This window comes from Snodgrassella sp. B3800, from assembly GCF_026535865.1.
GTDB lineage: Bacteria > Pseudomonadota > Gammaproteobacteria > Burkholderiales > Neisseriaceae > Snodgrassella > Snodgrassella alvi_E.
This window is the reverse complement of record NZ_JAFNPH010000002.1, coordinates 173,015-230,685: the sequence shown is the minus strand read 5'-3', so window position 1 is coordinate 230,685 and position 57,671 is coordinate 173,015. Positions and strand designations below refer to the sequence as shown.

Below are 57,671 nucleotides of genomic sequence, written 5' to 3'. Positions count from 1 at the left end.
TGAAAAACGCATGTAATCGTTTTTTGGCTGCAAACAATGAAATGTTAACGTATTTACTGGAAAAACGCACTGTTGCAGGCGTATTTCCCCATGTTGCTGACCAGCCCTCGGCAGCAAGGGTTAGTGATTAAGTTTGACTCCATCAGGTGGCAAGCCACGGCTTCAGACGTCATCGGGCAGGACAAAACCGGATAACGCAGCCGCTACTGAGCCCAAGCACCTGGCTGAATAACAGAAGACTGGCTCCCCCGATTAAGTGCTTGGATTGTTTGTAAAATTATCCAGTACATGCTGTTCAGAAAGCATAATGATACTGAATAGTCAAAACGCTCTTTATACCTTCTTTATGATGAAAGCCTGCTTAATTTGCCGTATATAAAACAATCTGGCAAGGCTACGGGTGTCAAATACTAATTACAACGCCTCGTCAGTGCACATAACGAGGTATTCATGAAACGAATGTTATTCAATGCCACGCAGGCAGAAGAATTGCGCGTGGCTATTGTAGATGGACAAAGTCTACTTGATCTTGACATCGAAACACTGGGTAAGGAACAGCGTAAAGGCAATATCTACAAAGGTATCATTACTCGCATTGAACCTTCACTGGAGGCTTGTTTCGTTGACTATGGCACAGATCGCCATGGTTTTTTACCATTCAAGGAAATATCGCGCAGCTATTTTCAGAATTATGAAGGTGGACGGGCTCGTATACAGGATGTCTTGTCCGAAGGCGTAGAAGTCATTGTACAAGTGGAAAAGGATGAGCGAGGGAACAAAGGTGCAGCGCTAACCACTTTTATTAGCCTGGCCGGACGCTATCTGGTATTGATGCCCAATAATCCTCGAGGTGGTGGTGTGTCACGCCGAATTGAAGGTGAAGATCGGCAGGAACTCAAGCAGGCTATGAGTGAGCTGGATACCCCGCGTGGTATGAGTCTGATTGCACGTACTGCCGGTATTGGTCGCAGTACAGAAGAATTGCAATGGGATTTAAATTATCTGGTACAGCTATGGCGAGCCATTGAGCAGGCCGCACAACAGCACAACAAACCTTATCTGCTGTTTATGGAAAGCTCACTACTTATTCGTGCCATACGCGATTACTTCCAGCCTGATATTGGAGAAATACTGATTGATTCGCAGGAAGTATATGATCAGATCCGTGAGTTCATGTCCTATGTGATGCCGGCATATATTAGTCGCTTACGTCATTATACTGACCATACTCCGCTTTTTTCTCGTTTTCAGATAGAACAGCAGATTGAGTCTGCTTTTTCCCGTGAAGTTGCCCTCCCGTCCGGTGGTGCCATCGTCATTGATCATACTGAAGCGTTAGTCTCCATTGATGTAAACTCTGCCCGAGCCACCCGTGGAGCAGATATAGAAGACACAGCATTCAAAACTAATATGGAGGCAGCCGAAGAAGTTGCCCGTCAGATGCGCGTACGTGATCTTGGCGGATTAGTTGTGATTGACTTCATAGACATGGAAAATAGTAAAAACCAGCGTGATGTTGAAACCACCTTGCGCGAAGCCTTGAAAAAAGATCGTGCACGGGTACAGATGGCTAAGTTGTCGCGTTTTGGTTTAATGGAATTATCGCGACAACGTCTGAAGCCTTCTCTTGGTGAAAGTAGCCATACCATTTGCCCGCGCTGTGCCGGTACTGGTTCCATTCGTAGTATTGAATCAACAGCATTACATATTCTCCGCATCATTCAGGAAGAATCAATGAAAGATAACACTGCCGAAGTACGCGTACAGGTACCGGTAGATGTGGCTACTTTTCTCTTAAATGAAAAGCGTGCTGAGTTATTCGGATTGGAAGAGCGGCTGGATGTATGCGTGTTACTGATTCCGAATATTCATCTCGAAAACCCGCATTACAGTGTTATACGTGTTCGTACTGATAACATAGAAGAAAATACAGTTCCCAGTTACCATCAAGTGCAGGAACCTGAAAACATTGGTGAACTACCATTTTCAATTGGACAGAACAAACCTGTTAGACCTGAAGCAGCAGTGAAAGGGATACATCATACCCAGCCGGCTCCGGTTATTGAGAAGGTAGTTGTAGAAAAAGATACTGCACCGGGTATGTGGAAAAAACTTTCAGGATGGCTGGGTAATCTTTTCAGTGCAAAACCAGCCGTTCCAGTTTCGCCAAGTGCTTCTCATGCTGAAAGAACTATTAAATCCAGACAGCAGAAAAATCAGCCACACGAACGCCGACAGTCGCGCACTAGCCGTCTCTCTAAAAATGCCGAAATAGCTAAAAAAAGCGAGCATTATTCTGAAAATAAAACACAAGCAACTCACATAGCGGCAGTTCGTACTGCAAATGAGCAGCGTAATCGTCGTGAAGAAAAACGTTCTGACAAATATGATTTATCTCAGACGGAAACGTCATCCGAAATCAGTCAGGAAAGCAGTAGTATCAGGCATGAGCAAAATAATTCTCGCCGTCGTCGTCAGCGTACTTCTGGCAAAAATGAAGTTCCAGCCCAGCAAGTAAATAATGTTGAAATAATTGACGAAACTCAGACAACTGATCCCTTGATTATTACCTTGTCGGGCGGAGAGGCAAAAAATGAACGCCATAAATCACGACATGATAAAAACAGCCGGCGACAGAATGGTAAGAAAAAACGCAGCTACATCATTTCAGCACGTAAAATCAGCCGCAATATTGATATCCATGCTATAGCTGCGCAAGTGCAGCAGACTACTGAGCACGTACTTCATCCTGAAAATATTGGAAATCAAGCTGCTGATTGCTCAGTTCAGTCAGCTCATCCGTATATAGATGACAATATCTTGGTACAGCAGGCAGTAGCACAAGCTAAGAATGTGATTACTCATGTTCTGGCTCAGATGGAGTCAGTTCAGTATTCTGCGACCTCTGATAAACCGGTAAAATTAGGCACAGCATCTACCGTACAAACTAAACAGCCAGAAGCCGATCAGTTGATTGTAAGCATCCCTGAAACAGCAGAAATAGAATTGTCTCAAATTGCCGAATTGGGTGGGCTTATACTGGTTGAAACCAGTACAAATATTATTGTCTCCGATAATAGTGAAAGTTCCACTCAATCTAAATTACGACGCAAAGATAGATTACAGAGTCAACCAGACGCAGTGCAAGGTACACCTGTCAAACTGGAACAGATTGAAACTAGAATATAGATTTGTTTATCTTGAACTTGATAATCTTAATTCTGCTCGTTTAATAAGACTTAGCGAAACGGGCAGAATTTCGGCGTGTCTTTATGGGTTGACGATTTTGGTAGTTAAAAGTATGGTGAAAACTACCTAGTGATAAAATCAGTAGCAAAATACATAAGATTTGTCTGATTCATAACATGCCAACTGCCCAATATGATTATTTATTTCAATTAATGTGTTGAAAAACTACAACACTTTAAAAAAGAATAATAAATTATTTTAATGTATTATTATCAAAATAAATATATGATTTTATTGAATTATATAGTGGATTAACTGTTATTTGTCGCGGTACAGGTTGCTAAAAGTGTTGTGTGTTTGCAAATGAATTTGTTTTTTTGCAACTAAAGCATTATATTGACAGCCATGAAATCGCTAACGCGGCGATTAATGCAAAACTTTAAAAGCTCTTCATTAGGTTTTTGAAGTTTGTTTTTTCGACATAGAAAAGGAATACAGCAATGAAAAAAACCCTGATTGCTTTGGCTTTGACCACTTTGCCGGTTGCCGCTATGGCTGAGGTTGTTTTGTATGGCCAAATGAAAGCAGGCTATGAAGTTTCTTCTACTAAATCTAGCGGTGAATCACGTGGCCCATACCAGAATGGTATTGGTGACTATGGTTCACGTATCGGCTTCAAAGGTTCTGAAGACCTTGGCCATGGCTTGAAAGCTATCTGGCAGGTAGAATCCCGTATTCATTTGGGTAATAGTGATGGCGGTTCTGATGGCTGGGCTAACCGTGACTCTTTCATAGGTCTGCAAACTGATTTCGGTACTATCCGTGCTGGTCGTATCAGCAATGCCATTAACGCTAATATGGACGTTGTAGATGCTTGGGAATATAACAATGAAGCATTAGGTCTGGGTAAATTCACCCGTACCGATGCCCGTTATGTTGGTGTCGCCTATGATTCTCCAGAATGGGCTGGTTTCAGCTTCAACGTTTTGTACTCTCCACGTGACAACGTGAATGGTGGCGATCGTAACGCAGAATACGAGCGTGGTATCGGTTCTGGTGACAAATACAGTGCTGGTTTGAACTACCACAACTCTGGTTTCTATGCTAAATACGGTTTTGACTACCTGAAAAACTCTGCTGTTAAATTAGATGGTTTGAAATCAGACCTGAAAGATGGTCAGGTTCACCGTGTTGAAGGTGGCTACGATGCTAACAACTTGTTTGTTGGTGTTGGCTATCAGTACACCAAAAATACCAGTTCTTACTTCCGTGGTTTGAATGATCTGAGTATCGTTAACCCAACTACTAAAGAAAAACTTGATGTTGGTGATCACAAACTGACTGAAGACAATCAGGGTCAGGAAGCCGCTCTGACTGTTGGCTACCACTTTGGTAACATTTTCCCGAAAATCTCTTATGCTCATGGCTGGGATGTAAAAGTTAATGGTACTAAAGAGAAAAACACTAAATACGATCAGGTTGTGTTAGGTGCTGACTATGACTTCTCTAAACGCACTACCGCTAATGTACAGGCTGGTTGGTTGCGTGAAGGTAACGGCGAAGGCTTAGGTAAAGACAAAACTACTGCCTTTGGTGTTGGCTTGAAACACACTTTCTAATTGGTTGTTAATACATACTGATTAGTATTTAAAATTAATCCCCGACAGTAGAACACTTAAAAACTGTTCTTAGTCGGGGATTAATTTATATAAAATTTATTTATTAAATCTATCAGTCAGAATATCTATTGTAGAGCATAGTAGATCGAATAGTTTCTTTATTCATTAGTAGTTGTTATATTCATCAAGTAATATAAGAATAAATATTGATTAGAATTTTGAAAATAGAAAAGCCTATCCACACTTAAAGGCTGTACTGTAACATCAATATAAAATCATTAGTACAATAAGAAAGTGTCTATGTATATTTAATGATTTTTCATGTAAATCATTCATCTGAATGGTCATTATCTTCTGTACTGGGATATTTAATTTTTATATTGTCAATTAAAGAGAATATATTTCTTCCTCAATCAATTTTACTTACTAATATGTAATAAAAATTGCAATCTACAAATTTATGTTGAATAGTTAATCATCAGCAACGATTTATAAATAAGAATTTTCTGATAAGCACTTTGTAGTTTTAATATATGCCTAGGTATCAGCTAAAGATTCAATATTGCTTATCAAAAACCGTAATAAAAGTGTTGTAACTGACTTTTCTAAATAAAAATTTTCAAATATCTAAAAATATACTTCAGATGGTGATTAGTGTGAACATAATGCATGAATCAGTGCATCTAAATATCAATTCAAAGGTTATTACGACTATTTAAAAACATTTCTGATATTTATTTATACGTATTTTACTTAATCAGTTACCAGTAGAATTTTCTCATGCTCGAAATCAAATCTGAAGGTTTGCTTTTTTAATATCCGACCTTTATATTCCGCACACTCGTCATTTTGACGATTGATCTAAAACTTCAAAAGTGCTTCATTTGGTTTTTGAGGTTTGTATTATTGACGTTGAAACTAGGAATACAGTAATGAAAAAAACCCTGATTGCTTTAGCTTTAACTACATTACCGGTTGCTGCTATGGCAGAGGTTATTTTGTACGGCCAAATGAAAGCAGGCTATGAAACTTCTTCCACTAAAACCAGCGGAGAAAGCCGTGGTCCATACCAGAATGGTATTGCTGACTATGGTTCAAGAATTGGCTTTAAAGGCTCTGATGATTTAGGTAACGGTCTGAAAGCTATTTGGCAGGTAGAATCTGCTATTCATTTGGGTAACAATGATGGTAAAGCTGATGGTTGGGCTAACCGTGACTCTTTCATCGGATTGCAAGGGGATTTCGGTACGGTCCGAGCTGGTCGCATCAGTAATGCCATGAAGGCCAATATGGATGCAGTGGATCCTTGGGAATACAACAACCAGGTTTTAGGTTTGGGTAAATTTACCCGTACTGGAGCACGTTATGTAGGTATTGCTTACAATTCTCCAGAGTTTGCTGGCTTCAAATTAAGCGCTTTATATTCTCCACGCGATAACGTTAATGGCGGCGATCGCAATGCGGAATACGATCATGGTATTGGCTCCGGCGATAAATATAGTGTTGGAGTGAATTATCAGAATGCTGGTTATTTTGCAAAATATGGTTTTGATTACCTGAAAAACTCTGCTGTTAAAGTAGATGGTCTAAAAAAAGATATGAAAGATGGACAGGTACACCGTATTGAAGGCGGTTACGATGCTAACAACTTATTTGTTGGTGTGGGCTATCAATACACCAAAAATACCAGCTCTTACTTCCGTGGCCTGAACAATCTGAGTATCGTAGATCCGGCTACAAAAGAAAAAGTTGATGTTGGTGACCATCGCTTGACTATGGACAATCAGGGTCAGGAAGCTGCTCTGACAGTAGGCTACTACTTTGGTAATATTTTCCCGAAAATTTCCTATGTCCATGGCTGGGATGTAAAAATCAACGGTACCAAAGAGAAAAATACCAAATACGATCAGGTTGTACTTGGTGCTGACTATGCATTCTCTAAAAGTACAACCGCTAACGTACAAGCAGGCTGGTTGCGCGAAGGTAACGGCGAAAGTAATGGTAAAGACAAAACTACCGCCTTTGGTGTAGGCTTAAAACACACATTCTAATCCAGGTTTAGAATCTGAATTTAGAAGAAAAAACCCGCTGATGCGGGTTTTTTCTTACTTACTTATTTACTTATATTGAAAAAAATTTGAATCAATCAATTATTCAAGTTAAACATTTTATATAGGTTGCATACACCTGCTTAGCGAAAAATAAATCAGTCTTGTTTACTGTGCCGATGTTTAATATAAAGATAAACAGCCAGAACTATTGCAGCTATCAACAGAGCAACAACTAAAGCAATTACGGTATATTGCTCAAGCTGTGTAAACAACCACTGTGCAGATTGTCCGAATACATAGCCAAAACTCACAATTATAGTTGCCCAGATCAATGCGCCCAGTAAATTAAGCAGAATAAAGCGACGGAAAGGTACTTTGCTCATACCAATGGCTATGGGACCAGCGATCCGCAGTCCATACATAAAACGTACCCCTATAATAATCAATGAACTATGTTTACAAAGAAGTCGGTCAGTTTTCCGTACCATTGGATCCAATTTAGGAAAATGTTGTATTAGACGCGTACCATAATAGCGACCAAGAAAAAAACACAACTGGTCTCCCAGCATACCACCACCGGCAGCACATAATATAGAAGGTAAAAATAGCAGATAACCCTTATGCACAAAAAAGCCAGCCAAGGTCAAAATGGTTTCACCTTCAAGAATACTGCCAATAAAGATGGCCATATAGCCATAATGACTAAGTAATTGTTCAACATTCATCTGGTCAATACCAGCTAAAGATAATCAAATTGTAAACATAAGATTGTATGAATCATTCATGCAATCCTTTTTGCTAGAACCAGACAAATTTTACACACCATATTGCTGTCTGTATTCAGTCACCGGCTGATGAAAACTAGCCAAAGCTGAATCATTTTCCAATAGACGAAGCAAATCATCCAGAGTAGCGATAGCCAACACTGGAATCTGATATTGCTGCTGTACTTCCTGAACAGCAGATTGCATACCTTGGCCTTTTTCCATTCGGTCCAGTGCAATGGCTACTCCGGCAGCAGTTGCCCTTTCACGCTGAATAATTGTTACCGACTCACGAACCGAAGTACCAGCTGAAATGACATCATCAATAATCAGTACGCGCCCCTGTAAAGGTGCACCAACTAATACACCACCTTCACCATGATCTTTGGCTTCTTTACGGTTATATGCGTAAGGTACATTACGTCCTCGTTCTGCCAGCATCATCGCTGTTGCCGCAGCCAGAATAATGCCTTTATAGGCTGGTCCGAACAGCATATCAAATTCAATTTTGCTTTCCAGAATAGAACGAGCATAAAACCGTGCCAGATGCAAAATACTATAGCCATCATTAAAGAGACCGGCATTGAAAAAATAGGGCGTTTGTCTGCCCGCTTTAGTAGTAAACTGGCCAAATTTTAAAACCTTCTGTTGCAAGGCAAAATGCAGAAAATCCTGACGAAAATCAGACATGACTATCCTTAATGATAAAATGGAATACAAAAACTTAAGCATTAAATTTTATCATCAAACGAAAGGACATGCGGATGCGCATCATCTCTGCCAACGTTAATGGAATACGTTCTGCAACCAGTAAAGGTTTTATTGATTATCTTGCTCTGGCTCAGGCAGATATCGTGTGTGTACAGGAACTAAAGGCGCAGGAAGCTGATATGACAGAAGAGATGAAGCATCCACTGGGCATGCATGGGGCGTGGCATACCGCTCTTAAACGAGGTTACAGTGGTGTGGCTATATATAGTAAACAGCAGCCGGATGCTATTCAAATTGGATTAGGTTGGGAGGATTTTGACAAAGAAGGCCGATACGTGCGTGCAGATTTTGGTCAATTGACAGTTATTTCATTATATATGCCTTCTGGCAGTAGTTCAGAAGAGCGACAGCAGGCTAAGTTTTGTTTTATGGATAAATTTCTGCCAATACTGCGAGACTTGCAGACATCACAACGAGATATTCTGATTTGCGGTGACTGGAATATAGCTCATCAAAATATTGATATAAAAAACTGGCGGGGTAATCTGAAGAATTCAGGTTTCTTGCCGGAAGAGCGCCAGTGGCTAAGTCAAGTAATCAATGAACTGGGCTGGGTCGATATCTGGCGCACCTTGTATCCGGAAATACCCGGTTACACATGGTGGAGCAATAGAGGGCAGGCTTATGCAAAAGATGTAGGATGGCGTATAGACTATCATTTGGCCACCCCAAATCTGGCAGCCTGTGCGCAGCAAGCAAGCATCTACAAAGATGTTAAGTTTTCTGATCATGCTCCTCTGATTGTGGATTACGCCTATCCATAGTATTAGCATAATAGAATACGAAAAGTTGAGTTATTTGTAGAGTAAAATGTATGTGGCTGGAAAAAGAAAATTGGTTTGGTCTCAGTGCATCGTTATCTAATGTCTCAATAATTGGAACATTAACCCACATATAGAAATTGAATACTGCCTTTATTGAACCGGCTTTGCTGACTATTCATATTAATTTCAAAAAATTAGCAAAATTATCACACATTAGGGTATGAAAATTCGACAGTTAATTTTGGCTGATTTTGAGTACGTATGGTTACAGCCGGTTTTATATTTGCCAAAATTTTAGCTTGGCAAAAATCTTTTATTCTGAACCAAATCAATTCAATTAAATATATTAATACAACAGTGCTGTTTAAATATGAAATCTGCTATCAGAAACCGGCTAAATTTCTTTCAAAATATTTTCTTAAATTACACTCAATAGTTATTCAGCTAATCCATCAGCTTTTACACATGAATACATCCCACGTTTTATGAATGCAAAAATTAAATGTATATTATTTCCAGTGGTTTGCATTAAAGACAATGTCTATTTAGAACGAAAGGGTTGACGAAGTGCGCAACGCCACCTATAATTCGCTCTTCCTTTCCCTGATAGCTCAGTCGGTAGAGCGACGGACTGTTAATCCGCAGGTCCCAGGTTCGAGCCCTGGTCGGGGAGCCAAAGGGTCGTTAGCTCAGTCGGTAGAGCAGCGGACTTTTAATCCGTTGGTCGAGCGTTCGAATCGCTCACGACCCACCAAATTACTGCCAACATATTTAATGTTGGCTTTTTTGTTTTCAAATTCTATTTATTATTTATTCTGTCTAATGTATATCAATAATTATGCTGTGATCAGTTGCCAGTAATTCGGCAAATATTCATATTTTTTAAAGAAGAGTACTTATGAATATTGTATAAAGTTATCTGATTTCGTTAGGGCAAAAAAATTTACTTTGATTTCTGGCCATTGTCTTCGGAAGATATTTTCGATTGTATTGATTGATTTAAATAATTATATAGTTAATTTTAATTGGTTTTAAATATGTGGGTTTAATTGACCTAACACGTAAAAATTATTGTTTTATAATAAAAATTACACATTAAATATAATTATTTCATTGTTCAGCTATTCTTAAAATATATTGGAATAAGTAATGTTTGAATGTACTCAATGCATCGGAATAATAAAAATATTGGGTTGATTTTTGATAAAAAGCATTTAATTGAAATTTATCGTATTACTACTGAGAGAAATAAATTTTATTTTTATGTATTAACTTTATCATTTATCATAGTTATTTAGATCTATGTTTACAAAATAAGCAAATAGATAGGTTTGTTCTAATAAATTTTTAAGTTTATTTAAAGAATAATATTTAATTTATAATTATATTAAGTGTATTCTTATTATTCAGGTAGCTAAGAAGCTACCTGAATTTTTATTGCATTTATAAATTTTATAATTTATTTAACATTTAAAAAACACAAGTATTTAAGTTCTTTTATACCTTTGGTGACTGTATTTAAAATAAGTCCAGAAAAGAAAGTAATAATACCTACAATTCCAATTCCTATAGATGTTATTAATGTAGGAAATCTTGGAACTAAACCAGTATTATAGTAATTAATTAAAATTGGAGTGAATAATATAAGCGATATTATTATGAATATCATTGAAATAAAACCGAATAATAATAATGGCCTTTCATGTTTACATAATTTGATGATCAGCATTAAGATGCGCATACCGTCTTTGTAGGTATTTAATTTACTCGTAGAGCCTTCTGGTCTTCCTTTATAAGGAGCTTCAATATGTCCAATAGCTACATTCAATTGGAGAGCATGTATGGCTATTTCAGTTTCAATTGCAAAGCCTTTTTCATTTGCAGGAAATGACTTTACAAATCGCTTAGAAAAAATTTTATATCCTGATAGCATATCATGAACTCGATTGCCAAATAATATTTTTACTGCTCCCGTGATTACTTTATTACCAAGTTTATGACCTGACCTATAAGCATTATTTTCAGTTTCTATTCTAATAGCATTAACTAAATCATAGTTGTTTTGTATAGCTAATTCCAACATTTTTGGCGCTATTTGGGCATCATATGTATCATCACCGTCAACCATGATATAGTAGTCCGCATCAATATCTACGAACATTTTTCTGATTACAGCTCCTTTTCCTTGAATATATTCTTCTTTAACCAAGGCTCCAGTATTTTTTGCAATTTCTTTTGTCCCATCATATGAATTGTTATCATAAACATAAATAGTTGAGTTGGGGACGGCCTTACGAAAATCATTTATAACTTTTTCAATAGTAATGGCTTCGTTATAACATGGTATTAAGACTGCCACATTCATTTCTTTGTATCCTTTATTTTATAAGTATAAAAATATATTATTGCTGCTATGCCTAAATACTGTGATGGTAATAAATATCTTAAGTCACTGGCAACACCAATAAACAAATACATTCCTATATAAAAAATACCGGAAAAGCAAAGACAATTAATCAATTTATAGTGTTGTGAATTAAAATCAAAATTTTTCTTAAATGTTTTTATAAATAATATGATTAAGACTAATAGCCATGGAAGACCACTAAGCGTATAGGAGAATAAGCTATTTTTATTCAAAAATATTTTTTTATAAATGGATTCAAATTTTTGGGATTTAGGTTCATAAGTTTTTTCGTTATCTTTGCTAGCATCGTAAAAGCCCAAATCTAAACCATATCCATATGAATTATGGTTTGTGAGAAATATTATAAAATGACTGATACGATGCTTAATATAATAATATGGATGTTTCTTAATAGAAGCTATCCATTGTTTTGTCAGTAACTCATTGACAGATTTTATATTATTACCACTATTTAATTTGTTGAGAAGAAAACTACATTTTCCCCATCCTGCATAGTTATCCCATAATTCTGACGAATAACATTTTCCCAGTACCATATCTTTCTCATGATCTGAAAGACCAATAGGAAAGTAATTTATTTTGCTAAAATGAGATATGCCTGAAATATCAAATACTTTTAGGGATATTATTGGATAATTTTTATGTGCTTTAAGTATTGTATGGTTTATTGGACTTTGAACTAAAACTAATAAAATAGATAATAAAACAGAATAACATATGATTTTTTTATTCCAATTGGAAAAAGCTAAATACATTATTATTGGAGCAGTTATGAAAGCTGCATTTGCCCTAAAAAGAGAGGTGAAGATTAACAAAAGTATTAATATAATTCTAAATATTATATTTTTATGCTTTAGATATATTGGTAATAGTCCACTAATCAATAATATTAATGTTGCAAGAAAAAAGTCTTTATAAACCCAGCCAAAATAACTAAAAAATAAAGGTGAAAAATATAAAATTAAATAAAGTAGTACAACGTACCTTTTTTTTAAGTTTGATAATAATAATACCAGTGAAAGACTATTGATAATAATTAATATAGCATATAAAGAATACTTAGTACCTGTTGTAATTAACAGAATGCGCCATATATGGCTTAATATTGGAGGGTGCCAATCTTCATAGTTATTGGTCAACGCTTGATAATATTGATTATATGTGTCGCCATATATTATGCCTGGATAAACTAAATAGATAGATAATGGTATTAAAAATATGGATATAATTAATAGATGTAAATTATATTTGTTCAAATCCTGTTTTCCTTATTATCTTAGTGTTACTAAAATAATTAAATACTAATTGCCAATAAATAATAGATTAAGTTAAAAATTAATATATGTCCATATATATAAAACAATACATTATATAATTATACATATTTATTAGTTTCATCACTTATACTTAATAGTATTGTTATAATTTTCTCTTATTTTAGAAATATATTAGTTTATTCCTTTTAATTTCAGTTATCAAAATTAAATCATCATACAATAGTTGCACCTAAAGTGTTTTGAAAATGTTTTAATGCCCACTCATGACCGATAGAATCGAAGCTGGCAACGGCACTCTGATGTATGACTATTTTATAGTTCAGATTATAGGCATCTACGGCGGTATGTAGCACACAGATATCGGTGCATACACCGGTTAAATGTATTTCGGTAATATTTCTTTCGCGCAAGCGTATATCCAGATCGGTGCCGCTGAAAGCGGAATAATGGCGTTTATTCAGCCAGTATACTTGTGGGTTGGTTTGATTTTGTCTGTATAGTTGTTTGAGTACGCCATACAATTCTTGCCCCTGAGTACCGATGACATTATGTGGTGGGAAAAGTTTGTTTTCAGGGTGATAATTATCATCTGCTTTGTGTGCATCTATGGCAAATACTACGAAATCTCCCTGTTCCATAAAGGTTTTGGTTAAATTCACCATCGCGTTTTCAATTGATTGTCCGGCTTTTCCGGTTGTAAGCGCGCCGTCTGTTGCGATAAAGTCATTGGTGTAATCGATTGAAATCAGTGCTTTCATATATGATGTTTAAATTGTGGTTATTGATGATATCTCATAAGATCAAATAATAACTCTTCTGATTTTTTACAAGCAATAATATTAAATACTCTTCTGCTTAGAAGAAGTCTGTAGAAAATAGACTCATTTTATAAGCTTTTGTGACTGTTTCAATATCTTTTAATGTAGGAATTAAGACGGTCTGTTGGCTTCTGTTATTAAGTGAGGGTATTTAAATTTTATTAATACTGTTTAGCTATGGCTGTTCACTCTCTCGTTAAGTACTCCTTCTATTTGTCACACATCAGGGCAAAATACCGAACTGGAAATTTTGGTGTGTAAATAGTTGTAGAAAATGCTTCTTGGTTCATGTTTTATGCGTTTGTCTTGCCAAGTAAACCGGATATTGTTTTCTGATCCGGAAAAACTGTGATTTTACGTACCTGAATGTTTTTGGTATTAGTATGTTGTACTTATTCTTCTTTTTCTTAATGAATCAAGATTTCTGGACTAGAAAATTGAGATGAATATTTAACGGAATAAAGAAATTTGGAAATTTTTTAGAATGCGGGATGGTGGATTCTGATGCTCAGGGAGTGTGAAACAAAAAATAGAAGGTTCCAGATTAGCCAAATTTAAAAGGCATTTATTGCACAGATTTCCCAGTTATAGAATTTGTTTAAATAAATTATTGCTGTATTGCTAGATAAGCTGATATTTAGTTATTTTTATATAAAAATTTACTATGGTTTAATTCGTGTGTATTTTTAACTGGTGATTACAGCTAAGTCAGTTATCTGAGTGGTGTAGCAGGGGCTAAGTTGGGCACGGGTCATGAGCCAGTGGTTGGATTGCAGTTCGCTACCCAGTTGGATGCTATTGCGGCCGTAGTGGTTGGTGATGTTGTCCCATGCGACCATCAGTTCGGGGCGGTGGTTGTGTTGGCTGGGGCAGAGTAAATCCAGTTGTTGGAAGTGATGTGTTGGTTCGATGCCGCCCAGTTCGATGCCGCATTTTTTGTATTCGTAGCCGGGGCGGTAGATGCGGCGCAGTAAATTCTGGGCGATGCGATTCAGGGTGATGCTGTCGGCGCTGGCATGTGGCAGTTTGATGAATTGGTAGCCATTGTATTGGGGCAGGTCGTGGCGGAAGCGGTTGGTGTAGATAAATACGCCGATGATATGTGCCTGACTATGCTGTTCGCGCAGTTTGGCGGCGCCAGCGGTGATGTGGTGGCTGATGGCTGCTTGCAGACCTTCGAGGCTGGTGACCATTCTGCCGAAGCTGCGGCTGCGTACGATGTTCTGGCGGTTGGCTTCTTCAATGATAAGTTCGCTACAGGGGATACCCTGCATTTCGCGCTGGGTACGTTCGAGTACAACGCCAAACTGTTTGCGCAGGGTGGGAGTGTGGGCGTTGATGAAGTCAAGGGCGGTGTGGATACCCTGTGCGGCTAGTTTGTGGCCGATTCGGCGGCCAATACCCCAGATTTCGGTGACGGGTTCGCTGGCAAGGGCACGTTTCTGGATGTTGTGACTCCAGTCTGTCCAGACGACAACGCCGTTGAAATGGTGGCGGTGGCGTTTGGCTAGGTGGTTACAGAATTTGGCCAGTGTTCGGGTGGGGGCAATGCCGACGCAGGTGGGTATGCCAACCCATTGCTGGATGCGGTTGCGGATGTTGTGTCCAATCTGGTGCAGGTTGCTTAGTCCTTGCAGGTCGGCAAAGCATTCGTCGATGGAGTAGATTTCGATGGCGGGCACAAGGGAAGCGATGGTGCTCATCATGCGCCGTGATAGGTCGGCATACAGTTCGTAGTTGGATGAAAAAACGGTTAGTTTGCCTTGTTGTATGAGATGCTGAATCTGAAAGTAGGGTACGCCCATTTTGATGCCTATGTCTTTGGCTTCGTTGGAACGTGAGATGACGCAGCCGTCGTTGTTACTGAGTACGATGATGGGCTGTTGTCTGAGCTCGGGGCGGTAAACTCTTTCGCAGGAGCAATAGAAGTTATTGCCGTCAATCAGGGCAAACATGGGAGGGGTTCAGGGTTTGCAGGCGGTGTTTGTGTTGCTGGATGATCTGGTAGACGTCGCGATCCAGCTGGCCTTGTGGTTGGCTGAGGATGGTGTGCAGTTCGTCGCTATTGCTGGCGCTACCCAGATAAATCCAGTGATGGAAGATGTGGTATTTCTGTTTTTCTTTGACATAGGCGTAGTGATTAAATGGCCAAGCGGCCAGTTTGATTTTTTGTAAGGCCAATGCCAGTTTGAGGTTGTGCATGTCGGCGCTGATTTTGTGGACACAGGCGCCGCTGCACTGGTGTAGCTGGTGGCGGAAACAGGGGCGGTTGCTGCTGCCTTTTTCGATACCGAGGGTTTGCAGGCACAGGTCGGTGCTGCTGATGGTGCTGTTGATGGTTTTCTGGGCATCGCTTTTACTGTGAAACAGGCCGTAGTAGCGCTGCTGCTGGTTAAGTAGAACATGGCGCATGGGGACGATACTCAAGGTGTCGTAGCCGTGCGCATTGGTGTCGACCCTGAAGCTAAACAGGTCTTTCTGGCGGCGCAGGCGGCGGTTAAGGATGGGTTGACGCTGTTTGATTTGTGCTGATTCGGTTAGCAAGGCATCCAGTTCGCCGCTACAGGGGATGATGTCTATTTTTCTGGCCTGTTGTGACAGGCTCATTTCTTTGCTGTTGTGCACATCCTGGTTGAAGTGGCTCAGCAGGCGGGTTTTGACTTGTTTGCTTTTGCCGATATACAGGGGCAGGTCGTTGTCGCCGTATATGAGGTATACGCCGTAATCGTCGCGGATGTTTTTCAGGATGTCGCTGTGGAGGTGGGTGGGCAGACTGGGGCGCTGCATGATGGTTTTGCAGGCCTGTTGCAGGGTGTCGGCTGAAAAGTTGTGTTTGAGTTGCTGCCAGAAGTCGTAGATGGCACGGGCATCGGCAAAGGCACGGTGACGGTTGTGCATGTCGATTTTGTGGCGGGCGATGATTTTGTCTAGGCCGTGATGTTTGTGTTCGGGATAGAGCAGGCGTGACAGTTTGACGGTACACAGTTGCTGCGGATTAAAGGTGTGGCCGAGTCGTTTGAAGGCGGCTTTAATGAAGCCGTAATCAAAGCGTACGTTGTGGGCAACGAAGATGCGATCTTTGAAGATGGTGGCAAGCTGGCTGGCAATTTCGTTATTAAAGTATGGTGCCTGTTCTACCATTTGGTTGCTGATGCCGGTGAGCGCTTGAATAAAAGGTGGAATGCTGGTGCCGGGGTTAAGCAGGGTATGGAAGAGCTGCTGTTGGCCGGCTTCAGTATAGACGACAGCGATTTCGGTTATGCGGTCGCTGGTGGTGCGACCACCGGTGGTTTCGATGTCGACAAAGGCTAGTTGTTGGTCTGAGTACATGGTTTATGGGTTAGCGGACGTGTTTGATGACATAGGTGACGACGCCGACGATGGCGAGGGTGTCTCCTTCGCTGAATTTGAAGTTAGGATAGGATTGACTGTTGTTTTCGGAATGCAGTTCGACGTTGCCGTTGTCGAGTCTGTGTAGGCGTTTGATGGTGAATTCGTTACCTAAATCGGCCATGACGATGTCGCGGTGTCTGGGGGGCAGGGAGCGGTCGATGATAAGCAGGTCGTTGCGGCTGATGCCGGCGTCGTGCATGGAATCTCCGCCGCAGCGTACGGCAATGGTGGCGGCCTGATTTTTGATCAGGTATTGGTTGAAATCCAGATAGTCGCTGATGTATGGCTCTGCTGGACTAGGGAAACCAGCAGGAATGGTTTCTGTGGCCAGCGGGATGTTGAGCTGGCTGAGGTCGCTGGCTATTTTCCAGCAGTCGAGTGGTAGATGTTGTGCTGGTTGTAATGGACTGTCAGCCAGCTGATCAATCAGGTGCTCTACTGTTGGTATTAGGCTGACGGGGATGCGTTTGACTATTTTTGGTCCGGCAATTCTGGCTTTGCGTCCAGCGCCGGTTCTGCTACCACCATGTGTGTTGGATTTTGCTGTTGTATCAACCACTAATATGCTCATCTTGATTAAGTTATTTAATCAAGAATGGTAGGGTTGTGATTTTTCTGCGTCAATTGTATCTGGCTGTAGCCTGCTGATAATGATTTGTTTTTATGTGGGTTATGCGGTTGGATATTACTTCTGTTGATGTAAGCTAACCGGTTTTGTGATTTTTTGATTATTCTGAATCATTGTTATTAATTGCAGGTGAATGGGTGAGATCGTTGCGCAGTCAATATGCGTTTGGATAATTTTAGGTGGGTAAGTATAGCTGCGAGTTGTCTAGTTTGGTGGCTGAGGTATAGAGGCCGGTCGGGAAGAATTGACAGAGGTTGATGGGATAATGCTATCTGAGGCGGTTTCATCAGCAATCCGGTCGAGGGTAGTGGTAGCTTCAAGGTGAGCGTTTTGTACATCGGAGGCGGTGATGGCTGCGGCTTCACTGGCGCTGCGATAATTTTCATGGTGTGAGCAGGCAGCCAGACTGGTAATGGCGAAAATAGGTAGTAAAGGCAGTATTTTCATGATGAATATAGATATTGTGTGGATTAATCTGGATTGGTAAGTGGAGTGCAGCCGCATTGGTTGAGTAGCTGGGTGGTTTCATAAACGGGTAAGCCCATGATACCGGTAAAGCTACCGCTGATATGCTGAACCAGCATTCCGCCCAGCCCCTGGATGCCATAGGCTCCGGCTTTGTCCAGTGGTTCACCGCTGGCAATGTAAGCAGTAATCTGTTCATCCTGTAAGGGTGCAAAGTGTACAGTGCTGGTTTGCAGGCTGTGCAGGGTTTGGTTGTGCCAGTAGATGGAAACGGCGGTATGTACCTGATGCTGGCAGCCTGAAAGTAGTTTGAGCATGCGTGCCGCATCGTCGGTGTTGACTGGTTTGCCCAGAATGAGGTTATTCAGGCTAACGGTGGTGTCGGCGCTGATCAGCGGAAATTCCGGTGGCTGTTGCTGTGTCTGGTGCCATGTACTGAGTGCTGCGCTGTTTTTCATACGTGCCATGCGCTGCACATATTTAGTGGCGTTTTCGTCTGGGTAGGGCGTTTCATCAATCTCTGCGGGCAACCGCAATACATGGTAGCCAAGATTGGTGAGGATTTCATACCGACGGGGGCTGCCGGAAGCAAGGTAGACGGTAGGCGGGTTCATTGATAAGGAATGGTGTGTTGGGTGTGTATGTTATCGGTTGATTGTGGTTATTTTAGCATTGCCTTACGCAAAATGGTTTTTTTCTCTGGATATCGGTGCGGCTGGATTTTGGTCTAGATCCAGTTACGAGCAGCGGGCTGGTTTTGTCTGGTTAGAGGTTTACATCAACGATAAACCGACCTCTGATTTTGCCTTTAATGATGTCTTGAGCGGTTTCAGGGCACTCATTCAGGCTGATAGTGTGGGCAATGTGCTGTAGTTGCTGTGTATTCAGATGTTTGGCCAGAAAATCCCATGCTGCTATGCGTTGAGAGTAAGGTGCCATAACGCTGTCGATACCGGCTAGAGTAATGCCTCTAAGTATGAAAGGGGCTACTGTGGCCGGTAAATCCATGCCCTGAGCCAGACCGCATGCGGTTACGATACCGCCATATTGAGTCTGGGCACAGATGTTAGCCAAGCTGTGTGAACCGAGTACATCTATAGCAGCTGCCCATTGTTGTTTTTGTAATGGTTTTTCTGCACTGGCTAGTGTTTTACTGTCAATGAAGTGGTGTACGCCTAATTGTTGCAGGTAATCGGTGTTACTGATTTTGCTGGTAGCAGCGGTGAGGGTATAGCCTAATTGAGCCAGTAACATAATGGCAACGGAACCGACACCTCCTGTGGCGCCGGTAATAAGAATGTTGCCATGTTCTGGAGTAATGCCATGTTTGATGATGCGTTGAACACAAAGGGCGGCTGTATATCCGGCCGTACCGATCATCATGGCTTGCTGGGTGCTTAAGCCGGCTGGTAAGGGGATAAGCCAGTCTGATTTAAGATAGGCATACTGACTCAGACAGCCCCAATGGGTTTCGCCACAGCCCGAGCCGTTTAAGATGACGCGATCTCCAGCTTTAAAGTGCTCGCTGCTGCTGCGAATAATGGTACCGGCACCGTCTATGCCGGGTACCATTGGCCATTGCCTTACTATGGGGCCGCTATTAGTGATGGCCAGAGCATCTTTATAGTTCAGACTAGAAAACTGAATTTGTATCAGGGTATCGCCTGTTTGTTGTAGCAGATTTTCTTCTCTGATTTGTTGGATGCTACAGGAAAAATCGTTTTCAGTTTTTTCTAAGAATATGGCCTTGGATAACATGACATTATGCCTTTTAGGGGGGTAACTAGACGAACGGTCTAATTTTGATTATAGGCTGGTTGTCAGTAATGAGCAATTGGTTAATTGGTCAATGCGGTTGGTTTGGTTAAAGCGAAAAAGACGTGTTGAAGTAGCTAATGTGGCTGGCAGCTGGGGTGCGTTAGGCGGATTTGATTAAATTGAAAAACTGTTGGGTAAATGTGTCTAGTGGTGTGGCATTTTTCAGCAGTTTGGCTCGGCTGACTGCTCCTTCCCAACCTAGCCAAAAGAAACACGCCAGTTGGTTGCAGTCTGTTTGCTGGTTTATTTCATGTTGCTGCTGGGCCAACCGTAAGCAGCTGGCGATGAGGTGCTGCCAGTTGTGTAAAATATTGCTGAGTAAAGCGGGGTAATCCGGCGGAAGCAAGCATTCGTCCTGCATTAGTTCGCCAACTAGGCAGCCGCGGTTGAAATGGTATTCAGACATGCTGTTTCTGGCATCTGTACAGAATGCCTTGATTCTGGTTAGTGCAGAAGAAATGTTTTCGTTGAGTAAATGCTGTTGTAGTTTTTTTGTGAAAAAACTGTTGTAGTAATCGAGTATGGCATAGCCAAATTCTTCTTTGCTTTTGAAATAATAATAAAAAGAGCCTTTGGGGACGCCTACTTTTTTAAGTATGCTTTCAATATTTGCACTGTTGTAGCCGTATGTGGTCATGGCTTCCACGCCGCTGCGGATAAGCGCAATTTTGGTATTACGGCCTTTACGGGATAACGTTGGCGTTGTAGCTGGTTCTGTCATCGTACTATTGTGTTGTTCTGAATTTTGGTATGGCCTATTTCAGGCAGATTGAAGAGCTGTTACTTTCCCTGTTTACTGACGGCTTTACGACAAAGCCAGTCCAGCCACGTGATAGGAAAAATTTTTTTTAAATACCAGAAAAGATGTGCCGGTACGGTAACCGGATAGCGAGCTTTAGGTTTGTGGGCATTCAGGGCGCGCGCGCAAACGCTGGCACATTGTTCAGCCGTTAATGTAAAGGGAGCGACGCTGCTTGTGGCTTGCAAGCGGTTGAGTTGAGCCTGATAGGCAGCACGATGAACGCTGTTCTCTACATCAATGTACTGTTTGAATTTAACCAGCGCATTGGGTCGAAAACGTGTGGCTATAGGTCCGGGTTCGAGAAGACTGATATAAATACCGCTCGCATGAGTTTCCAAGCGTAGAGTATCGCATAGTCCTTCCAGTGCAAATTTAGAGCTGTTGTAGGCACTACGCCACGGCATGGCAGCATATCCAAGTATGCTGGAATTAACGAGTATACGGCCGTATTGCTGACGCCGAAATATTTTCATGGCGGCATTGATGCATTGCCATGTACCGAATACATTGGTATTAAACTGTTCATGCAAAGCTGTGCGGCTGATGTCCTCAGCGGCACCAGTTTGTCCGTAGCCGGCATTGCAAAATAGCGCATCCAGATGGCCGAATTCACTCAGTACTGTATCAAAAGCGGTTTGTATTTGTTCATCACTGGTAATATCCAGCTGGAGGCAGTGAAAACCTTCTGCACGTAAACGTGCAACATCTTCAGCGCTACGGCAACTGGTATAAACTCGCCAGTTGTCTTGGCGTAATAATTTGGCGGTGGCGTAGCCAATGCCACTGGAGCAGCCGGTAATCAGAATGTTTTTTTGCATGTGATGACCTTATCGGAGTTCGTTTTCCGCAGCGGCTTCGTAGGCATCGACAATTTTCTGTACCAATGGATGGCGTACGACATCTTCACTGGTGAATACATGAAAATAAATACCGTCAATGTTGCTGAGCTTTTCACGGGCATCTTTCAGGCCGCTTTTGATATTTTTAGGTAAATCAATTTGGCTGGTATCACCGGTTATAGCAGCCTTGGCACCAAATCCAATACGGGTAAGAAACATTTTCATCTGTTCCGGTGTGGTGTTTTGTGCTTCGTCCAGAATGATGTAAGCTCCGTTTAGTGTACGCCCGCGCATATAAGCGAGAGGAGCAATTTCAATCAAGCCTTTTTCAAGTAGTTTAGTGACGCGGTCAAAGCCCATTAGGTCGTAAAGAGCATCATATAAGGGGCGCAGATAGGGATCGACTTTCTGTGTCAGATCACCGGGCAGAAAACCGAGCTTTTCACCTGCTTCTACGGCAGGCCGTACCAGTACAATTCGTTCTACTTGATGTTTTTCGATGGCATCGACAGCTGCTGCTACTGCCAGATAGGTTTTACCGGTACCTGCAGGACCTAATCCGAATACTACATCGTGTTTTAATAAGGCCTGTATGTAGCCGTTCTGCCGCGGGGTACGGCCGCCAATGTTACCGCGGCGAGTACGCAGGGTCCAAGTTTTGGGTTCTTGATGATTGGTTTCAGGCTGGGTGGTGGTTTTGGCCTCTACAGCAGCCAGCTGGATATCGCTGTCATTTAGGTCGCGTTGGCGTGCAATCGTGGCTAGACTCTCCAGTGCGTTGATTCCTTGTGTAATTTGAGTGCCGGTTAAAGTGAAATGGTCAAAGCGGCGGGTAATTTCCAGATTCAGTGCTTTGCCCAGACTGGCAATATGTTGATCCAGAACGCCACACAGGCGTTGCAAGGCAGTGTTATCTATGGGTTCGAGCTGGTAATGGCTGGTTTGACTCATGGTTAGACTTAATGCAATTGAACAATTTTTAATATGTAGTCAAGCTGGTCGAAAGCAAGGGTGACTTGATGATAATAATATTTGCTGTTACAGGGGCTGAATTGTTGATTGGCTATTTAAAAATGGCTGATTGACCTTGCCTGCGGGCAGGACTTGGTATAGATTGTGGCGGTAAATAGAGGGATGCTGCTGGCAATATACGCCCGCAAGCTTATCAATGATTCTGCGGATGGAAAATTGCATGCGAACTGCGAAGATTACACGGAATACCAGTGAAACGAAAATTCAGATAAGTTTAAATCTTGATGGTACTGGTGTAGGCAGGTTTGATACGGGAGTGCCTTTTCTGGAGCATATGCTTGATCAGATTGCCCGTCATGGTTTAATTGATTTGGATATCCGCTGTCGCGGTGATGTGCACATTGATGACCATCATACTGTTGAAGATATTGGTATTGCTCTGGGGCAGGCACTGAAGCAGGCGTTAGGCGATAAATGTGGAATTGCCCGCTATGGATACAGTTATGTGCCGCTGGATGAATCGCTAAGCCGTGTCGTGGTTGATTTATCGGGACGACCGGGACTGGTGTATAACGTTGAATTTACCCGTGCGTTAATTGGACGCTTTGATGTTGATTTGTTTAGTGAATTTTTTCATGGACTGGTCAATCATGCAATGATCACGCTGCATATTGATAATTTGCGTGGTGTGAATGCGCATCATCAGGCTGAAACAATTTTCAAAGCGTTTGGTCGTGCTCTGCGTATGGCTGTAGCTGCGGATGAGCGTATGGCTGGAGTAATGCCTTCTACTAAGGGTACTTTGACTGCATAAATATTAGTTTGATTTCAATAATCCGTTAATGAGTGTACATTAGCGGATTATTTTTTAATCCTGCTTATGTGATTTATTGCTTTGAAAGAACAGATAAGGTGTTATTGTAAACATCGTTATAAGTATAATAATGTTTTTATTCAATTTGTTGTGCAAATAAAATTTTTTATAATTAACATTTATGAATATTCTTTTATTTGTGTATTTTTTTGTTTTTTTGTGATAGTGTGTATCTGTCGGGTCTGATGGTTGTTTTAGTAATTTTTTTTATTGCCAGTCTGACAGGTTCGGATATGGATAAGCTGATTGGAATATGTAATGACCTTGATTTAGAGCAAGGTAGACAAATGAATGATGATGTAATGGTAATTGATGTAAGGCCTATCCAATATTGGCAGCACAACGATGCTGAGAATATGAAGTATGAAACTCAGGCTAGTTTTCAGCCTGATTTTGAATCTGAATATTATTTAGACAAATTAATGCAGGTCGATTTGCAAACTGATCAGTCTCATGATGCTATAACTAAGATAGTGAGAGTGTGGCAACATGCTGATCTGTTTCCGCATTTGAATGTGGTCGATAATCTGACATTGATGCAAATGAAAGTATTGCATCTGGATCGTTTAGAAGCGCATAGTAAAGCATTAAATTATCTGTCTCAGGTGGGTTTATATCGTCAGGCATTGAAATTTCCGGCAGATTTATCCGCTGGTGAACAGTTTCTAGTAGCGGTGGCGCGCAGTTTATGTGTGCGGCCACAAGTCATTTTGTTGAATAAAGCGATGCAGCAGCATGCTGAAGCAGACAGGGATGTTGATTTGCAGACAGTGATGAAAGCATTGCTGATGGATGGACTGGTTTTAGCCAGTGAGCTGGATGTGAAAGAATTGGCTTGTCGACAAGATAATAATGTAGAAAGTAATGTGGAAGCCGAACCTATGGAGATGCTAAAGGAAGAAAGTGGTTTCTTTCCACTTTGGAATTTTAGCTACGTATAATGAGAATGGTTTGGTTTCAGATTTTCAGTTAACTTGGTTTAAGGTATGATAACGGGCTGTTTATTTGCATACAGCCCGTTATTTTTAACCAAATTCCGGATTACCTTGCTTAAAGTTAATACAGTAAATTTTGATAAAGATGTGAAAATGAAAGTAGCTATTGTCAATTATGGTATGGGTAATCTGCATTCGGTGCTGAAATCAGTTCAGGCGGCTGGTCAGTTACAGCAGATTAAGGCTGAAATTATGCTGACGTCTGAACCGGATGAGGTTTATGCAGCAGACAAAATAATTTTTCCCGGACAGGGTGCCATGCCAGATTGTATGGCAGCTTTGCTGAAAAGCGGTTTGGCAGAAGCATTAATGGATGGATTGCAGCGTAAACCGTTTTTCGGTATCTGTGTTGGTGCGCAGCTACTGTTTGAACACAGCGAAGAAGGTAATACATCCGGCTTGGGCTGGTTTCCTGGTTGTGTTAAGCGGTTTCAATCCATTGTAGCTGTGAATAATCGTCCGCTGAAAATACCGCATATGGGCTGGAACCGTGTTCATCAGACTCAGCAGCACCCTTTATTTGCCGGTATATCGCAGAATGAATGGTTTTATTTTGTACATAGCTATTATTTGGCGCCGCAGGAATCATCTCTGGTATTGGGTATGTCAGATTATGGTGAAGATTTTGCCTGTATCGTGGGCAGAGATAATGTATTTGCCACACAGTTTCATACAGAGAAAAGCCATGTGGCGGGTTTGCAGTTGCTAAATAATTTTTTAAAGTGGGATGGTACGCAGTAGTGTCCTTAAAGTATCTGTTTTCAACTCGTCTAGATTATGTGAATTTAATATGTTATTGATTCCTGCAATTGATTTAAAGGGCGGACAGTGTGTGCGCTTACAACAAGGCCTGATGGAGCGGGCCACCGTATTTTCTGATGATCCTGCACAGATGGCTTTGAGCTGGTGTGCCCAAGGAGCTCGCCGCTTGCATCTGGTGGATTTGGATGGGGCGTTTGCCGGAAAACCAGAAAACATGACCGCAATCAAAGATATACTGAAACAGGTGGCAGATAATGTGCCGGTGCAGCTTGGAGGTGGAATTCGTGATTTGCATACAATAGAACGCTATTTGCAGCTGGGTTTGAGCTACGTCATTATTGGTACTGCTGCGGTAAACAACCCGCAATTTGTGCGTCAGGCTTGTGCTGCCTTTCCCGGGCAAATTATTGTTGGAATTGATGCAAAAAATGGGATGGTGGCAACAGACGGCTGGGCGAAGATAACAGATTTTCAGGTAACAGAGCTGGCCAAACGTTTTGCTGATGATGGTGTAAATAGTATTATTTATACGGATATCGGCCGTGATGGCATGATGAGCGGGGTCAACATTGATGCCACAGTCAAATTGGCTCAACAGACATCTATACCCATTATTGCTTCTGGTGGGGTAACTGATTTGGCGGATGTGGAAGCCCTGTGTGCTGTCGCAAAGGATGGCATTGCTGGAGCCATTGTTGGGCGTGCTATTTATGAAGGTACGCTCGATTTGGCAACAGCACAGAAAATAGCGGATCAGTACGAACACTAGTTCTCATTTTATGTGCATCAAAATATCTGCATTCAGTTTTATGCTGTAGCTGTAAAGTATCTGTATATTTTGATCAGAGTTGCTAGGTGATAGATAAGCTGAATATTTTATTTAACAATAACCTTACAGTACTTATGGAGACCGAGTAATGATTAATATATTAAGTTCCCTGATTTTGGCATTGTGGTTGGTTCTTAGCATGAATCGGTCAAGGCAGATTTTTTTTGAAACCAGCATTTATATCATTGCGATGATAGGGATTAACTGTATTATGCAACATGCATGGCCGGATGTGAATAGTGCATGGCTTTTAGGCTGGATTGTGCAATGGTTTTTTGTCTTTATCGCAATTTGGCTGTTTGATATTGTTGCACTGGGTACCATCAGTGCGCTTATTTATTCGATTGTAGTCGGCGTTATCTATTACTATTTACAATTAAATATTCCTGCTCTGGTTGAGCACTGGATAAAATAATTACCATATAGTTTAGCTGAGAAAGATGGCATTATGGCTTTAGCCAAACGCATTATTCCGTGTCTGGATGTGGACAATGGGCGTGTTGTGAAAGGGATTAATTTTATCTCCCTGCGCGATGCCGGTAATCCAGTGGAAATTGCCCAGCGCTATAATGATGAGGGGGCGGATGAACTTACTTTTCTTGATATCACTGCTAGCTCAGATAATCGCGATACGATTTTGCATGTTATCGAAGCGGTAGCTAGTAAGGTATTTATTCCGCTGACTGTAGGAGGTGGTGTGCGCAGTGTTGAAGATATCCGCCGCCTTCTGAATGCCGGTGCAGATAAGGTTTCAATTAACACAGCCGCTGTCAGCAATCCAGACCTTGTTAATGAGGCCAGTGCTTTTTTTGGCAATCAGGCAATTGTTGTGGCCGTGGATGCTAAAGCAGTGGATGCTGAAAATTCACGCTGGGAAGTTTTTACCCATGGTGGCAGGCGTCAAACGGGACTTGATGCAGTGGAATGGGCGAAAAATATGGCCATGCGTGGAGCAGGGGAAATTTTGCTAACCAGCATGGATAGAGATGGAACTAAAGCTGGTTTCAATATACCACTTATCCAATCGGTAAGTAATGCTGTCAGTGTGCCAGTAATCGCTTCGGGCGGTGTTGGCAATATTGAGCATCTGATTGAAGGTGTGCAGATGGGGTATGCTGATGCGGTACTTGCAGCAAGCATTTTTCATTTTGGTGAAGTACGGATTCATGACGCTAAATTAGCCATGCAGCAGGCTGGTATTGAAATGCGTATTTAATTTGTCTATATATAGGTTGAATGTCTGTTAGAAAATAAGGACAATAGTTGTGATCAATACGCTTTTGGATGCGGTAAAGTGGAATGATAAAGGATTGGTCTGCGCTGTGGTTCAGGACAGGCGCACTTTGCGCGTGCTGATGGTGGCATGGATGAATGCCGAAGCGTTGAGACAGACTGTTGCTACTGGTTTTGCACATTATTACAGCCGCTCACGACAGAGGCAGTGGATGAAAGGTGAAGAGTCTGGGCATACGCAAAAGGTATATGAGCTGCGTTTGGATTGTGACGGTGACGCGCTAGTTTTGCTGGTTGAACAGCAGGGTGGTATTGCCTGCCACACCGGACATGCTAGCTGTTTTTACCGCATTTATCGGAATAATGACTGGATAAGTACCGATCCTGTTATTAAATCAGAAAATGAAATATATACCCAGTCTGAGTGCGCTCAGAAACATAAATAAAATAAAGAGAACATGATGACAACTAAGCCGGTTGCAGCAGATGTAGCCATGATTTTAACTAAATTAGCTGATGTGCTGGATTCCAGACGCGGGGCTTCGCCACAGACTTCTTATGTAGCTCAGTTATTACAAAGTGGTGAAGATAAAATTTTGAAGAAAGTTATCGAGGAAGCAGGCGAGGTGCTGATGGCTTCCAAGGACGGTGACAAGCATCATTTGATTAAGGAAGTAGCTGATGTCTGGTTTCATACTATGGTATTGCTGACCTATCATCAGATTCGCGTAGAAGAAGTTTTACAGGAGTTACAACAGCGACAGCATGTGTCTGGATTGGCTGAAAAAGCCAGTCGTCAGCCGCAGTAATTGCAACCAAATTTCTTAATATGCGCTGCTGTCTTCATACGGCGGGCGCATGTTTTTTAAGTAGTTGAGGTAAAGGAAAAGCATCATGGGTAGTTTTTCAATTTGGCACTGGGCAGTGGTATTGCTGATTGTAGTACTGATTTTCGGTACCAAAAAGTTACGTAATATTGGTAAAGATCTGGGCGGTGCTGTACATGATTTTAAACAGGGTCTGAATGAAAGTGATCGTGAAACACAGAAAAAAGATGATGTAATCGAACATAATAAAGACGATAGTAAAGTTTAGAAGGTATTTATGTTTGGTTTGGGTTTTGGAGAGATTCTGCTGATTGCGGTAGTGGCTCTGGTGGTTCTGGGGCCGGAACGTCTACCTAAGGTGGCACGCAGTGCTGGTCTCTGGGTGGGGCGTATTCAGAATTTCATCAATAATGTTAAAACCGAACTAAGCGAGCAGACTGGGGTAGCAGAATTTAGACAAGCACGTGACAGTATTGAGGCCGCTGCGCGGTCATTTGAGCTTGATGTTAATAATAATGTACGTAGTATACGTGGTGAGGTAGATGCATTAAAACGTCAGATCGCTACTGATGAAGCAGCAGAGACCGAAACCAAGATGAACCTTTCCGAGCCACTGCACTACAGTGGTACCAATTTGTCTGATGCTCCGCTGGTGCATCGGGTTTCGCTGCATCGGCAGGCGATACAACGCCGGCGCGATATGCGTCCCCGACATCGTATTACGCCTAGATTGCGTATACGCCGGCACGGATAAATGAGCAGAGTAATAGTAATGCCGGTAGATGAAAATACTGAATTGACACTGATAGATCACCTGTTGGAATTACGTCGCCGTGTGATGTGGATTCTGGCTATTCTATTGTTATTCTTTGCGATTATGGTGCCTTTTGCACAGAAAATATATACTTTTGTTGCAGAACCTTTGATGGTGAATCTGCCAGCTGGACAGCATATGATAGCAACCGAAGTGATTGCGCCATTTTTTGTACCTTTGAAGGTGACAATGATGGCTGCTTTTTTACTAACATTGCCACATACGTTATATCAAGTCTGGGCCTTTATAGCTCCTGGCCTTTATCGTCATGAAAAACGTTTGATACTGCCTCTATTAATTGCCAGTGTCTTTTTGTTTATTCTGGGAATGGCATTTGCCTATTATCTGGTTTTCCCAGTTATTTTCCGTTTTCTGACTGGTATTACACCTGTTGGGGTAAGCATGGCTACCGATATCGACAAATATCTGTCTTTTATATTAGGTATGTTTGTGGCATTTGGAGTAACATTTGAAGTTCCGGTACTGGTAATTCTGTTAAACAGAATAGGGGTAGTATCTGTGCTTCAGTTGAAAAAAGCTCGCCCTTATGTTGTGGTTGGTGCATTTGTCGTGGCGGCAGTGGTTACACCGCCAGATATTCTGTCACAAACGCTACTTGCGATCCCTTTAATTTTTCTTTATGAAATCGGGATTTTGGTTTGTCGTTGTGTTGGCAGTGATAAGAAAAAGTCCTCTTTATCATATCCGGCACAAAGACAATAAATTAATTTTTATACTGAAATAAACAGGCTGCCTGAACATTTTCAGGCAGCCTGTTTATAAATAAATTCAAGACAGTTAACGACGTTGTTCGATGGAGAATTGTATGGATCAGTCGCCAATTGATTCGTGTTCGAATATTTACCGCTCAGCTACATGGGTCTGGTGGTTGGGAATGTTGTCGCTGTGCATTGTGCCGTTTATGTCTAGCTGGCGCGTAGGTACCCTGTCTAGTTTTTATCTGGAAACAGGAACATTATTTTTTGTGCTTTGTCTTGCTGGGCTGACGGTATTGACTCGCAGAACCAAATTTTCATTGCCCAACAGTAGTATTGTACTGTTGGTGTTGGCACTATTGCTTGTGATACAAGCACGAGTAATGAATCTTACATATACTAGTCAGTCCGACCTGACCGCATTAGTTTTTGTGGTAATGGCTATACTTGCTTGGGCGGCGCGTGGATGGGTTATTCGCATCGGCCAGACTCAGGCTGTTACGATTTTGGCTATGGCGTTGGTACTGGGGGTGCTATTACAGTCTCTAGTATGTTTAATGCAGTTTGTGGGTGTAAATAGCTGGATTCCGGGAATATTGCGTGGACCAGGAAATCATTATATTTATGGTCAGCTAGCTCAGCGCAATCATCTAGGACATTACCTGATGTGGGGCGTGCTGGCTTTGTGTTTTTTGTGGCAGCAGCGACGCCTGCCGAAATGGGTGGTGTGGCCATTGCTATTTTGGTTTACCGGTGTAATGGGGCTGATTGGTTCTCGTACGATTATTCTGTATGTGCTGGTTATCGGGTTATCACTGTTTTTCTGGCGTTGGCGTGCGGGTTCTGCTGCTAATCGTTTTTTAATGAAACTGGCTATTGCCATTGGCTTGGTATTGCTGTTTCAACTGGTATTGAGCCCACTGTTTGATTTTTTTCTTCATATTAGTTTTCAGTCTGGTACTGCTCGGCTGGAGCAGGGTGGGTTTGCTCAGTCAGGGCGCCATATGGAGTGGCATAAGGCATGGTTAATTTTTAAAAGTGCCCCATGGTTTGGTTATGGTTGGGGTAGCTATGCCTATCAGGGATTTGCAATTGCAGATGTGTATCCGAATGGTTTCCGCCAATATGAAAACACGGTGCTATTTACACACTGCCACAATCTGGTGTTACAGCTATTGGCAGAAACCGGTATTACTGGTCTGTTAATTGTGTTGGCTTGTTTTGCTTTGGTGATCTGGCCACATCTACGCAAGGGATTTAATCCGGCTTCAATTGTTTTAGTAAGTATGATATTGGTTTCTTTATGCCACAGTATGTTGGAATATCCGCTTTGGTATAGCTATTTTCTTGCTATATTTGTTCTATTTATGGCATTGACACCGATTACGAGCGCTCAATTAACAAAATCCTGTCGGCCTGTTTCTAAGTTCTCCAATCAGGCTGGAGCGATTCTGGCTTTAATCGCCATGTTGATGATGATCTGGCAAATGCTGCTGTATCAACAATTTTTAAAAGTTCGTGCTAATGGTCAGATAGCGCAGGCTGAGCAAATGAGCAGATTGCATAATTTGCGTAAGCATATGTACTTTATGCGTTATTATGTTGACATGGCTGTTATCGAAAAACTGAATGTTACTGATTCTTTTTTACCATTATGGGGTAAACAAGCGGCATTGTTGGCGGGAAGATATCGACCTTACAGCAACACATTTATACGTGGACTTTACCTTGAGCAGGCACAGCAAAAAACGGCTGCTCATGACTGGTTTACAGAGGTAAGTCATTACTATCCCGGAATGATTCCTAGTTTTATAAGCAGAATCAGAAATCAACCATATTCCGTCGCAGCAATACAACAAATGCAGCAGGATTGCCTGAAATATCAGCAGCAAAGTGCGCTGAAAATGAATTGTATGTAGTGTTCAGACAGATATTTAACATTGTGGTTTTTAATGAAAAAGTGAGCAAAAGCCTTGCTATTGTAAAGATAATTCCAACCTACATGTTAAGATATCAAGTGTAAATATAGTAAATACGTCTGTAGTCAATACAGAATGTGCACTTCCATTTAGGAGGATGATATGAATCGTGTGTTATTAATAGATGACGATAATTTGTTGACAGAGTTACTCACTGAATATTTGACAGCTGAAGGGCTGGAAGTGAGTCGTGTTGCCGATGGCGAAGCAGGTGTGAAAGAAATTTTAACCGGTCAGTACGATGTGGTGGTATTGGATTCCATGATGCCGAAAATGAACGGTTTGGATGTGCTTAAAACGGTACGTGTACAAAGTAAGATTCCAATTATTATGTTGACTGCCAAAGGCGATGATATTGATCGAATTATAGGTCTGGAAATGGGTGCAGACGATTATGTACCAAAACCCTGCCAGCCTCGCGAATTATTGGCTCGAATCAATGCCATTTTACGTCGTACACACCAGAGTCAAGACAATGATCAGAATGGAATTCCTAACAGTATTTCAGCCAGTGGGGTGGTGCTGTATCCGGCCAAACGTCAGGTTACCATTGATGAAGAACCACTAGAGCTGACCAGCACAGAATTCAATCTGCTTGAAGTACTAATGCGCCACGCAGGACAAGTGGTAAGTAAGGAAACTTTGTCTTTGGAAGCGCTGGATCGAAAACTGGCCAAATTTGACCGCAGTATTGATGTACATATTTCTAGTATCCGGCATAAGCTGGGCAATGCTAGTCTGATTCAGACTGTACGTGGTCTGGGTTATCTGTTTGTTAAAAACTGAACCAGAATACAGGCTGTTGTTAAACAGCCTGTTTTAAATTATGAAACTGTTTCCCCGTATATTTGCTACATTCTGCGCAGTGATTGTTTGTGCGATTTTTGTGGCCAGCTCTTCTTTTTGGCTGGTGCAGAATACGCTTGCTGAGACCCGCTTCAAGCAACAGCGAAATTTTGAAGAAAATTTGCTCAGCAGTACCATGAATGCCTTTCAAGCACGTGGTGATGCCGGTATTCGTGAGCAATTGTTGGAATGGGGAAACAGTCCGGGCGGTGAAAATCTTTATGTTATCACCGGTGATAACAAAAATGATATTCTTGGCCGTCCTATAGACCCTGAGGACATTGATAAGGCTCATGAGTTTGCCTTGTCGCATCCTAATTCAAAACTGGTGCAGATATCCTATAATTCTCTTGGCGAGGAATATCTGTTTATGATTCGCGGCTGGAATCATGAGCGTACCCCACGTCCGCCTAGCCCGTTTTTTATTCCCGGTTTGCCGATTGCACCGGTCTGGCACGAATTTATAATTCTCAGCTTTATTATTATTGTTGGTCTGCTTACGGCATATATTTTGGCCAATAATATTACCCAGCCAATTCGCGTGTTGTGGCGGGGTATGGATCGGCTGGCTCATGGCAATCTACAGACACGTGTGTCACATCAGCTATCAGAACGACGTGATGAACTTTATTCATTGGCAGTGCAATTTGACAATATGGCGGATAAATTGCAGAAGCTGGTGGAAAAAGAACGTCATTTGCTGCATCACGTTTCGCATGAAATGCGTTCGCCACTGGCTCGCATGCAGGCAATTATTGGCTTGATACAGGTACAGCCACAGAAGCAAGAACAGCATTTACAGCGGCTGGAAAGTGAACTTGGACGTATGGATTTGCTGGTTGGTGAACTACTCACTCTGTCTCGACTGGAAACGTCTGATTTACCTATAACGCTGGAACCGCTAGCCTTGGTGCCAGTTATCAAGCAGATTGTTGAAGACAATCAGGCGGTAGCTATGCAGCATCAGCAGACTTTATCTTGGCAGTGTGATATTCCGGATACGGCAATGGTGAAGGCAAACGAAAGCTATTTGTACCGCGCCTTTGATAATGTTGTTCGTAATGCAATAAATTACAGCCCAGATGGTAGTGAAATCAAAATTCATCTGCATGAGGGCGGTAAGCAGCAATGGCAGGTGGATATTAGTGATAATGGTCCGGGGGTTGCTGAAAACCAGCTGCCGCATATTTTTACTGCTTTTTATCGGGCGGACAGCAGTGCCAATAAGCCAGGAACGGGGCTTGGTCTGGCTCTAACCAAACATATTATCGATCGCCATCATGGTAAGATATACGCAGATAATCAACAGCCAAAAGGCCTGAGTATGCATTTTTTGCTGCCTAAATTTACGCCAAGTAGAAACCGGAATCGGCAGAAGAATAAGAGTTGAATAATAAATTACTGAAGAATCAAGCCGGATAAAGTAATAGTCTTTATCCGGTTTTCTGTCTAATTGCTCAACATTTCTGGTTGAGCTGAAGAATTCTCTGGCTTTAGTGTAAATTTGTCTTGAAGCACATCAATTACTCGTCTGCCTTGGAGGCAGGTGTTTCGGTTTCAATCGCTGGCAGGGTAGCATTCTGAGCAAACCAGCTTGCAGCAATCTGATTAACTTCCTCCATACCTTGCTTTTTTAAGCTGGAAAATAGTTGTACCGAAACCTGCTGGCGAGCAATGAATGGTTGTAACGCTTTTCTGACACAGGCTAAAGTTTTAATTTGCTCATTTTTGGATAATTTATCAGCCTTGGATAAAAGAATATGCACGGGACGATTGGTTACGGCGAAAAAATCCAGCATCTGTTTGTCTAGCTCTTTCAGAGGATGGCGTGCATCCATAATTAGAATTAGCCCAATAAGCTGAGTCCGTGTCTGTAGATAATCTCCCAGTAAACTGACCCAGTGTCTGCGTACTGCTTCTGGCACCTGAGCATAACCGTAGCCGGGTAAATCTACCATATACCCGCCGTTTGTCAGTTCGAAAAAGTTTATGTGTTGGGTACGTCCTGGCGTTTTGGAAACGTAGGCCAGACGCGTGTGGTTAGTGAGAGTATTAATGGCGCTGGATTTGCCTGCATTACTTCGGCCAACAAAAGCAATTTCTGCACGTGTGTCTGGCAGGTCTTTTAAATGATTAACAGTAGTATAGAAACGGGCGTGACGAAACAGATTCATGAGCAACAAAATATGAAAATAAGGCTGTAGCATACCATGTTTTTAAGTCTGATTCGGCTTCGAAAACAGATGTTAACGCCGGATTAATGGTGTGGTACTTGATTTTTTGTTGCATACTGCTAAACTGATAAGAAGTTTATTTTTAGGAAATGTTCAGATGAAAGACGGGGTCTCGGGCCGCAAGAGTGTGCGTGTAGACTGGTTTTCTCTGATTTTCAGGCAGCTTTGCTCGTGCAGCAGGCTGCCTGTTTCCGTTTAACGTATAGGAAAAGAAAATGGATTTTAGCTGGTTGGGAGAACCGGCCACGTGGGTGGGACTAATTACCCTGGTAATTCTGGAAATTGTTTTAGGTGTCGACAATCTGGTATTTGTGGCTATTTTGGCGAATAAAGCCAGTCCGAAACAGCGCGACCATGCTCGTATCGCCGGCCTTACTCTAGCCGTACTGATACGGATTGTGATGCTGGCACTGATGTCATTTATCATTACCCTGACGAAGCCGTTTGTGCATATCGGAGGTTTTGGTATATCGGTTAAGGACTTGATTATGTTCGGTGGTGGATTGTTTTTGCTGTACAAGGCCACCACTGAATTACATGAACGCCTTGAAGGCCATACCGCTATGGCTTCGATTACAAATGTGGCTGTCTATGCCAGTTTCTGGAGTGTGGTTTTACAAATAGTAGTACTGGACGCAGTCTTTTCACTTGATTCTGTGATTACTGCTGTCGCGATGGTACAACATATCACTGTGGCTATGATGGCTGTGATAATCGCGATGGGGATGATGATATGGGCTAGTGGTCCGCTTACCGAGTTTGTAAACCGCCATCCTACTGTGGTGATGTTATGTCTTGGTTTTTTGCTGATGATTGGCTTCAGTCTGATTGCTGAAGGTCTACATTTTGAAATTCCCAAAGGCTATTTGTATGCGGCCATTGCTTTCTCCATATTAATTGAGATTTTCAACCAGATTTCTACGCGAAATACCCGTCGTAACGATATGATCGGCCGTTCGTGGCGCTACCGTACCGCAGACAGTGTGCTGGGTATGATGGGGCTGCGTGAGAAGGAGCTGGCCAAGAATGGTACCCCAACCGAAGATGACGAGCACTTCGAAGAAAATGAGAAATCCATGATTCGGAGTGTGCTGACGCTGGCCGAGCGCCCCATCATGGGTGTGATGACGCCGCGCAGTGATATCGAGCGGCTGGATTTATCGCAAACGCGTGAGCAGCAGCATCAGCAGTTACAAGACACACCTTTTTCAAGGCTGGTGGTGGTTGGCAAAGCCGGTATTGATGAACCGTTGGGCTTTGTTAATAAAAAAGATCTTCTGAATCAGCTACTCAAAGGTGAAGCACTGAATATACAGGCCGCACTGCGTCAACCACTGGTTTTACCAGACAGCAGTACTGTGCTGGATGCCATGGAATTGTTCCGCTCACGCAGTGCCGATATTGCGCTCGTGGTGGATGAATTTGGTGCCGTACTCGGACTTGTGAGCATGAAGGATTTAATGGAAACCATTGCCGGTGATTTTCCAGAAGAGTATGAGCGTGCTGATGCGCCAAGTATTCAGCAAAATGCTGACAAAAGTGTCACGGTAGATGGCAGCCTTGAATATGCAATACTGGCTCAGCATCTGCATTTGCCAACTTTGCCGGAAGATGCCGAATATCACACAGTAGCCGGACTGATAATGGAAGAAATGCAGGATATTCCGGATGTGGGGGATACCATTGATTATGCCGGTTATCGTTTTGAGGTTTTAAGTAAGGACGGACATCGGCTGGAAAGAGTACGCATCAGCAAAATTGAACTTCCTGAATCAGAATAATCTGAATTTATCAGAATATAAAAAAAGCCTGCTAGTACAGCAGGCTTTTTTCATTTCGTACTTGCTTATTTAATCTGGCTGCCAATTACGCCGCCCAATGCAGCACCACCTAAGGTGGCACCTGTGTCTTTACCCATCAGGTTACCAGCTATACCACCCACTACTGCACCTTCGGCAGTGTGACGCTGAGCCGGAGTCATATCTGCACAGGCAGAAAGAGATGCTGCTACTGCGGCTATTACAGCTAATGTCTTCATTTTGGATTTCATATATATGCCTCTTTGTAAGAAAATAGATTTATCGTGTGTATTAACTCTTCATTATATTGCTATATTGCTGGCGAATGTATAGAAAGTCAACAATATATTATTACTGTGTTAATTATATCAGTGAGAAGACAGTCTGGTGGAAAAACTGCATTATTAAAAATAATGCAGTTTTCTGATATAGAAAGAGTGGCGTCCAGTTAGTCTGTTTCTTTAATAGTGTCAGCCACGATTTCTGGTGTCTCACGGGAAGGCTGCTTTTTCTCCTTATATTTAATCACGGCGCGATCTAGTTTATCCATAAGACAGTCAATAGCTGCATACATATCATTGTCTACACAATCAATATGAATGTCCTTGCCAGAAAGATGTAAATTGATTTCTGCTTTTTTCTGAACTTTTAATACTGAAAATGTAACGGTGGCACTGATTACCTGATCCGCATGGCGGCTAATGCGTTCTAGCTTGTTTAGTGTGTAATCCTTTAAAGCAGGGGTTACATCCAGATTCTGTCCAACAAATTTAAGATTCATAGCCTGACTCCTTTTAATAAAAGGTTTTAGTGAAGACCAAACAAACTTTAAAGAAGGTAAACAGTTAATTAGTAATTCTTAAACTTTACTTTACGTTGGTGCGCCGGCGGAATTTTCAAGGCCTCACGATATTTTGCCACTGTACGCCGCGCCAGTTTAATTCCTTGCTTGGCTAGCTGGCTGACCAGATAGGCGTCAGAATAGGGATGCTTTGCATCTTCTTCGTTTATCATGCTTTGCAGCAAAGACTTAATTGCTGTTTGGCTGTTGCCTGCACCATCATCCGTAGCGGCTACAGATTGGCTGAAAAAATACCGCAGAGGAAAAACACCCTGAGAGCAAGTAAGGTATTTCTGATTAATGGCGCGGGAAATGGTACTTTCTGCAAGCTCAAGTGTCTGTGCCGTTTCCTTAATGGTTAACGGAACCAAAGCCAGCGAACCGAAACTGAAAAAATCCTGCTGTTGCTGCACAATCCATTCTCCCAGACGTTGCAGGGTGTTTTTGCGCATCTGCAGACTATGTAGACAAGTTTGAGCTTCCTGCCACTTGTTTTTACACATGGTATCAATTTCTGGATGCGGCTGTTGTAACAAATTTTCCGCAGCTGGCTCAATCCGCAATTGAGGAAACGCATTACGCAGAATACGAATCTGCCAGCAGCCATTGTTATCAGCAAATACTTCCATATCTGGGCGTATTGCGAGAATACCGTGGCCATCTGGTAAACCATAACAGGGGAAAGGGTTGAGGCAGCTAATCAGTTTGCAGGCTGCTTCGAGTGTGGCGGTAGAAAACTGTGGTAGTTGCCGGCATAGCTGTTTGAATTGATGGGTACTTAGCCATTGTCCGAAATAGTCGCGGATTAATAACCGTGCACAGTTTTGAATGTTTTTTTTATTTGCATCGTGGGAGTCTGGCAGGTTATCCACCTGCAATAGTAGTGATTCCTGCAAATTACGTGCGCCCACACCGGCTGGTTCAAACTGTTGCAGAATAGAAAGAGCATGAGCAAGCTCGGTTTCATCCAGCCGCCATTCCAGTGGTGAATTTTCTACAAGGTCAGTTAGACTGCAATCCAGATATCCCTGTTCATTTAAATTATCAATCAAAAAATAAACTTGTGCTGCTGTGTCTACATCTAAATCAAATTCGCATACCTGCCGGCGCAGCAGCGTATACATATCGGGTTCATCCGCCAGCGTTTCCCAGATATCGCTTTCATTTTGTATAAAGCCATGTTGAGGAGGCTGTACATATTGAGTCTGAGGGCTAATATCTTCAGCTGAATTTTCAATTTCTTCCAGAAAAGGGTTATCAGCCAACCAGCCTGATACCAGTTCCTGTAATTCCAGTGCAGATAATTGCAACACCTGTAAAGATTGTTGCAGTCTGGGGCTAAGACGATTGGTAAGATTGAGTTTGAGTTGAGCGGCAGGCTTTTGCATACGCACCTAATACTCGAAATGCTCACCTAAATAAACAGCGCGTACCTGCTCATTATTAACCAGCTTCTCCGGTACGCCGGAAGCCAGAACGCTACCCTGATTGATAATATAAGCTCGGTCACAGATACGTAGTGTTTCACGTACATTGTGGTCGGTAATCAGGGTGCCGATACCGCGTTGTTTCAGGAAAGAAATCAGATTCTGAATATCTATCAGTGCAATTGGGTCTACTCCGGCGAATGGTTCATCCAGCAGAATAAAGCGCGGATTCATCGCCAACACCCGTGCAATCTCTGCACGGCGGCGTTCACCACCAGACAGCGAAAGAGCAGTATTATTACGTAAATGTTCTATGTGCAGGTCTGCCAGTAGTAATTCCAGCTGTTCTGCACGTTTTTCCGGCGGATAGCTGATTTCCAGAATTGCATTGATATTCTGTGCTACCGTCATTTTACGGAAAATCGAAGCTTCCTGCGGCAGATAACCCAGACCCAAACGGGCGCGCTCGTAAATCGGCCGATGTGTTATATCCTGACCATCCAGCGTGATGCAGCCACCATCAGCTGCAATCAGTCCCACAATCATATAGAAGCTAGTGGTTTTACCGGCACCATTTGGTCCCAGTAAGCCGATTACCTCACCACTGTTTACTTCCAAAGCAACATCGTTGACTACTTGTCGCTGTTTAAAACTTTTTTTCAGGCCGCTGACACAGAGCTGGCTTTGCGGCGCAGTAGGAGTTTCATTCATGGGATTGGCTTATTTCTTTTTCTGTTGCGGTTGGATAATCACGTGTACACGCCCTTTAGGCGCGCTTTTCACCGTATAAACCTCAGTATTGGTGTTATAAACAATCACAGCACCACGAGCCATATCTCCCCCGCGGTTTACCTGAGCGTTGCCTGTAATAGTAACAATGCCACTCTGGCTTTCGTAATGGACATTATCGCCGTGACCAAATACCATGCCATCTTTTTCCAGCTGCTGACCAAAAGTTGCCGGTTTGCCGTCTGCAATGATGGTTTGGTTGCCGGCATTATCTTTGTGGGCGGTAACACGGGCAGCATTCATATACATCGTGCCCTGACGCATCTTAACATTACCAGTGAATACCGTTGTCTGATTCTGTTTGTCCAGAGAGCCCTGATCAGCCTCAATCTGTATTGGTTGTTGCCGGTCACTGTCCAGAGCCCAGAGGGGCATGCTGCCAGTCAGCAGCATCATGGCTGCTAGAACTTTACCACTAATGTGAATGCGGATCATAAATAATAGCCCTTACACGCGCGGGAAGATTTAAAAAACCACGCTGTTTGTCATATTCAAAACCTTGTGATGTCCCACTCGACATACCATACCGGTACGCAACCGGCGCATCAGTTTTAATTACCTGAGTCTGAGTATCTACATGTAAAATACTTGTTTGCAGTTGTCCTTCCGGTTCATCACCCACTTGGTGTTTGAGCCAGTTTACTTGACCAAGCAAATCTACTTTACGGCTGTCGGTGTAATATTGGCCGCTCTTGGCTTGAATCCGGTACAACTCAGTACCATTTTTGTACAGACTCATATCGGGATTATCGATATAAATCACCGTCTGCTGAGGAAACTGCCGTGCAGCAGAGGCTTGGATGGATTCACTCAGCTGGCCGTTATCATCAAATCTTTCACCGTGAATAGTATTGATAACGTATTTCGGTTCTTTCGGATTGAGCGGGATTTCCACTGTCTTAACTTCAGTAATGCGGTCAAGCCAGAAACTTACACCGCCAAGCGCCACTGCCAGAATCAGTGGAAACGCCCAGTTACCGCGGCTGCGAAGCACGCTCATGCCAGATACCCCGCCATTTCCGCTGCCATAAACCCTTGTGCATCCAGCAGTAAATCACATACTTCACGTACTGCCCCAGCACCGCCGGCAGCCTCAGTGACATAGTCAGCATGCTGTAATACCAGTGCATGTGCATTTGGCACAGCCACAGCCAAACCACAGTGCTTCATCACCGGTAAATCCACCACATCATCTCCAATGTAGGCACATTGCTGTTCTGAAAGTTGCAGTTGTTCCAGCAGTTGCTGATAACAACTGCGTTTATCAGAAATTCCTTTAAAGTAATGTTTAATACCCAGTTGCTGGACACGAATGCCAACCGAGGCGGCATCGCGTCCGGTTATAATAGCGGTCTGAATTCCGTGCCGGTGCAGCATTTTCAGCCCATGCCCGTCTAGAGTATGGAATGCTTTGATTTCTTCTCCGTTATCTCTGATAAAGATACGGCCATCAGTGAGTACACCGTCTACATCCATAATAAACAGCCTGATCTGCTTTGCAGCCTGTAATCGTGCAGTAGCCGACATCATTGCATTCATCAACATACCCTTAATATCACTCCTCAACGCGCCTAAACAATACGCGCCTGCAATAAATCATGCATATTCAGCGCGCCTACAGGATGATTCAGTTTATCAATCACCACCAAACCATTAACTTTGTTTGTCTGCATGGTTTTTAAAGCTTCCGTCGCTAGCCGATCCGCCGTAATGGTTTTTGGTGCGTGGCCCATCACATCGGCCATCACCCAGTCTTGCAATTGCTGATTGCTTTGAAACAGACGGCGTAAATCGCCATCTGTAAACAAACCACTAAGTTGCCCGTTACCATCTACCACAATCAGCATACCCAAGCCTTTTTCGCTCATGGTTACGATTGCCTGTCGCAACAGAGTATTTTCCTGAACGAGCGGCATTTCCGGACCAGCATGCATCACGTCTGCCACTGTCAACAATAGCCGTTTACCCAGACTACCGGCCGGATGGCTCAGTGCAAAATCTTCCGGCGTAAACTGGCGCGCCCGTAGCAGAGCTACCGTCAAAGCGTCTCCTAATACCATTACCGCTGTTGTGCTAGACGTTGGAGCCAGCCCCAATGGACAAGCCTCCTGTGAGACATGAGCGCACACATGTATATCAGCATGTCTGGCCATACTCGAATCATTTCTGCCGGTGATGCAAATGAGCTGTACATGTTTGCGTTTGATTGCCGGTATCAAAGCTAGGATTTCTTCACTTTCACCAGAATTAGACAGTGCAATCAACACATCGCCATCTACAATCATACCCAGATCGCCATGTCCCGCCTCGGCCGGATGAACAAAATAAGCAGGCGTACCCGTAGATGCCATCGAAGCAGCAATTTTGCGCCCAATATGGCCACTTTTACCCATACCGGTGACAATCACACGGCCACGACAATCAAGTATCGTGGCCACAGCCGCAGTAAAATGCTCATCCAGACTGGCTGCAACTTCGCGTACAGCCTGTTCTTCAATAGCAAATACTTCTTTGCCCCAGTCCAAATATTTATCCTGAATGTTCATAACACCATCTGCAGCAGAAAAACGCAAACAAAGACACAACAAATTTAACCTGATTATAACCTGATAACGGTCATTTTGTTTGCATCAGGAACTTGTCAAAATAGCCAAGCCTCGTTAGAGTAAACTTCAACGTAAACGTAACTGGTTCAATCAATTGATTAACCTTAACAAAACATATCTAACAGATATTTACCACAAGGAATAAATATGGCCGTATTAGCACAAGTCAACACACTGGGACAGCAGATTTGGCTGGACAATCTTTCCAGGAGTCTGATTCAGTCGGGAGAGCTAGCACAAATGCTGGAAAGCGGTATCAGTGGCGTGACTTCCAATCCGGCCATTTTTCAGAAAGCTTTCGCGGGTGACAGCTTGTATCAAAGCGACATCGACCACCTCAAACAACAAGCGCTCACTCCAAAACAGCGCTACGAGCAGCTGGCAGTGGCTGATGTGCAGGCTGCCTGTGATGTTTGCCTGCCACTGTATGAACGTAGTCATAGCAAAGCTGGATTGGTCAGTCTGGAAGTGGCGCCCGATCTGGCCGATGATGCACAGGCCACCATTACTGAAGCCGTACTTCTCTGGCAGCAGCTTGAACGCCCCAATGTCATGATAAAAGTACCTGCTACTGATAGCGGTATACAAGCCTTACCCACACTTGTGGCACAAGGTATCAATGTCAACCTGACCCTGCTTTTCTCTAAAGCCCAGCTACAGAAAGCATGGCAGGCACATGCCGCTGGCCTGCGCCAGCGACTGGCACAGAATCTGCCTGTTAACCGTATTCAAGTAGTGGCCAGCTTCTTCTTATCACGCATTGATAGTGCACTGGATATCACTTTGCCAGCTTCCTTGCAGGGAAAAACCGCCATTGCACTGGCTAAAACCGCTTATGCCGAATGGCAGGAATTTATTCAAAGCCGTGAATTTACCGATCTGGCGGCACAGCAGGCTGCACCATTGCGATTGCTCTGGGCTTCAACCGGTACCAAAAATCCGGCTTATTCAGATGTCTGCTATATAGAGAACATTATCGGAGCAGATACCATCAATACAGTACCAGCCAATACCCTGAAAGCATTTATTGACCACGGCCGCGCAGCAGCTACCCTTACTCAGGAAGTACAACAGGCCAAAAGCGTACTGATTGAAATCGAACAACTAGGTATTAACCTCGAATCACTTGCCAGCAGACTGCAACAGGAAGGCTTGCAGCAATTTGTCGATGCCTTTGACGCTTTATTACAACCACTGGCTTAAGCATTGATTTGAAAACATAACAGGACAGATTTGTCATTGGCCAAACTGTATCTGTTATGTTTATTCCATCTTTAAATATAAATACATCTAAAAATTTATACTTATTTGATACAAAAGATGAAATCCTCACTCAGATTTATCTGAACAATACCATCCTATTGTTTATTAGTTGCAAATTAAAAAGCCACAACAGCATAGTAACCATTATGGCTTTGATAACATTAATCAAACAACTGAATATTATTCGACTAAGACAACATTAATGCAAACCAACTATATTACCCTTAGCATCAATATCAATCTGACGGTAAGCCGGTAAAGTACCCAGACCCGGCATCGTCATCACATTACCCGCATATACACGAATAAAACCTGCACCGGCTGATACCTGCAAGCGCGCAATATCAATATCAAAATCAGTAGGCACATTTTTTAGATTTGGATCAGCACTGATAGACAACGGCGTTTTCACCATGCACAAAGGCAAATGATCCAGTCCGAGTTGGCGGATTTCCGCCATATTCTGTTGGGCCAGCTCCGACAGATTTGCTTGCCGTGCTCCATATTTCTTCGCCATAGTTTGAATTTTTTCTTCTAGCGGCATACTGTCCGCGTAGGGCAGGGTAACTGTATTATTCTGTGCACATGCCGCCACCACGTGGCGGGCTAAAGCTTGCGTACCCGCTCCACCCTGAGTAAACGCTTCACTGATTTCACAGGCACTGGCACCTTGTTCCAGTGCATACTGGCGCACATATTCTAGCTCTTCTTCATGGTCATAAGGGAAACGATTAATCGCCACAATCACCGGCAGACCATAGCTTTTCGCATTGCGGATATGCCAGCCCAGATTGGCACTGCCTTCTGCCAAAAGCGCCACATTGCATTGGCTAACTTCATTCGGCAAAGGCTGACCCGGCTTAATATTAAAGCGCCCACTATTGGATTTCAGACTGCGTACTGTGGCTACCAGCACCACACAGGATGGGGCCACACCGGTCTGACGATATTTGATATTAAAGAATTTCTCCATACCCATATCCGAACCAAACCCTGCCTCAGTAACCACATAATCAGCAAGTTGCAATCCCACCTTATCTGCCAGTACTGAAGAATTACCATGGGCAATATTGGCAAAGGGGCCAGCATGAATCAGCACTGGTGTCTGCTCTGCCGTCTGCATCAGATTCGGATTAATAGCATCTTTCAGTAGCACCGTCATTGCACCGGCTACCTCTAATTGCTCCGCGGTAATTGGCTTGCCCTGCGTATCATAAGCCAGAATAATGCGACCAATACGCTGGCGCATATCCTGTAAATCTGTCGCCAATGCCAGAATCGCCATCAGCTCTGAAGCGGCTGAAATCTCAAACCCATCTTCGCGTTCTACACCATTGGCACCGCCACCTACACCAACCTTAATTCGCCGCAAAGCACGGTCGTTATGGTCAATCACCCTTTTCCAGACAATACGGTTTTTATCAATATTCAGTCGTGGCAGCTTAGTTTGTGCCGTAAAATCTTCGCCAAGATGTTCTTCATGATATAAACGCGCGTCCAAAGCTGCTGAAGCCAGATCATGTGCAGCGGTAATTGCGTGAATGTCACCGGTTAAATGCAGATTCAGCTTTTCCATCGGCAACACCTGTGCCTTGCCACCGCCAGCTGCACCGCCTTTTACCCCGAATACCGGTCCCAAACTAGGTTGACGGATACAGGCTATAGCTTTCTGTCCAATAAAATTTAGCCCCTGACTTAGCCCAATGGTGGTCACCGTTTTACCTTCTCCCAAAGGCGTTGGTGTAATTGCCGACACCAGTACCAGCTTGCCCTGCTTGGCTTCCGGCTGAATTACCCTCAAATCTACCTTGGCCACTTCATGGCCGTAAGGAATCAGGTATTGTTCGGGGATGCCGCAGTTGCGGGCGATTTGTATAATAGGGGGTAAGAAGGTCATATTTAATATCCAGAATATCAAGCATTAATTTATGGCAAAAGTCTGATTATTAAACATTTATATTGCTAATTTTAATAATAGACATATCCAGAAAAAACATATTTTCTAAAAGTTAATTGTAGTCATAATTTATAAAGAAAAAAACGTAAATTGTACATACAACTAGAATATATTTTACTAGTTAATTTTTAAAATAAATAATCAAGATTCATTGAAAAATTGATTTAAATTAATTTTAAGAAAGAGAAAGTTTTAATATTATTAACACAACAACTGAAAAAATTTTAGAAAGAATAGAATATAAAAGTTTTGTTTTAATCTCAGTAAACAAATATTACGAATTTAACGGGAGATAATAAGATGATTGATCAAATTTTCTTTGAACAAGGGACCAAAAATTTACTTGAAGGAGTTACTGATTTTGAATTTAAAATTCAAACAATTAAATTTAAAATAGCTGATTTGATTAATGCAAAAAATTTAAATGTTTTGATGGGTGCTGGTACGAGTTCCGGGGCAATTCCAGCTATGAAAAGAATGTTAGAATTATTAGATGGAAAAATAACTGATAAGAGTTATGTGAAATTATGGAAGAAATTAAAAAAAAATAATGCAAACTTAGAAAACATATTGGGTATTTTATATTCAGGAAGATTTTATCTTGAAGGATTAAATTCACCTCGCCCAGACATTAATTCATTAATTAAGCAAATAGAAAACTTTATATTTAATGAAATTAATGTGAATGTTCATTCAAAAAAAGATACATTAGAATTATACAAGACCTTTTATTACAAACTTGCATTTAGGAATAAAAATCAGTCTAGATTAAATATCTTTACTACTAATAATGATTTGTTTAATGAAACAGCTATATCAGAATTGAATCTTAATTATAATAATGGATTTAGTAGTGGAGTTAATTCAACGTTTAATCCTGCACGCTTTACCTATACCTTTTCAAAAAAAATAGATACGGCTTTAGAAAAATATGAGCCAATAGCAGAAATGGTTTATTTATATAAGCTTCATGGTTCAATAAATTGGGTTGAAGAAGATACAGATTCATTTTTTAAAATAAAAGAAATTAAAATTAATACTCGGAAAGTCCCTGCTAATAATGTGTTAATCTATCCTACACCTTTAAAGCAAAATAAAAGTTTGGGTTCACCTTTTGCAGATTTAATTCGTGAATTTCATGATAAATTATTAATCTCGCAAAATGTACTTATTATTATCGGCTATAGCTTTAGTGATGAACACATAAATAATGTTATTTACTCGGCATTGGCCGCAAATGCTAATTTGTCAATACTAATCTTTGGAGATTATAAAGAAAATAATATTTTATCTAAAATAAATGATCCTAGAATTTATAAAGTATATGGAGAAACGGGACAAAAAAAAATTCATTATTTTGACTATATTGTCAATAAATTATTGCCTGATTTTGAAATAAATCCAGAAAAGACTTTGATGGAGCAATTCATCGAATCTCTACAAAAAGAAAAAATTAAAAGCAAATAAGCAGGAGAAATTTAAATGATAATCGGAAAAATTGTTGCCATTGATTATAATAAATTTAAAGTGCAAATATCTGCTGAAATTACTGGAAATGTTATCAATTCATTAGGAAAAATTTATTATTTTGGTAATATTGGGAGTTATTTGAAAGTTAATAACTCTATTGGTGAAACGCTTATATGTGAAGTTGTTTCCATTTTTGATGAAGATAAATTGGATAAAAATCCATCTTTTAATTCTAATAATATTCGTTCACTTATTCTTAAACCTATTGGAACAAAAACTAATAAATCATTTTCATTAGGAGTAGGAATTTTTCCCACTTTATATAATGATGTCAGTATAGTTACTCATGAAGATTTGGAAGCAATATTAAAAAGTATTGAAGAAATCGAGTTAGAGAGTAAAGTAGATTATGCTGATGGTAAACATTTTGTCCATAATGACATTTATTTAGGAGAAAGTAAAAATTTAATTCAGTATAAGATGAACGTAAATATAACAAAGTTGTTTAACATTCATATGGCGGTTTTAGGTAATACTGGCAGTGGTAAATCTAATACTATTGCCCATATATTTCAGGAGATTTATAAAAAAACCTCATATTCTGCAAAAGGTTCGTGTGTAATTTTATTTGATGTGAATGGTGAATATAAAAATGCATTTCCTAAAACTAATTATTCTGAAATAAATATACGTTACCTTAAACCGAATCTTTATCAAGATGATAAGAATCAAGATGATAAGTTTTATTTGCCTTATTTTTTATTTAATTTAGATGAATGGTGTTCTTTTTTAATGGCTTCGGATGCTACTCAAAGACCATTTTGGTCGAAAGTATTAGATGAGTGCTATAGATTTTATTCTGCTATTACAGAAAGTCAAGAACATAATAATATTATCAGAATTTATCTTTTTCATAAAATTTACGATTTTGTTTCTAATGTACTTAAAAGAGGTCTCAATGATACTGAAACGATAAATATTATCAATAATTTGGCAATTGATTTTCTTGATATTTTGAAAGAAATTAAGTCTAATTTAGATGAATCCGATTATAATGTTATTAAAGATGCTATTGAAGAATTGAAAACAAACTGTACAGTAGACTTTGGTAACAATGATAACAAAGTTCAAAAATTTTTAGAAAAAATTCAAAAAAATTATGATTCTAAAGAAGAACAAAAAGAAGTAGAAAATATTATGAATAAACAATTCAATAAAAATATTTTTTATTCTCATAAATATTTAATTTTTGCAACTAAATTGTGTTTAAATAAAGAAAAATCAATTGGTAACAACCGAATAGGTGAATACACATCTACTTTAATTACACGATTAAATGTTTTTTTAAATGATCCAGAATGCCAGTTTATGCGGGAAGAAAACTGTGAAATTAAAGTTGAAGAAAAGTATATCGAGTGGTTGTTAGGGTCAGAAAAAAAACGAAATAATTTGATTATAATTGATACCAGTGAACTATCCAGAGATTCGCTTGAAATTTTGACATCAATTTTATGCAGAATCTTGTTTGATTTTAGAAAAAAACAAGTTGGTTCTAAACGAAGAGAAAATCCTATACATTTAATTTTAGATGAAGCACATCGGTATATAAAAAAAGATTCAAGTTATCAATTTAAGGAAAATATTTTTGAAAAAATTGCCAGAGAAGGACGAAAATACTCTCTTTACTTGTTGATTTCTTCACAGCGTCCATCCGAATTGTCACCAACAGTGCTATCTCAGTGCAGTAATTTTATTATCCATCGCATCCTGAATGAGCGAGATATAAATTATATCAATGCTATTTTGCCATATTTATCAGATGATATAAGTAGTAAAATTAAACTTTCAGCACCTGGAGAAGCTGTTGTTTTTGGTAACTGTGTTCCCATGCCGATGCATATAAAAATTCAAAAAGCAAATCCTGAGCCTAATAGCCAGAATTGTATCATCCATGAACAATGGTTTAAAAATTAATTAAATGTTTAAATTTAATTTATATTCTTCATTATTTAGTAGAGATTGTTTGTGAGGATTTTATAGAATGGTCCCGCCGACAGGAATCGAACCTGTATCGCACGCTTAGGAGGCATGTGTTCTATCCGTTGAACTACGGCGAGACTTGTACAATGAAGGGCTATAGTCAAAAGCGGCTATAGCCCGCTATTTTATGAGATTCGGGCTAAAGATGCCAATGCTAAATCGCGCATAGCTTGTGTGGTTTCATTAGCAGGTAAATCATTTAGGCAGCTTACGGCTTTATCTATCGCTTTTTTGGCTTGCGCAGTGCAATAAGCCAGCGCATCTGAATTCAGTACGTGGTCGTGGATTTTGTCGAAGTAGCTGCGGTCGGCATGTTCCAGTGCGTGGCGCACATCGGCCGCGGCAGCAGGGCTGCCTTGGTTGAGCAGGTAAATCAGGGGTAGGGTAGGTTTACCTTCGGCCAGATCATCGCCGACATTTTTGCCGATGGTGTCTACATCACCGGTGTAATCCAGTACATCATCAATAATCTGGAAGGCAGTGCCCAGATAGGTACCGTAGTTTTTTAGTGCCAATTCCTGTTTGTTGCTGGCGCCGGCCAATATGGCGCCCACTTGTGCCGCTGCCTGAAACAATTTGGCGGTTTTGTATTCAATTACTTGAATATACTGCTCTTCGGTGACGTCGATATTGCCGATATTCATCAGCTGCATCACTTCACCTTCGGCGATGATGTTGGTGGCTTCAGCCATGACTTCCAGTATACGCAGGCTGCCGGAACCTACCATCAGCTGAAAGGCGCGGGTATAGAGAAAGTCGCCTACCAGTACGGCGGCGGCATTGCCAAATAGATTGTTGGCAGTTTCACGGCCTCGGCGCAGATCGCTTTCATCTACTACATCGTCGTGCAGCAGGGTAGAAGTGTGAATAAATTCCACCATAGCAGCAAGGGAAAATAGTGGGTCTTTATCATAGCCCAGTGCCTTGCCGGCCAGAATGGTGATAATCGGCCGCAGGCGTTTGCCGCCGGCGCTAATTATATACTGGCCGATTTGGGAGATAAGAACGACTTCGGATTCGACAGCACGGTTGATGACCGCATTAACGCGGCTTAGGTCTTCGGGCAGGTGTTTTTGGAAATAGGGCAGGTTTTCAAGCATGTGTATGTGTTTCTGCAACGGATTTTGGTGGTGTGTTTTAATCAAAATGTGCTGTTTGCTACTGAGCACTATTGCTTAATATTATACTTGAAATTAATTTAGGGGATAGAAAAGTTAGATTGGGTAAATTCTGATGATTTCTTGCTTTGGGGGAATTCGGATAAATTGGGCTGAAACTAAAGCCAGCTAATGCTGTCTAGATCAATCAGGGTATGTTTATTCATTATTTTCTGAGTAGAGTTTTCATTTATCTATCTGTTTTTATAAGAATAGTAATTGGATTTGTGAGTTGTGATTACAAAATAATTTATTTCAACGCTGAATAGTTTTTGTGGCTTTGGGTGTGAGTGAGATTACATGTATCAATTTTGCTATAGGACTGTATATCTTTTGTACATGTAGTTTGAACGTATTTGTATTAGGTTTTGTTTTATGCTGGCGTGAAGGAAAGGAAGCTTTTTATTGATTTTATGTTTTGGTATTGGTTGGCTACGTGCAATATATAAATTTTTTAAATTACGGGTTGGCTGGTTGAATTTTTTATGGTTGTGTTAATCAGACAATTTTTTTGTTTCTTTAAATAAAAAGTTTACAACATATATTAAAAAATGTATTGTAATCAATGAGTTTATTTAAACTCTTTACTTTAGCCAAAGGAGTATCATTGTGAAAAAATCTGTGTTAACTGTTTTGGGTATTTTAAGTTTGAGTGTTGCTTCTTTTTCTTGTTATGCAGGTAATCCACCTGATAAGGGTGGCGTGCATATCAGCTTGTTTAAATCACCTTCTATCGCTAATCCGATTGTTAAATTACCGCCTTCAAAGTGGCTGCCATGTGATTTATTGAGAGTTAATTGGTGTGCTTTCAAAAATGGTCCGACAAAAGTTATCGACCCTCTGGAACCTCAGCCGCCTGTGGCCTATTAATTTTGTCGGTGGCATAAATTTTTAGAAATTGAAATCTTAAATACATCTTTCTTTTTGATTGGAAAGATGTATTTTTTGTTTCTTCTGTGCTTACAGCAGTTTTTCTGTAGGTATCGATAGGTTTAACGAGGGCCAACTGACGTTTCTTTTGACCATTTTGCTATGAAATTCTGAGCTAACATAGTTTGCTGTGCGGTGATTAATCAAGGCTTTAAGAATAAAAGAATTTAGTTTTACTCAATTGCTTATAATTCATTTTAAAAGCAATCTTTTTGCGGTTGCTTTTGGTGCTTGTTTATTCAGTTGGTGTTTATTTCTTTTAAATTTTAGTTAATAACGGTTGCTGGTTTTTATCACTGTTTATGATTGGTAACATTATGTATTATGGTTTACTGAAAACTGCTGCGGTAGCCATCTTCTGCGCTTATACAACGTTGTTATTGTTTTGACAGTTAATTCCGTGGTTGTTATAATCGCCAATTCCGTTTTGTGCGGAAATTTAGTTTTTGTTTTTTAATTGAATTCCTATTGGAGTTGAGTATGTACGCGGTCGTAAAAACCGGCGGTAAACAGTATAAAGTTGCCGTTGGCGAAAAATTAAAAGTAGAACAGATACCAGCAGAACTCGACAGCCAGATCGAACTGAATGAAGTTTTGATGATTGCTGACGGTGAAGCGGTGAAGGTGGGTACGCCTTTTATTGAAGGCGCTAAAGTAACCGCTAAAGTGGTTGCACATGGCCGTCACGATAAAGTACGCATTTTCAAGATGCGTCGTCGTAAACACTATCAGAAACGTCAGGGCCACCGCCAGAATTTTACCCAGATTGAAATCGTGGCGATTGCCTAATTGAGTGAAGGAATAACAGAATGGCACACAAAAAAGCAGGCGGTAGCTCCCGCAACGGTCGTGATTCAGAAGCCAAACGCTTGGGCGTTAAAGCCTTTGGTAATGAGCTGATTCCGGCTGGTTCTATTATTGTTCGTCAGCGTGGTACTCGTTTTCACGCCGGTGAAAACGTAGGTATGGGCAAAGATCACACTCTATTCGCGAAAGTGGATGGTTATGTGGAATTTGCTGTGAAAGGCGCGTTGAACCGTAAAACCGTAAGTGTGCGTCCATATACTGGCGCAGACGAGTAAGTTTTTACAGTTATTAAGCCCTGCCTGTCTGGCAGGGCTTTTTTGTTGGGACGCAGCAGGGGATTTACAGCTAGCGCTATTCTGCTGGAGTTTCGTTATAATCGTGTGACGACGCTAGCCCTGAGACATGTGGTTTTGCCCTGAGCATAAATATTGCAGACTGAGAACGTTATGAAGTTTATTGATGAAGCAAAAATTGAGGTAGTTGCCGGCCGTGGTGGCAATGGTGCAGCCAGCTTCCGGCGCGAAAAATTTGTGCCTAAAGGCGGCCCAGATGGTGGTGATGGCGGTAAAGGTGGCAGTGTTTGGGCAGTGGCAGATGAGAATATCAATACGCTGGTTGAATATCGTTTTGTTAAACGCTATCAGGCTAAAAATGGTGAAAAAGGCCATGGATCTGACCGTTATGGGCGTGGTGCCGATGATATTGAGCTAAAAATGCCGGTGGGAACGCTGATTCGTGATGCGGATACGGAGCAGGTGGTGGCTGATTTAACTCATCATGGCCAAAGAGTATGCTTAGCTAAAGGTGGTAAGGGTGGCTTAGGAAATATTCATTTCAAATCTTCAGTTAACCGTGCGCCAAAGCAGGCGACGCCGGGGGAAGAGGGTGAGGCACGCAGTTTGCTGCTGGAATTGAAAGTGCTGGCTGATGTGGGCTTGCTGGGTATGCCCAATGCGGGTAAATCTACTTTAATCAGTGCGGTTTCAGCAGCGCGTCCGAAGGTAGCCGATTATCCATTTACTACATTACATCCGAATCTGGGCGTGGTGCGTAGTGATGATAATCATAGTTTTGTGATGGCCGATATTCCAGGTTTGATTGAAGGTGCGGCAGAGGGGGCTGGTCTGGGACACCGTTTTTTGAAACATCTTTCGCGTACTGGTTTATTGCTGCACGTGGTGGATCTGGCTCCATTTGATGATGGAGTGAATCCAGCAGCCGAGGCGCTGGCGATTGTAGAAGAGCTGCGCCGTTTTGATGAAGCACTGCATGATAAGCCGCGCTGGCTGGTGCTAAATAAAATCGATATGCTGGCTGAAGATGAACGGGCAGCACGGGTGGCGCAATTTCTTGCTGATATTGGCTGGGATTATCCGCAGCCGGATGATGAGTATGAATTTGACCTGTCTGTGCCGCGGGTATTTGAAATCAGTGCTCTGGCACATCAGGGAACTCAGGAGTTAGTGCAGACTATTCAGCGGTATCTGGATACGCGGCATAAATTACAAGCAGAGCTACAGGATTCAGATAAGGCTGTTACTGAAATTATGCCATCTAATAGTTTAATCCAACCGGAATGATTCCGCCATAATTGCAAAAAGCCACCTGTTGCAGGTGGCTTTTTTATGGAATTGTTTTGTATGAAGAAAATGTATGTTTATTTTGTTTGCTTTTTAGCAGTACGGCGGCCTAGCAAGCGATATGCAAATTGAAGAATTAAAACGCTGATAAGAGCCATTACGGCTGCCATGGATATCTGTTCTATGTTGTAGCTGGTGGATTTGATGGGTGTAACGGTATGTGCCGTTGCTTGATAAATTGCAATGGTTATGCTGCGGTTAGTACGCAGGCTAGTACGTATCTGCTGATGTTGTGCCGTTTGCTCGATGATTGTGTATTTGAAGGTATCGTTGTCATTTTTTTGTTTGCTGCCTTCTGTGTTTTTGGCCAAAAAAGATGTGCCGGCCAATGGGTGCTGCTGAATATAGGAATAGGGTAAGGCTAGAAATGAACCATCTGGATTAAATGCAGCAATGGTTAAATCAGAATGCCACGGTTTGTGGTTGCTGGCAGTGCGACTATCTATTGTGGCTAGGATAAAGATATACAGAATACAGAAACCACAGAATAATATTAATTTAAGTATGCGCTGTTTCAACTGGCGCGGACGTTTCTGGGTTGTGGAAGAATGGGTTGCGGAATGAGGCTGATTATTCATGATGTGCTGTACCACTGTGGTTTATTTGGAGCTGGCCGTAAGCTTGACTGTGATCCGGATGGTGATTTTACCTAATTTCTGACTGTGCTGAAGCTGAATTTTATTTGTGGTTTGGTGAAAACCTATAGTCTGGAGCGTACAGTATTGACTATGGATTTTTGTGTTTTTTATGCTTGAATTGAATTTATTTTTTTATGGTACGGTACTTTTTGGGGTAATGGTAGCTTGCTGTTTTGGTAGTATTGAGTATAAATGGTATTTGAGTTTTCAGATGAAAATTATTATCATTAATTTTGGATAATTTTTTTAGGGCGATATATGAGTGAACAATACGATGTGGCTGAGCTTCAGGCAGCAGTCACGCGGCTACAGCAACTGGATTCTCTGGTACTGGCTACGGTAGGGCAGGATGGTGAACCGCATGCAAGTTATGCACCTTTTGCCGAGCATGATGGCTATCTGTATGTTCTGTTGTCCGGTCTGGCTTTGCATACACAGAATTTGCAACAGCAACAGCAGGCAAATGTTCTGCTAATAGAAGATGAAGCTTCTGCGCGCAATATTTTTGCACGTGCACGTATGAATTATGCTGCCGCTGTGACGACTGTTGAAAAAGATACAACTGAGGGTATTGCCGCTTTGGAGGCAATGAAGACCAAGCTGGGCAATACTGTTGATGTGCTTAGTGGGCTGCCAGATTTTATGCTGTTCCGGTTGCGGCTGGAAAAGGCACGGCTGGTAACTGGTTTTGGACGTGCTTTTGTGTTTACGCCAGGTGATGTGGCTGGTGCCGTGCAGTTAACGGAAAAGAATGCGAAAACAGTGTGATACTTTTGTACGTGGCTATTGGCCGGTAAAGAAAGATAAAATCCCGTACAATAGCTGTTTTCTGCGGATATACCGGAGCTGCGTGCATGTGGTGTTGGCCTAAACGAATATGGGTAATTATTCATACGGTATACGTATTTGGTTTGCTGGATTTGGTGCAGCCACATATTCGACCGTTATGGTTGCAAAAACTGGCACGCTGGTTTCCGCGCGGACGCCAGTACCGGCAAGAGTTGCCTGCGGTAAGATTGCGTTTGGCGCTGGAGAGTCTGGGGCCAATATTTGTAAAGTTTGGGCAGGTTTTATCAACTCGTCCGGATTTGCTACCTGCTGATTACGCGCGTGAGCTGTCATTATTGCAGGATCGAGTGCCGCCTTTTGACAGTGATGTGGCCATTAAGGTGATTGAAGCAGAACTGGGTAAGCCACTGGATGCTATTTATGCTCACTTTAATCCGCAGCCAGTTGCCAGTGCTTCTATTGCGCAGGTGCATGAGGCTAATTTGTTTGCTGCTAATGGTGGGGTAGGCCAGAAAGTGGCAGTTAAAGTATTACGTCCGAACATAGCGCCAGTAATTGATCAGGATTTAGCCCTAATGGCAGTGGGCGCACGCTGGGTAGAGTGGCTGTTTGCTGATGGCAAGCGATTGAAACCTCGAGAGGTGGTGGCAGAATTTCAAAATTATCTGCATGATGAGTTGGATCTGATGCGCGAGGCTGCTAATGCCAGTCTGCTCGGGCGCCAGTTTACTGACAGTTCGATGCTGATTATCCCTGCAGTTTATTATGATTATTGTGCCCGCCGTGTCCTAACTATTGAGTGGATGGATGGTATTCCGGTAGCGTGTTTAGACAGGTTGCGTGAAAAAAATATTGATTTACATCAGCTTGCCCGTTATGGTGTGGAAATTTTCTTTACTCAAGTTTTTGATAACGGCTTTTTTCATGCAGATATGCATCCGGGTAATATTATGGTGGCGGATGATGGTCGTTACATCGCTTTGGACTTTGGTATTGTCGGTACGCTGACTGATTACGATAAACGCTATCTGGCGATTAATTTTCTTGCTTTTTTTAATCGGGATTATCATCGTGTGGCAACAGCGCATGTGGAATCCGGTTGGGTACCGCCTGACACCAGAGTGGAAGAGCTGGAAGCAGCGGTACGTGCGGTATGTGAACCGATTTTTAATAAGCCGCTGGCTGAGATTTCTTTTGGGATGGTGCTGATGCGCTTATTTGAGACCAGCCGCCGCTTTAATGTGGAGATTCAGCCGCAACTGGTGTTACTACAAAAGACTTTACTGAATATTGAGGGCTTGGGACGGCAGCTTGATCCAGAGTTAGATTTATGGGCAACTGCTAAACCTTTTCTGACACGTTGGATGCATAATCAGATTGGTATAAAGGCTTTGTGGAAAACGCTGCGACAGGAAGCCCCGGATTGGGCACAGATGCTGCCGGCGCTACCGCGCAAGCTGAATGCGTTGGTGGATGAAAAGCGCCAGTTGGAATGGCGTGATGCTTATGTTCATCTGCTGCGCACGCAGCGGCAGCAGAACTTCTGGCTTGCAGTGATTGCGTTGGTTCTGCTGGCTGTGTTTGTGTTTAAGTGATTTGTGTGCGCCTCAATTAATTGTTGGTGCAGTTTTTATATTGTTGAGATTGTGAAATCTGCTTATAGTTATAAGACTTGATGGTGTGGATTTCAGCAAAGTATTCTGTTTGTTTTTCGCTGCGACCTGTCCGCAGTAGATTATCTGTAAAGGAGTAGCCTTGTGTCGCGTATGTATCCTTATCCTTTGATTGCAAAGGAAGGCTGGCCGTTTATTATCGGCAGTCTCGTGCTGAGCATATTAACAGTTGTCTGGTGCGGCTGGTGGTCGCTGCCATTATGGGTAATCACAGTATTTGTGGTGCAGTTTTTTCGAGATCCGGCACGTGATATTCCTGCAGATCCTGAGGATGTGCTGAGTCCGGCGGATGGACGTATTGTTGTGGTAAAAAAAACCTCTGATCCGTATCGAGGGGTGAATGCGCTGAAAATCAGTGTGTTTATGAATGTATTTAATGTTCACTCCAATCGCAGTCCGATTGATGGCAAGGTAGAACGGGTTGATTATTTCAAAGGTAGTTTTCTGAATGCGGCAGTGGATAAAGCCAGTGTGCAGAATGAGCGTAATGCGGTACTGGCGGTCACAAAGACAGGCAGGCCGGTAACTTTTGTGCAGGTGGCTGGGCTGGTAGCACGGCGTATTCTGTGTTATGTGCATGCCCATGATTTATTGCACCGTGGCGACCGTTATGGTTTTATCCGTTTTGGTTCGCGTGTGGATGTGTATCTGCCCGAAGATGCTACACCGCTGGTGGCCATCGGGGATAAGGTTCGTGCCAGCAGTACAGTATTGGCTAAGTTGCCGTTAGCGGCACCTGAGGAAGGTTCGGATGTAGCAGAAAGACAGGGTGCTGAACAAAATACGGAAGAACAGTCTGATATGGTGAAAGATGCGACTACCAAGGCTGCTGCGGCAGCACAGCATGTTTTGTCTCAGGAATGATGTTATTAATGATTATACAGGCTGTCTGTTCTTTACGGATTCAGGCAGCCTGTTGTTGTACAAACGCTAGTCTATGAAAGAATTATCTAAAGCCAGTTTATCTGCTCGACTAGAACCTGAACGAGTGCTGCTGGTGGGTGTGTTGCTGGACAAAGATTTTCCGGTTACGGCTGAGCGCCGAACCAGTCTCTTTGAAGCAGCACTAGATGAGGCGCAGGAGTTGGTACGAGCTACCGGAGCAAAACTGGTGGCTGTGGTGCCATGCAGACGCCAG

Annotated in this window: 55 protein-coding genes, 3 tRNA genes and 1 pseudogene (1 of these 59 cut by a window edge); 32 read left to right on the top strand and 27 right to left on the bottom strand. The window is 42.0% G+C overall.

The features are described from left to right. The first annotated feature begins 450 nt into the window (after positions 1–450). From J3U64_RS05110 to J3U64_RS05100, 3 genes are all read left to right on the top strand, one after another. Positions 451–3,189: an Rne/Rng family ribonuclease gene (locus tag J3U64_RS05110; protein WP_267408529.1), complete on the top strand. Its 2,739-nt coding sequence runs from the start codon at positions 451–453 to the stop codon at positions 3,187–3,189. A 500-nt stretch (positions 3,190–3,689) separates the two neighbouring features. After that, a complete protein-coding gene (locus J3U64_RS05105) occupies positions 3,690–4,808 on the top strand; it encodes a porin (protein ID WP_267408528.1) in 1,119 nt (372 codons plus the stop codon). A gap of 932 nt (positions 4,809–5,740) precedes the next feature. Beyond that, positions 5,741–6,859 (top strand): porin, encoded by a 1,119-nt coding sequence (locus tag J3U64_RS05100; protein ID WP_267408527.1) that lies wholly within the window; start codon positions 5,741–5,743, stop codon positions 6,857–6,859. 155 nt (positions 6,860–7,014) lie between these two features. On the opposite strand, the gene J3U64_RS05095 is transcribed toward J3U64_RS05100, so the two are convergent. Further along, positions 7,015–7,584, bottom strand: a complete 570-nt coding sequence (locus tag J3U64_RS05095; protein WP_267408526.1) for a DedA family protein — start codon at positions 7,582–7,584, stop codon at positions 7,015–7,017. A gap of 90 nt (positions 7,585–7,674) precedes the next feature. Next, positions 7,675–8,313 (bottom strand): orotate phosphoribosyltransferase, encoded by a 639-nt coding sequence (pyrE, locus tag J3U64_RS05090; RefSeq protein ID WP_267408525.1) that lies wholly within the window; start codon positions 8,311–8,313, stop codon positions 7,675–7,677. A gap of 74 nt (positions 8,314–8,387) precedes the next feature. Between pyrE and J3U64_RS05085 the strand changes: the two genes are divergently transcribed. The 3 genes from J3U64_RS05085 to J3U64_RS05075 all read left to right on the top strand — a co-directional run bounded on the left by J3U64_RS05085 (position 8,388) and on the right by J3U64_RS05075 (position 9,912). After that, entirely contained in the window at positions 8,388–9,158 is a 771-nt protein-coding gene (locus J3U64_RS05085; protein WP_100140444.1) for an exodeoxyribonuclease III, read from the top strand. A 600-nt stretch (positions 9,159–9,758) separates the two neighbouring features. Then, positions 9,759–9,834, top strand: a tRNA-Asn gene (locus J3U64_RS05080). Positions 9,835–9,836: 2 nt separating this feature from the next. Further along, positions 9,837–9,912, top strand: a tRNA-Lys gene (locus J3U64_RS05075). Positions 9,913–10,617: 705 nt separating this feature from the next. Here J3U64_RS05075 and J3U64_RS05070 read toward each other — a convergent pair. The 12 genes from J3U64_RS05070 to J3U64_RS05015 form a co-directional block, all read right to left on the bottom strand. After that, complete coding sequence (locus tag J3U64_RS05070; protein ID WP_267408524.1) at positions 10,618–11,523, bottom strand: glycosyltransferase family 2 protein; 906 nt, start codon at positions 11,521–11,523, stop codon at positions 10,618–10,620. Continuing rightward, positions 11,520–12,842, bottom strand: a complete 1,323-nt coding sequence (locus J3U64_RS05065; protein ID WP_100151776.1) for a hypothetical protein — start codon at positions 12,840–12,842, stop codon at positions 11,520–11,522. The genes J3U64_RS05070 and J3U64_RS05065 overlap by 4 nt, the downstream gene beginning before the upstream one ends. A gap of 233 nt (positions 12,843–13,075) precedes the next feature. Next, positions 13,076–13,621 carry a cysteine hydrolase family protein gene (locus tag J3U64_RS05060; RefSeq protein ID WP_267408523.1) on the bottom strand — a complete coding sequence of 182 codons (546 nt, stop codon included), beginning with the start codon at positions 13,619–13,621 and terminating at the stop codon, positions 13,076–13,078. A gap of 746 nt (positions 13,622–14,367) precedes the next feature. Continuing rightward, on the bottom strand, positions 14,368–15,636 hold the full coding sequence (locus J3U64_RS05055) for a Y-family DNA polymerase (RefSeq protein WP_267408522.1): 1,269 nt from the start codon (positions 15,634–15,636) through the stop codon (positions 14,368–14,370). Next, the gene (locus J3U64_RS05050; RefSeq protein ID WP_267408521.1) at positions 15,620–17,011 is read right to left on the bottom strand and encodes a 3'-5' exonuclease family protein; all 1,392 of its coding nucleotides are present in this window, start codon (positions 17,009–17,011) and stop codon (positions 15,620–15,622) included. Before J3U64_RS05050 ends, J3U64_RS05055 begins: the two co-directional genes overlap by 17 nt. 10 nt (positions 17,012–17,021) lie before the next feature. Next, positions 17,022–17,645, bottom strand: a complete 624-nt coding sequence (locus J3U64_RS05045) for a LexA family protein (protein WP_267408520.1) — start codon at positions 17,643–17,645, stop codon at positions 17,022–17,024. A 261-nt stretch (positions 17,646–17,906) separates the two neighbouring features. Beyond that, on the bottom strand, positions 17,907–18,149 hold the full coding sequence (locus J3U64_RS05040) for a hypothetical protein (protein WP_267390683.1): 243 nt from the start codon (positions 18,147–18,149) through the stop codon (positions 17,907–17,909). A gap of 23 nt (positions 18,150–18,172) precedes the next feature. Further along, the gene (locus J3U64_RS05035; RefSeq protein ID WP_100157293.1) at positions 18,173–18,781 is read right to left on the bottom strand and encodes a Maf family protein; all 609 of its coding nucleotides are present in this window, start codon (positions 18,779–18,781) and stop codon (positions 18,173–18,175) included. Between the two features lie 151 nt (positions 18,782–18,932). After that, a complete protein-coding gene (locus J3U64_RS05030; RefSeq protein WP_267408519.1) occupies positions 18,933–19,925 on the bottom strand; it encodes an MDR family oxidoreductase in 993 nt (330 codons plus the stop codon). Positions 19,926–20,085: 160 nt separating this feature from the next. Then, on the bottom strand, positions 20,086–20,706 hold the full coding sequence (locus J3U64_RS05025; protein WP_267408518.1) for a TetR/AcrR family transcriptional regulator: 621 nt from the start codon (positions 20,704–20,706) through the stop codon (positions 20,086–20,088). 59 nt (positions 20,707–20,765) lie between these two features. Beyond that, the gene (locus tag J3U64_RS05020) at positions 20,766–21,605 is read right to left on the bottom strand and encodes an SDR family NAD(P)-dependent oxidoreductase (RefSeq protein WP_267408517.1); all 840 of its coding nucleotides are present in this window, start codon (positions 21,603–21,605) and stop codon (positions 20,766–20,768) included. Positions 21,606–21,614: 9 nt separating this feature from the next. Next, on the bottom strand, positions 21,615–22,577 hold the full coding sequence (locus tag J3U64_RS05015; RefSeq protein ID WP_267408516.1) for a PhoH family protein: 963 nt from the start codon (positions 22,575–22,577) through the stop codon (positions 21,615–21,617). A gap of 253 nt (positions 22,578–22,830) precedes the next feature. Between J3U64_RS05015 and hisB the strand changes: the two are divergent. The 14 genes and pseudogenes from hisB to J3U64_RS04945 all read left to right on the top strand — a co-directional run. Continuing rightward, positions 22,831–23,412: pseudogene (gene hisB, locus J3U64_RS05010) on the top strand (imidazoleglycerol-phosphate dehydratase HisB); the annotation flags it as partial. 293 nt (positions 23,413–23,705) lie between these two features. Further along, entirely contained in the window at positions 23,706–24,413 is a 708-nt protein-coding gene (locus tag J3U64_RS05005; RefSeq protein WP_267408515.1) for an ATP-binding cassette domain-containing protein, read from the top strand. A 147-nt stretch (positions 24,414–24,560) separates the two neighbouring features. After that, positions 24,561–25,208 (top strand): imidazole glycerol phosphate synthase subunit HisH, encoded by a 648-nt coding sequence (gene hisH / locus J3U64_RS05000; RefSeq protein ID WP_267408514.1) that lies wholly within the window; start codon positions 24,561–24,563, stop codon positions 25,206–25,208. A 49-nt stretch (positions 25,209–25,257) separates the two neighbouring features. Next, a complete protein-coding gene (gene hisA, locus J3U64_RS04995) occupies positions 25,258–25,998 on the top strand; it encodes a 1-(5-phosphoribosyl)-5-[(5-phosphoribosylamino)methylideneamino]imidazole-4-carboxamide isomerase (protein ID WP_100140428.1) in 741 nt (246 codons plus the stop codon). 199 nt (positions 25,999–26,197) lie between these two features. Further along, positions 26,198–26,473: a hypothetical protein gene (locus tag J3U64_RS04990; protein WP_267390673.1), complete on the top strand. Its 276-nt coding sequence runs from the start codon at positions 26,198–26,200 to the stop codon at positions 26,471–26,473. 33 nt (positions 26,474–26,506) lie between these two features. Then, positions 26,507–27,274 carry an imidazole glycerol phosphate synthase subunit HisF gene (gene hisF / locus J3U64_RS04985; protein ID WP_267408513.1) on the top strand — a complete coding sequence of 256 codons (768 nt, stop codon included), beginning with the start codon at positions 26,507–26,509 and terminating at the stop codon, positions 27,272–27,274. 49 nt (positions 27,275–27,323) lie between these two features. Then, complete coding sequence (gene hisI, locus J3U64_RS04980) at positions 27,324–27,737, top strand: phosphoribosyl-AMP cyclohydrolase (RefSeq protein WP_267390671.1); 414 nt, start codon at positions 27,324–27,326, stop codon at positions 27,735–27,737. Positions 27,738–27,752: 15 nt separating this feature from the next. Next, positions 27,753–28,100, top strand: coding sequence for a phosphoribosyl-ATP diphosphatase (locus tag J3U64_RS04975; protein WP_416384980.1), 348 nt, complete (start codon positions 27,753–27,755; stop codon positions 28,098–28,100). An 85-nt stretch (positions 28,101–28,185) separates the two neighbouring features. Beyond that, positions 28,186–28,386 (top strand): Sec-independent protein translocase subunit TatA, encoded by a 201-nt coding sequence (gene tatA, locus J3U64_RS04970; protein ID WP_267408511.1) that lies wholly within the window; start codon positions 28,186–28,188, stop codon positions 28,384–28,386. Positions 28,387–28,395: 9 nt separating this feature from the next. Further along, on the top strand, positions 28,396–28,872 hold the full coding sequence (gene tatB / locus J3U64_RS04965; protein WP_267408510.1) for a Sec-independent protein translocase protein TatB: 477 nt from the start codon (positions 28,396–28,398) through the stop codon (positions 28,870–28,872). Then, on the top strand, positions 28,873–29,655 hold the full coding sequence (tatC, locus tag J3U64_RS04960) for a twin-arginine translocase subunit TatC (RefSeq protein WP_267408509.1): 783 nt from the start codon (positions 28,873–28,875) through the stop codon (positions 29,653–29,655). A 103-nt stretch (positions 29,656–29,758) separates the two neighbouring features. Next, on the top strand, positions 29,759–31,567 hold the full coding sequence (locus J3U64_RS04955) for a PglL family O-oligosaccharyltransferase (protein WP_267408508.1): 1,809 nt from the start codon (positions 29,759–29,761) through the stop codon (positions 31,565–31,567). A 162-nt stretch (positions 31,568–31,729) separates the two neighbouring features. Continuing rightward, complete coding sequence (locus J3U64_RS04950; protein WP_100140421.1) at positions 31,730–32,413, top strand: response regulator transcription factor; 684 nt, start codon at positions 31,730–31,732, stop codon at positions 32,411–32,413. 40 nt (positions 32,414–32,453) lie between these two features. Continuing rightward, the gene (locus J3U64_RS04945) at positions 32,454–33,863 is read left to right on the top strand and encodes a sensor histidine kinase (RefSeq protein WP_100140420.1); all 1,410 of its coding nucleotides are present in this window, start codon (positions 32,454–32,456) and stop codon (positions 33,861–33,863) included. A 133-nt stretch (positions 33,864–33,996) separates the two neighbouring features. On the opposite strand, the gene yihA is transcribed toward J3U64_RS04945, so the two are convergent. Beyond that, positions 33,997–34,647, bottom strand: a complete 651-nt coding sequence (yihA, locus tag J3U64_RS04940; protein ID WP_267408572.1) for a ribosome biogenesis GTP-binding protein YihA/YsxC — start codon at positions 34,645–34,647, stop codon at positions 33,997–33,999. A 275-nt stretch (positions 34,648–34,922) separates the two neighbouring features. On the opposite strand from yihA, the gene J3U64_RS04935 reads away from it, so the two are divergent. Beyond that, positions 34,923–36,488: a TerC family protein gene (locus tag J3U64_RS04935; protein WP_267390664.1), complete on the top strand. Its 1,566-nt coding sequence runs from the start codon at positions 34,923–34,925 to the stop codon at positions 36,486–36,488. Positions 36,489–36,553: 65 nt separating this feature from the next. On the opposite strand, the gene J3U64_RS04930 is transcribed toward J3U64_RS04935, so the two are convergent. The 8 genes from J3U64_RS04930 to J3U64_RS04895 all read right to left on the bottom strand — a co-directional run bounded on the left by J3U64_RS04930 (position 36,554) and on the right by J3U64_RS04895 (position 42,109). After that, positions 36,554–36,757: a glycine zipper 2TM domain-containing protein gene (locus J3U64_RS04930; protein ID WP_100140418.1), complete on the bottom strand. Its 204-nt coding sequence runs from the start codon at positions 36,755–36,757 to the stop codon at positions 36,554–36,556. Positions 36,758–36,954: 197 nt separating this feature from the next. Next, positions 36,955–37,287 (bottom strand): ribosome hibernation-promoting factor, HPF/YfiA family, encoded by a 333-nt coding sequence (gene hpf / locus J3U64_RS04925; RefSeq protein WP_100140417.1) that lies wholly within the window; start codon positions 37,285–37,287, stop codon positions 36,955–36,957. A gap of 68 nt (positions 37,288–37,355) precedes the next feature. Next, on the bottom strand, positions 37,356–38,735 hold the full coding sequence (rpoN, locus tag J3U64_RS04920) for an RNA polymerase factor sigma-54 (protein WP_267408506.1): 1,380 nt from the start codon (positions 38,733–38,735) through the stop codon (positions 37,356–37,358). Between the two features lie 6 nt (positions 38,736–38,741). Beyond that, a complete protein-coding gene (gene lptB, locus J3U64_RS04915; RefSeq protein ID WP_267408505.1) occupies positions 38,742–39,485 on the bottom strand; it encodes an LPS export ABC transporter ATP-binding protein in 744 nt (247 codons plus the stop codon). A gap of 9 nt (positions 39,486–39,494) precedes the next feature. Next, positions 39,495–39,959, bottom strand: coding sequence for a lipopolysaccharide transport periplasmic protein LptA (gene lptA, locus J3U64_RS04910; protein ID WP_370387856.1), 465 nt, complete (start codon positions 39,957–39,959; stop codon positions 39,495–39,497). A 19-nt stretch (positions 39,960–39,978) separates the two neighbouring features. Further along, positions 39,979–40,563 carry an LPS export ABC transporter periplasmic protein LptC gene (lptC, locus tag J3U64_RS04905; RefSeq protein WP_100157281.1) on the bottom strand — a complete coding sequence of 195 codons (585 nt, stop codon included), beginning with the start codon at positions 40,561–40,563 and terminating at the stop codon, positions 39,979–39,981. Then, the gene (kdsC, locus tag J3U64_RS04900; RefSeq protein ID WP_267408571.1) at positions 40,560–41,093 is read right to left on the bottom strand and encodes a 3-deoxy-manno-octulosonate-8-phosphatase KdsC; all 534 of its coding nucleotides are present in this window, start codon (positions 41,091–41,093) and stop codon (positions 40,560–40,562) included. Before kdsC ends, lptC begins: the two co-directional genes overlap by 4 nt. A gap of 41 nt (positions 41,094–41,134) precedes the next feature. Next, the gene (locus J3U64_RS04895) at positions 41,135–42,109 is read right to left on the bottom strand and encodes a KpsF/GutQ family sugar-phosphate isomerase (RefSeq protein ID WP_267408504.1); all 975 of its coding nucleotides are present in this window, start codon (positions 42,107–42,109) and stop codon (positions 41,135–41,137) included. Positions 42,110–42,316: 207 nt separating this feature from the next. Between J3U64_RS04895 and tal the strand changes: the two genes are divergently transcribed. Further along, positions 42,317–43,372 carry a transaldolase gene (gene tal / locus J3U64_RS04890; protein ID WP_267408502.1) on the top strand — a complete coding sequence of 352 codons (1,056 nt, stop codon included), beginning with the start codon at positions 42,317–42,319 and terminating at the stop codon, positions 43,370–43,372. Between the two features lie 259 nt (positions 43,373–43,631). Here the strand turns inward: tal and J3U64_RS04885 are convergent, their stop codons facing one another. Then, positions 43,632–45,329, bottom strand: coding sequence for a formate--tetrahydrofolate ligase (locus tag J3U64_RS04885; RefSeq protein WP_267408501.1), 1,698 nt, complete (start codon positions 45,327–45,329; stop codon positions 43,632–43,634). A gap of 360 nt (positions 45,330–45,689) precedes the next feature. Between J3U64_RS04885 and J3U64_RS04880 the strand changes: the two genes are divergently transcribed. Further along, positions 45,690–46,856 (top strand): SIR2 family protein, encoded by a 1,167-nt coding sequence (locus tag J3U64_RS04880; protein ID WP_267408500.1) that lies wholly within the window; start codon positions 45,690–45,692, stop codon positions 46,854–46,856. Positions 46,857–46,871: 15 nt separating this feature from the next. Further along, positions 46,872–48,833, top strand: a complete 1,962-nt coding sequence (locus J3U64_RS04875; protein ID WP_267408498.1) for an ATP-binding protein — start codon at positions 46,872–46,874, stop codon at positions 48,831–48,833. 68 nt (positions 48,834–48,901) lie between these two features. Here J3U64_RS04875 and J3U64_RS04870 read toward each other — a convergent pair. Together J3U64_RS04870 and J3U64_RS04865 are read right to left on the bottom strand one after the other, a co-directional pair. Further along, positions 48,902–48,976: transfer RNA gene (locus J3U64_RS04870), tRNA-Arg, on the bottom strand. Between the two features lie 48 nt (positions 48,977–49,024). Next, positions 49,025–49,999, bottom strand: a complete 975-nt coding sequence (locus J3U64_RS04865) for a polyprenyl synthetase family protein (RefSeq protein ID WP_267408497.1) — start codon at positions 49,997–49,999, stop codon at positions 49,025–49,027. A 666-nt stretch (positions 50,000–50,665) separates the two neighbouring features. On the opposite strand from J3U64_RS04865, the gene J3U64_RS04860 reads away from it, so the two are divergent. The 4 genes from J3U64_RS04860 to obgE all read left to right on the top strand — a co-directional run bounded on the left by J3U64_RS04860 (position 50,666) and on the right by obgE (position 53,373). Further along, a complete protein-coding gene (locus J3U64_RS04860) occupies positions 50,666–50,926 on the top strand; it encodes a hypothetical protein (protein ID WP_100140407.1) in 261 nt (86 codons plus the stop codon). A gap of 540 nt (positions 50,927–51,466) precedes the next feature. Continuing rightward, positions 51,467–51,775, top strand: coding sequence for a 50S ribosomal protein L21 (gene rplU / locus J3U64_RS04855; RefSeq protein ID WP_025331258.1), 309 nt, complete (start codon positions 51,467–51,469; stop codon positions 51,773–51,775). Positions 51,776–51,795: 20 nt separating this feature from the next. Continuing rightward, on the top strand, positions 51,796–52,068 hold the full coding sequence (rpmA, locus tag J3U64_RS04850) for a 50S ribosomal protein L27 (protein WP_025331257.1): 273 nt from the start codon (positions 51,796–51,798) through the stop codon (positions 52,066–52,068). Between the two features lie 171 nt (positions 52,069–52,239). Next, positions 52,240–53,373, top strand: coding sequence for a GTPase ObgE (gene obgE, locus J3U64_RS04845; protein ID WP_267408496.1), 1,134 nt, complete (start codon positions 52,240–52,242; stop codon positions 53,371–53,373). Positions 53,374–53,450: 77 nt separating this feature from the next. Here obgE and J3U64_RS04840 read toward each other — a convergent pair whose 3' ends face one another. Next, positions 53,451–54,011: a hypothetical protein gene (locus J3U64_RS04840; protein WP_267408495.1), complete on the bottom strand. Its 561-nt coding sequence runs from the start codon at positions 54,009–54,011 to the stop codon at positions 53,451–53,453. Between the two features lie 318 nt (positions 54,012–54,329). Here J3U64_RS04840 and J3U64_RS04835 point away from each other — a divergent pair, with 318 nt between their 5' ends. From J3U64_RS04835 to hflX, 4 genes are all read left to right on the top strand, one after another. Beyond that, a complete protein-coding gene (locus J3U64_RS04835; protein WP_267390643.1) occupies positions 54,330–54,839 on the top strand; it encodes a HugZ family protein in 510 nt (169 codons plus the stop codon). Positions 54,840–54,925: 86 nt separating this feature from the next. After that, entirely contained in the window at positions 54,926–56,455 is a 1,530-nt protein-coding gene (gene ubiB, locus J3U64_RS04830; RefSeq protein ID WP_267408494.1) for a ubiquinone biosynthesis regulatory protein kinase UbiB, read from the top strand. A gap of 162 nt (positions 56,456–56,617) precedes the next feature. Then, positions 56,618–57,397: a phosphatidylserine decarboxylase gene (locus J3U64_RS04825; RefSeq protein ID WP_267408493.1), complete on the top strand. Its 780-nt coding sequence runs from the start codon at positions 56,618–56,620 to the stop codon at positions 57,395–57,397. Between the two features lie 73 nt (positions 57,398–57,470). Then, positions 57,471–57,671, top strand: the 5' end (the start) of a protein-coding gene (hflX, locus tag J3U64_RS04820) for a GTPase HflX (RefSeq protein WP_267408492.1). 1,023 nt of this gene lie beyond the right edge of the window; 201 of the gene's 1,224 nt are visible here — the first part of the coding sequence; its start codon is at positions 57,471–57,473; its stop codon lies off the right edge, out of view.

What these genes read in the sequence shown, in the direction of transcription:
- J3U64_RS05110 (WP_267408529.1), top strand. Translation starts at nt 451, where the DNA reads ATGAAACGAATGTTATTCAATGCCACGCAGGCAGAAGAATTGCGCGTG.
- J3U64_RS05105 (WP_267408528.1), top strand. Translation starts at nt 3,690, where the DNA reads ATGAAAAAAACCCTGATTGCTTTGGCTTTGACCACTTTGCCGGTTGCC.
- J3U64_RS05100 (WP_267408527.1), top strand. Translation starts at nt 5,741, where the DNA reads ATGAAAAAAACCCTGATTGCTTTAGCTTTAACTACATTACCGGTTGCT.
- J3U64_RS05095 (WP_267408526.1), bottom strand. Translation starts at nt 7,584, where the DNA reads ATGAATGTTGAACAATTACTTAGTCATTATGGCTATATGGCCATCTTT.
- pyrE (WP_267408525.1), bottom strand. Translation starts at nt 8,313, where the DNA reads ATGTCTGATTTTCGTCAGGATTTTCTGCATTTTGCCTTGCAACAGAAG.
- J3U64_RS05085 (WP_100140444.1), top strand. Translation starts at nt 8,388, where the DNA reads ATGCGCATCATCTCTGCCAACGTTAATGGAATACGTTCTGCAACCAGT.
- J3U64_RS05070 (WP_267408524.1), bottom strand. Translation starts at nt 11,523, where the DNA reads ATGAATGTGGCAGTCTTAATACCATGTTATAACGAAGCCATTACTATT.
- J3U64_RS05060 (WP_267408523.1), bottom strand. Translation starts at nt 13,621, where the DNA reads ATGAAAGCACTGATTTCAATCGATTACACCAATGACTTTATCGCAACA.
- J3U64_RS05055 (WP_267408522.1), bottom strand. Translation starts at nt 15,636, where the DNA reads ATGTTTGCCCTGATTGACGGCAATAACTTCTATTGCTCCTGCGAAAGA.
- J3U64_RS05050 (WP_267408521.1), bottom strand. Translation starts at nt 17,011, where the DNA reads ATGTACTCAGACCAACAACTAGCCTTTGTCGACATCGAAACCACCGGT.
- J3U64_RS05045 (WP_267408520.1), bottom strand. Translation starts at nt 17,645, where the DNA reads ATGAGCATATTAGTGGTTGATACAACAGCAAAATCCAACACACATGGT.
- J3U64_RS05040 (WP_267390683.1), bottom strand. Translation starts at nt 18,149, where the DNA reads ATGAAAATACTGCCTTTACTACCTATTTTCGCCATTACCAGTCTGGCT.
- J3U64_RS05035 (WP_100157293.1), bottom strand. Translation starts at nt 18,781, where the DNA reads ATGAACCCGCCTACCGTCTACCTTGCTTCCGGCAGCCCCCGTCGGTAT.
- J3U64_RS05030 (WP_267408519.1), bottom strand. Translation starts at nt 19,925, where the DNA reads ATGTTATCCAAGGCCATATTCTTAGAAAAAACTGAAAACGATTTTTCC.
- J3U64_RS05025 (WP_267408518.1), bottom strand. Translation starts at nt 20,706, where the DNA reads ATGACAGAACCAGCTACAACGCCAACGTTATCCCGTAAAGGCCGTAAT.
- J3U64_RS05020 (WP_267408517.1), bottom strand. Translation starts at nt 21,605, where the DNA reads ATGCAAAAAAACATTCTGATTACCGGCTGCTCCAGTGGCATTGGCTAC.
- J3U64_RS05015 (WP_267408516.1), bottom strand. Translation starts at nt 22,577, where the DNA reads ATGAGTCAAACCAGCCATTACCAGCTCGAACCCATAGATAACACTGCC.
- J3U64_RS05005 (WP_267408515.1), top strand. Translation starts at nt 23,706, where the DNA reads ATGGATAAGCTGATTGGAATATGTAATGACCTTGATTTAGAGCAAGGT.
- hisH (WP_267408514.1), top strand. Translation starts at nt 24,561, where the DNA reads ATGAAAGTAGCTATTGTCAATTATGGTATGGGTAATCTGCATTCGGTG.
- hisA (WP_100140428.1), top strand. Translation starts at nt 25,258, where the DNA reads ATGTTATTGATTCCTGCAATTGATTTAAAGGGCGGACAGTGTGTGCGC.
- J3U64_RS04990 (WP_267390673.1), top strand. Translation starts at nt 26,198, where the DNA reads ATGAATCGGTCAAGGCAGATTTTTTTTGAAACCAGCATTTATATCATT.
- hisF (WP_267408513.1), top strand. Translation starts at nt 26,507, where the DNA reads ATGGCTTTAGCCAAACGCATTATTCCGTGTCTGGATGTGGACAATGGG.
- J3U64_RS04975 (WP_416384980.1), top strand. Translation starts at nt 27,753, where the DNA reads ATGACAACTAAGCCGGTTGCAGCAGATGTAGCCATGATTTTAACTAAA.
- tatA (WP_267408511.1), top strand. Translation starts at nt 28,186, where the DNA reads ATGGGTAGTTTTTCAATTTGGCACTGGGCAGTGGTATTGCTGATTGTA.
- tatB (WP_267408510.1), top strand. Translation starts at nt 28,396, where the DNA reads ATGTTTGGTTTGGGTTTTGGAGAGATTCTGCTGATTGCGGTAGTGGCT.
- tatC (WP_267408509.1), top strand. Translation starts at nt 28,873, where the DNA reads ATGAGCAGAGTAATAGTAATGCCGGTAGATGAAAATACTGAATTGACA.
- J3U64_RS04955 (WP_267408508.1), top strand. Translation starts at nt 29,759, where the DNA reads ATGGATCAGTCGCCAATTGATTCGTGTTCGAATATTTACCGCTCAGCT.
- J3U64_RS04950 (WP_100140421.1), top strand. Translation starts at nt 31,730, where the DNA reads ATGAATCGTGTGTTATTAATAGATGACGATAATTTGTTGACAGAGTTA.
- J3U64_RS04945 (WP_100140420.1), top strand. Translation starts at nt 32,454, where the DNA reads ATGAAACTGTTTCCCCGTATATTTGCTACATTCTGCGCAGTGATTGTT.
- yihA (WP_267408572.1), bottom strand. Translation starts at nt 34,647, where the DNA reads ATGAATCTGTTTCGTCACGCCCGTTTCTATACTACTGTTAATCATTTA.
- J3U64_RS04935 (WP_267390664.1), top strand. Translation starts at nt 34,923, where the DNA reads ATGGATTTTAGCTGGTTGGGAGAACCGGCCACGTGGGTGGGACTAATT.
- J3U64_RS04930 (WP_100140418.1), bottom strand. Translation starts at nt 36,757, where the DNA reads ATGAAATCCAAAATGAAGACATTAGCTGTAATAGCCGCAGTAGCAGCA.
- hpf (WP_100140417.1), bottom strand. Translation starts at nt 37,287, where the DNA reads ATGAATCTTAAATTTGTTGGACAGAATCTGGATGTAACCCCTGCTTTA.
- rpoN (WP_267408506.1), bottom strand. Translation starts at nt 38,735, where the DNA reads ATGCAAAAGCCTGCCGCTCAACTCAAACTCAATCTTACCAATCGTCTT.
- lptB (WP_267408505.1), bottom strand. Translation starts at nt 39,485, where the DNA reads ATGAATGAAACTCCTACTGCGCCGCAAAGCCAGCTCTGTGTCAGCGGC.
- lptA (WP_370387856.1), bottom strand. Translation starts at nt 39,959, where the DNA reads ATGATGCTGCTGACTGGCAGCATGCCCCTCTGGGCTCTGGACAGTGAC.
- lptC (WP_100157281.1), bottom strand. Translation starts at nt 40,563, where the DNA reads ATGAGCGTGCTTCGCAGCCGCGGTAACTGGGCGTTTCCACTGATTCTG.
- kdsC (WP_267408571.1), bottom strand. Translation starts at nt 41,093, where the DNA reads ATGATGTCGGCTACTGCACGATTACAGGCTGCAAAGCAGATCAGGCTG.
- J3U64_RS04895 (WP_267408504.1), bottom strand. Translation starts at nt 42,109, where the DNA reads ATGAACATTCAGGATAAATATTTGGACTGGGGCAAAGAAGTATTTGCT.
- tal (WP_267408502.1), top strand. Translation starts at nt 42,317, where the DNA reads ATGGCCGTATTAGCACAAGTCAACACACTGGGACAGCAGATTTGGCTG.
- J3U64_RS04885 (WP_267408501.1), bottom strand. Translation starts at nt 45,329, where the DNA reads ATGACCTTCTTACCCCCTATTATACAAATCGCCCGCAACTGCGGCATC.
- J3U64_RS04880 (WP_267408500.1), top strand. Translation starts at nt 45,690, where the DNA reads ATGATTGATCAAATTTTCTTTGAACAAGGGACCAAAAATTTACTTGAA.
- J3U64_RS04875 (WP_267408498.1), top strand. Translation starts at nt 46,872, where the DNA reads ATGATAATCGGAAAAATTGTTGCCATTGATTATAATAAATTTAAAGTG.
- J3U64_RS04865 (WP_267408497.1), bottom strand. Translation starts at nt 49,999, where the DNA reads ATGCTTGAAAACCTGCCCTATTTCCAAAAACACCTGCCCGAAGACCTA.
- rplU (WP_025331258.1), top strand. Translation starts at nt 51,467, where the DNA reads ATGTACGCGGTCGTAAAAACCGGCGGTAAACAGTATAAAGTTGCCGTT.
- rpmA (WP_025331257.1), top strand. Translation starts at nt 51,796, where the DNA reads ATGGCACACAAAAAAGCAGGCGGTAGCTCCCGCAACGGTCGTGATTCA.
- obgE (WP_267408496.1), top strand. Translation starts at nt 52,240, where the DNA reads ATGAAGTTTATTGATGAAGCAAAAATTGAGGTAGTTGCCGGCCGTGGT.
- J3U64_RS04840 (WP_267408495.1), bottom strand. Translation starts at nt 54,011, where the DNA reads ATGAATAATCAGCCTCATTCCGCAACCCATTCTTCCACAACCCAGAAA.
- J3U64_RS04835 (WP_267390643.1), top strand. Translation starts at nt 54,330, where the DNA reads ATGAGTGAACAATACGATGTGGCTGAGCTTCAGGCAGCAGTCACGCGG.
- ubiB (WP_267408494.1), top strand. Translation starts at nt 54,926, where the DNA reads ATGTGGTGTTGGCCTAAACGAATATGGGTAATTATTCATACGGTATAC.